General features: G+C 70.8%; 47 protein-coding genes and 1 tRNA gene (1 of these 48 running past the window's edge). 23 read left to right on the top strand and 25 right to left on the bottom strand.

Annotated features, from left to right (window positions below):
- A protein-coding gene (folP, locus tag QLQ12_RS41145; RefSeq protein WP_282766492.1) for a dihydropteroate synthase crosses the window boundary here: on the bottom strand, positions 1-162 show its 5' end (the start). The gene continues 651 nt to the left of window position 1, outside the view; the window shows 162 of its 813 coding nt (coding positions 1-162); the start codon lies at positions 160-162; its stop codon lies beyond the left edge, outside the window.
- 365 nt (positions 163-527) lie between these two features.
- Here folP and QLQ12_RS41140 point away from each other — a divergent pair, with 365 nt between their 5' ends.
- The 7 genes from QLQ12_RS41140 to QLQ12_RS41110 are packed head-to-tail and all read left to right on the top strand — an operon-like array spanning position 528 to position 8,852.
- On the top strand, positions 528-791 hold the full coding sequence (locus QLQ12_RS41140; RefSeq protein WP_282766474.1) for a hypothetical protein: 264 nt from the start codon (positions 528-530) through the stop codon (positions 789-791).
- A gap of 1 nt (position 792) precedes the next feature.
- Complete coding sequence (locus QLQ12_RS41135; RefSeq protein ID WP_282766473.1) at positions 793-1,155, top strand: hypothetical protein; 363 nt, start codon at positions 793-795, stop codon at positions 1,153-1,155.
- A 37-nt stretch (positions 1,156-1,192) separates the two neighbouring features.
- Positions 1,193-4,627 (top strand): ATP-binding protein, encoded by a 3,435-nt coding sequence (locus QLQ12_RS41130; RefSeq protein ID WP_282766472.1) that lies wholly within the window; start codon positions 1,193-1,195, stop codon positions 4,625-4,627.
- Position 4,628: 1 nt separating this feature from the next.
- Positions 4,629-6,590, top strand: a complete 1,962-nt coding sequence (locus tag QLQ12_RS41125) for a DMT family transporter (RefSeq protein ID WP_282766471.1) — start codon at positions 4,629-4,631, stop codon at positions 6,588-6,590.
- 5 nt (positions 6,591-6,595) lie between these two features.
- The gene (locus QLQ12_RS41120; protein ID WP_282766469.1) at positions 6,596-7,138 is read left to right on the top strand and encodes a hypothetical protein; all 543 of its coding nucleotides are present in this window, start codon (positions 6,596-6,598) and stop codon (positions 7,136-7,138) included.
- A complete protein-coding gene (locus tag QLQ12_RS41115; protein ID WP_282766468.1) occupies positions 7,135-8,253 on the top strand; it encodes a M23 family metallopeptidase in 1,119 nt (372 codons plus the stop codon). The genes QLQ12_RS41120 and QLQ12_RS41115 overlap by 4 nt, the downstream gene beginning before the upstream one ends.
- Positions 8,250-8,852, top strand: coding sequence for a hypothetical protein (locus QLQ12_RS41110; RefSeq protein ID WP_282766466.1), 603 nt, complete (start codon positions 8,250-8,252; stop codon positions 8,850-8,852). The genes QLQ12_RS41115 and QLQ12_RS41110 overlap by 4 nt, the downstream gene beginning before the upstream one ends.
- A 3-nt stretch (positions 8,853-8,855) precedes the next feature.
- On the opposite strand, the gene QLQ12_RS41105 is transcribed toward QLQ12_RS41110, so the two are convergent.
- The 5 genes from QLQ12_RS41105 to QLQ12_RS41085 form a co-directional block, all read right to left on the bottom strand.
- Positions 8,856-9,446, bottom strand: coding sequence for a hypothetical protein (locus QLQ12_RS41105; RefSeq protein WP_282766464.1), 591 nt, complete (start codon positions 9,444-9,446; stop codon positions 8,856-8,858).
- A 61-nt stretch (positions 9,447-9,507) separates the two neighbouring features.
- Positions 9,508-9,792 (bottom strand): hypothetical protein, encoded by a 285-nt coding sequence (locus QLQ12_RS41100; protein WP_282766462.1) that lies wholly within the window; start codon positions 9,790-9,792, stop codon positions 9,508-9,510.
- A gap of 7 nt (positions 9,793-9,799) precedes the next feature.
- Complete coding sequence (locus QLQ12_RS41095; RefSeq protein WP_282766460.1) at positions 9,800-10,795, bottom strand: WXG100-like domain-containing protein; 996 nt, start codon at positions 10,793-10,795, stop codon at positions 9,800-9,802.
- Positions 10,792-11,175 carry a hypothetical protein gene (locus tag QLQ12_RS41090; protein ID WP_282766458.1) on the bottom strand — a complete coding sequence of 128 codons (384 nt, stop codon included), beginning with the start codon at positions 11,173-11,175 and terminating at the stop codon, positions 10,792-10,794. Before QLQ12_RS41090 ends, QLQ12_RS41095 begins: the two co-directional genes overlap by 4 nt.
- Positions 11,172-11,519: a hypothetical protein gene (locus QLQ12_RS41085; RefSeq protein ID WP_282766457.1), complete on the bottom strand. Its 348-nt coding sequence runs from the start codon at positions 11,517-11,519 to the stop codon at positions 11,172-11,174. Before QLQ12_RS41085 ends, QLQ12_RS41090 begins: the two co-directional genes overlap by 4 nt.
- Before the next feature lie 203 nt (positions 11,520-11,722).
- Here QLQ12_RS41085 and QLQ12_RS41080 point away from each other — a divergent pair, with 203 nt between their 5' ends.
- Genes QLQ12_RS41080 through QLQ12_RS41070 form a run of 3 tightly spaced genes read left to right on the top strand, consistent with a single transcriptional unit; the run spans position 11,723 to position 15,275 of the window.
- Positions 11,723-14,320 carry an FtsK/SpoIIIE domain-containing protein gene (locus QLQ12_RS41080; protein WP_282766456.1) on the top strand — a complete coding sequence of 866 codons (2,598 nt, stop codon included), beginning with the start codon at positions 11,723-11,725 and terminating at the stop codon, positions 14,318-14,320.
- Entirely contained in the window at positions 14,317-15,000 is a 684-nt protein-coding gene (locus QLQ12_RS41075) for a hypothetical protein (protein WP_282766455.1), read from the top strand. The genes QLQ12_RS41080 and QLQ12_RS41075 overlap by 4 nt, the downstream gene beginning before the upstream one ends.
- Before the next feature lie 14 nt (positions 15,001-15,014).
- Positions 15,015-15,275 (top strand): hypothetical protein, encoded by a 261-nt coding sequence (locus QLQ12_RS41070; protein ID WP_282766453.1) that lies wholly within the window; start codon positions 15,015-15,017, stop codon positions 15,273-15,275.
- A gap of 46 nt (positions 15,276-15,321) precedes the next feature.
- Here the strand turns inward: QLQ12_RS41070 and folE are convergent, their stop codons facing one another.
- The 6 genes from folE to dacB form a co-directional block, all read right to left on the bottom strand.
- Positions 15,322-15,969, bottom strand: coding sequence for a GTP cyclohydrolase I FolE (gene folE, locus QLQ12_RS41065; RefSeq protein ID WP_282766491.1), 648 nt, complete (start codon positions 15,967-15,969; stop codon positions 15,322-15,324).
- A complete protein-coding gene (ftsH, locus tag QLQ12_RS41060; protein WP_282766452.1) occupies positions 15,966-17,981 on the bottom strand; it encodes an ATP-dependent zinc metalloprotease FtsH in 2,016 nt (671 codons plus the stop codon). The genes folE and ftsH overlap by 4 nt, the downstream gene beginning before the upstream one ends.
- 314 nt (positions 17,982-18,295) lie before the next feature.
- On the bottom strand, positions 18,296-18,871 hold the full coding sequence (gene hpt, locus QLQ12_RS41055) for a hypoxanthine phosphoribosyltransferase (RefSeq protein WP_282766451.1): 576 nt from the start codon (positions 18,869-18,871) through the stop codon (positions 18,296-18,298).
- 64 nt (positions 18,872-18,935) lie between these two features.
- On the bottom strand, positions 18,936-19,910 hold the full coding sequence (tilS, locus tag QLQ12_RS41050; protein WP_282766450.1) for a tRNA lysidine(34) synthetase TilS: 975 nt from the start codon (positions 19,908-19,910) through the stop codon (positions 18,936-18,938).
- Between the two features lie 2 nt (positions 19,911-19,912).
- Complete coding sequence (locus tag QLQ12_RS41045; protein WP_282766448.1) at positions 19,913-20,953, bottom strand: zinc-dependent metalloprotease; 1,041 nt, start codon at positions 20,951-20,953, stop codon at positions 19,913-19,915.
- 163 nt (positions 20,954-21,116) lie between these two features.
- Entirely contained in the window at positions 21,117-22,553 is a 1,437-nt protein-coding gene (dacB, locus tag QLQ12_RS41040) for a D-alanyl-D-alanine carboxypeptidase/D-alanyl-D-alanine endopeptidase (RefSeq protein ID WP_282766447.1), read from the bottom strand.
- Between the two features lie 2,699 nt (positions 22,554-25,252).
- Between dacB and QLQ12_RS41035 the strand changes: the two genes are divergently transcribed.
- Entirely contained in the window at positions 25,253-25,756 is a 504-nt protein-coding gene (locus QLQ12_RS41035) for an inorganic diphosphatase (protein ID WP_282766445.1), read from the top strand.
- A 150-nt stretch (positions 25,757-25,906) separates the two neighbouring features.
- Here the strand turns inward: QLQ12_RS41035 and eccD are convergent, their stop codons facing one another.
- The gene (eccD, locus tag QLQ12_RS41030; RefSeq protein WP_282766444.1) at positions 25,907-27,328 is read right to left on the bottom strand and encodes a type VII secretion integral membrane protein EccD; all 1,422 of its coding nucleotides are present in this window, start codon (positions 27,326-27,328) and stop codon (positions 25,907-25,909) included.
- A gap of 154 nt (positions 27,329-27,482) precedes the next feature.
- Between eccD and eccCa the strand changes: the two genes are divergently transcribed.
- On the top strand, positions 27,483-31,427 hold the full coding sequence (gene eccCa, locus QLQ12_RS41025; protein ID WP_282766443.1) for a type VII secretion protein EccCa: 3,945 nt from the start codon (positions 27,483-27,485) through the stop codon (positions 31,425-31,427).
- A 274-nt stretch (positions 31,428-31,701) separates the two neighbouring features.
- Positions 31,702-33,030, top strand: a complete 1,329-nt coding sequence (mycP, locus tag QLQ12_RS41020; RefSeq protein ID WP_282766442.1) for a type VII secretion-associated serine protease mycosin — start codon at positions 31,702-31,704, stop codon at positions 33,028-33,030.
- A gap of 327 nt (positions 33,031-33,357) precedes the next feature.
- Here mycP and QLQ12_RS41015 read toward each other — a convergent pair whose 3' ends face one another.
- From QLQ12_RS41015 to QLQ12_RS40995, 5 genes are read right to left on the bottom strand one after another with little or no spacing between them, the layout of a single operon-like run.
- Positions 33,358-34,542, bottom strand: coding sequence for a MarP family serine protease (locus QLQ12_RS41015; RefSeq protein WP_282766441.1), 1,185 nt, complete (start codon positions 34,540-34,542; stop codon positions 33,358-33,360).
- 28 nt (positions 34,543-34,570) lie between these two features.
- Positions 34,571-35,290 carry an NUDIX hydrolase gene (locus QLQ12_RS41010; RefSeq protein WP_282766440.1) on the bottom strand — a complete coding sequence of 240 codons (720 nt, stop codon included), beginning with the start codon at positions 35,288-35,290 and terminating at the stop codon, positions 34,571-34,573.
- Positions 35,287-35,838: a TlpA family protein disulfide reductase gene (locus QLQ12_RS41005; protein WP_282766438.1), complete on the bottom strand. Its 552-nt coding sequence runs from the start codon at positions 35,836-35,838 to the stop codon at positions 35,287-35,289. Before QLQ12_RS41005 ends, QLQ12_RS41010 begins: the two co-directional genes overlap by 4 nt.
- Complete coding sequence (gene nth, locus QLQ12_RS41000) at positions 35,835-36,707, bottom strand: endonuclease III (RefSeq protein WP_282766436.1); 873 nt, start codon at positions 36,705-36,707, stop codon at positions 35,835-35,837. Before nth ends, QLQ12_RS41005 begins: the two co-directional genes overlap by 4 nt.
- A gap of 36 nt (positions 36,708-36,743) precedes the next feature.
- Positions 36,744-37,910: a CapA family protein gene (locus QLQ12_RS40995; protein ID WP_282766435.1), complete on the bottom strand. Its 1,167-nt coding sequence runs from the start codon at positions 37,908-37,910 to the stop codon at positions 36,744-36,746.
- 206 nt (positions 37,911-38,116) lie between these two features.
- On the opposite strand from QLQ12_RS40995, the gene QLQ12_RS40990 reads away from it, so the two are divergent.
- From QLQ12_RS40990 to QLQ12_RS40980, 3 genes are all read left to right on the top strand, one after another.
- Positions 38,117-38,794 (top strand): Crp/Fnr family transcriptional regulator, encoded by a 678-nt coding sequence (locus QLQ12_RS40990; RefSeq protein WP_014447921.1) that lies wholly within the window; start codon positions 38,117-38,119, stop codon positions 38,792-38,794.
- Positions 38,795-38,962: 168 nt separating this feature from the next.
- Positions 38,963-40,324, top strand: coding sequence for a carboxyl transferase domain-containing protein (locus tag QLQ12_RS40985; protein ID WP_282766433.1), 1,362 nt, complete (start codon positions 38,963-38,965; stop codon positions 40,322-40,324).
- A gap of 11 nt (positions 40,325-40,335) precedes the next feature.
- Positions 40,336-42,342, top strand: a complete 2,007-nt coding sequence (locus QLQ12_RS40980) for an ATP-binding protein (protein WP_282766432.1) — start codon at positions 40,336-40,338, stop codon at positions 42,340-42,342.
- A 618-nt stretch (positions 42,343-42,960) separates the two neighbouring features.
- Here the strand turns inward: QLQ12_RS40980 and QLQ12_RS40975 are convergent.
- The 5 genes from QLQ12_RS40975 to QLQ12_RS40955 all read right to left on the bottom strand — a co-directional run bounded on the left by QLQ12_RS40975 (position 42,961) and on the right by QLQ12_RS40955 (position 49,129).
- Entirely contained in the window at positions 42,961-43,959 is a 999-nt protein-coding gene (locus QLQ12_RS40975) for a serine/threonine-protein kinase (RefSeq protein WP_282766431.1), read from the bottom strand.
- Positions 43,960-43,990: 31 nt separating this feature from the next.
- Positions 43,991-47,593, bottom strand: coding sequence for an adenylate/guanylate cyclase domain-containing protein (locus QLQ12_RS40970; protein WP_282766430.1), 3,603 nt, complete (start codon positions 47,591-47,593; stop codon positions 43,991-43,993).
- Positions 47,590-48,387, bottom strand: coding sequence for an MBL fold metallo-hydrolase (locus QLQ12_RS40965; RefSeq protein ID WP_282766429.1), 798 nt, complete (start codon positions 48,385-48,387; stop codon positions 47,590-47,592). Before QLQ12_RS40965 ends, QLQ12_RS40970 begins: the two co-directional genes overlap by 4 nt.
- Positions 48,388-48,482: 95 nt before the next feature.
- Entirely contained in the window at positions 48,483-48,974 is a 492-nt protein-coding gene (locus QLQ12_RS40960) for a RidA family protein (protein ID WP_282766428.1), read from the bottom strand.
- Positions 48,971-49,129: a DUF4177 domain-containing protein gene (locus QLQ12_RS40955; protein WP_282766427.1), complete on the bottom strand. Its 159-nt coding sequence runs from the start codon at positions 49,127-49,129 to the stop codon at positions 48,971-48,973. Before QLQ12_RS40955 ends, QLQ12_RS40960 begins: the two co-directional genes overlap by 4 nt.
- Before the next feature lie 133 nt (positions 49,130-49,262).
- Between QLQ12_RS40955 and QLQ12_RS40950 the strand changes: the two genes are divergently transcribed.
- The 3 genes from QLQ12_RS40950 to QLQ12_RS40940 are packed head-to-tail and all read left to right on the top strand — an operon-like array spanning position 49,263 to position 52,244.
- Entirely contained in the window at positions 49,263-50,090 is an 828-nt protein-coding gene (locus QLQ12_RS40950) for an Rv0361 family membrane protein (protein WP_282766426.1), read from the top strand.
- 23 nt (positions 50,091-50,113) lie between these two features.
- Positions 50,114-51,067: an ArsA-related P-loop ATPase gene (locus QLQ12_RS40945; RefSeq protein ID WP_282766425.1), complete on the top strand. Its 954-nt coding sequence runs from the start codon at positions 50,114-50,116 to the stop codon at positions 51,065-51,067.
- A gap of 37 nt (positions 51,068-51,104) precedes the next feature.
- Positions 51,105-52,244, top strand: coding sequence for an ArsA family ATPase (locus QLQ12_RS40940; protein WP_282766424.1), 1,140 nt, complete (start codon positions 51,105-51,107; stop codon positions 52,242-52,244).
- Here the strand turns inward: QLQ12_RS40940 and QLQ12_RS40935 are convergent, their stop codons facing one another.
- Positions 52,245-52,547 carry a WhiB family transcriptional regulator gene (locus QLQ12_RS40935; protein ID WP_041832981.1) on the bottom strand — a complete coding sequence of 101 codons (303 nt, stop codon included), beginning with the start codon at positions 52,545-52,547 and terminating at the stop codon, positions 52,245-52,247.
- 304 nt (positions 52,548-52,851) lie between these two features.
- Here QLQ12_RS40935 and QLQ12_RS40930 point away from each other — a divergent pair, with 304 nt between their 5' ends.
- Positions 52,852-55,254 (top strand): transglycosylase domain-containing protein, encoded by a 2,403-nt coding sequence (locus QLQ12_RS40930; RefSeq protein ID WP_282766422.1) that lies wholly within the window; start codon positions 52,852-52,854, stop codon positions 55,252-55,254.
- 57 nt (positions 55,255-55,311) lie between these two features.
- Here the strand turns inward: QLQ12_RS40930 and QLQ12_RS40925 are convergent, their stop codons facing one another.
- Positions 55,312-55,764, bottom strand: a complete 453-nt coding sequence (locus tag QLQ12_RS40925; RefSeq protein WP_282766421.1) for a GatB/YqeY domain-containing protein — start codon at positions 55,762-55,764, stop codon at positions 55,312-55,314.
- Between the two features lie 25 nt (positions 55,765-55,789).
- Between QLQ12_RS40925 and QLQ12_RS40920 the strand changes: the two genes are divergently transcribed.
- The 3 genes from QLQ12_RS40920 (at position 55,790) to QLQ12_RS40910 (ending at position 57,516) form a co-directional block, all read left to right on the top strand.
- Positions 55,790-56,683, top strand: a complete 894-nt coding sequence (locus QLQ12_RS40920) for a metallophosphoesterase (RefSeq protein WP_282766420.1) — start codon at positions 55,790-55,792, stop codon at positions 56,681-56,683.
- 74 nt (positions 56,684-56,757) lie between these two features.
- Positions 56,758-56,834 (top strand) — tRNA-Pro (locus tag QLQ12_RS40915).
- 274 nt (positions 56,835-57,108) lie between these two features.
- Entirely contained in the window at positions 57,109-57,516 is a 408-nt protein-coding gene (locus QLQ12_RS40910; protein ID WP_282766418.1) for a peptidoglycan-binding domain-containing protein, read from the top strand.
- The last annotated feature ends 155 nt before the right edge of the window (positions 57,517-57,671 follow it).

The raw sequence follows: 57,671 nt of genomic DNA, 5'->3' as shown, positions 1-57,671 counted from the left end.
GGCGTCCACGCGCTCGGCCCCGGGCCGGGTCGACTCGCCACCGACGTCGATGACGTGCGCGCCTTCCTGAAATAGGCAGACTCCGTGCTGAACCGCGGCTTCGACGTCGGTGTATCTACCACCGTCAGAGAAGGAGTCCGGCGTGACGTTGAGGACACCCATCACGACCGGGTGATCTCGGCGAAGCAGATCAGCCCCTGTGAGCTGCGCGTCTGTCGGCGAATTGGACACAGGTGAAGGGTACGGGGCAGCAGGGATTCGAACACGTGTACGATGCCACATGACTCGAATTCACGCACTCCTTCACCTTGGGTAACGAAACGGGCGCTTGTTGCTCGCAAGTACGGGCCGTACTCTTCGGATCTGGGCATCATGAAGTGACCGAAGAGAGCAGAGACGAGCATGGCAGTGCCCGAACGGCTCACTCGACGTAGTGAGTCAGAGGTAGCACCATATGGGCGTTGCCGTACGGCTTCACAACTGCAGCGTGTCCGTACCCCCCATACCGGACACGGGGAGGTTTACCGATGATCGCCACCGAGCTCGTCATCTTGGCGGCCGAGCCGTCAGGCAAGATCAATACCGAAGGTATCGTCACCTTCTTCGCGAGCAACATCGCTCCGATCCTGCTCGCGATCCTCGGCGTGATCTTCATCGGCCGGGCCAGCCGGGGTGAGATCTCGAAGGTCCTCACCAGCTCGGCGATCGCGATCGTGGGCCTGGCGTTCATCGCCGGCGCGGCGACGCTGTTCTTCGTCGGCGAGTCGATCATCGACCTGATCTTCAACTGAGATGCGGCTCCGGACCGACGACGACATCTACCGGGCGCGCCTGGTCTATCTCGGCCCGCCCGGTTACACCCTGCCCGTCCACCTGCCCTACGCGCAGTACGGGATGTTCGTCGTTCTCGTGCCCCTCTTCATGGTCATCCATTACCTGATCACGCTCGAATTCGACCCGTTCCCGGCCTGGGAGATCGCCCTGGCCATGGTGTCGACGTCGTATGTGTTCCGCCATGTCGACCCGGACCGGCCGGCCCGTGTCGTCATCCGTACCGCGCTCACCGACTGGCGCCGCACACGCGAGCCCGCCGTGGAACAGCGCGACCCCAGACTTGTCGCCACTCGCATCCGGGTCCGGGAGGAGTTGGTATGACCAGTCGTCAGGTCACCCGCGCACACGAGGTCCACGCATGACCGGAACGCATCCGCACGGGCATCCCCGGGCGGAGTCCTCGTCCCCGGGCAGGCGGGGTAACGGTGCGCGTTCGGACAGCTACTCCCCGCCCGAACCGCTCGACGACGCCGAAGAGCTCGTCGCCGCGCCCGGGCACGGAGGAGTCGGCGTCTTCCAAGCGCCGCAGCCGGTGCGGCCGCGCGGTTCCACCGCCGACACCAGTATGGACATCGACTCCCCGTTCCTGGACCTGTTCGGTGGAGCGGCCGGTCCCCGTTCGAGTGATCCTCGGACGATGGCGGCTCCCCGTCCCCATGCGGCCCCTCGCCCCGATCCGTCCCCTCGCCCTCACGCGGCCCCTCGCCCCGATGCGGCACAGCCTGTGTCGGGTCCACCGGTCTCGGCGTCCCCGGTCTCGGCTCCGCCGGTGGCGGCCGGTCCTCCGCCGCCGCCCGTTGTCTCCACACCTGCTCCGCCGCGCCCGGTCGCTACTCCGCTGCCCTCCGCTTCCGCTGCGCCGCCCACGGTCTCCACGCCGCCGCCGGCGGTTTCCGCTCCGCCGCCGGCCGGCTGGAACGGGGCGCCGTTCACGCGGGCGCCGATCGGGCCGGAGCCGGACTTCTTCCAGGAGAACGGTCACCCGCCCGCCGTCGCACCGGGCCTGGACGACGACGACTGGACCGACTTCGAGGAGTGGCCCCCACCCGCGCGACGGGCCGCTCCGCCCGCCGAACCCGTCTCGGGCCCGGCGCTGTGGCAGCAGCCGGCCGTCGAACCGGCGCCCGCGCCGCTGCCCGTCCCCGTTCCGGAGAAGGCGCCGGCCCGGCGACAGGAGAAGGCCCCCGCCAAACGCAAAGAGAGGAAGGAGCCGAGACCGGCCCAGTTTCGGCCCCAGAAACTCAAGTTCAGCGACCGCGACCCGGCCGTCGAACTGGCCATCAGCGAGATCGCCGGGCACCTGACCTTCACCCAGAGCACCGTGACGGCCTGGTACTACCTGCCCGAGGTGCGCTGGGCGTTCCGGCCCGACGCCGAGCGTGAGGCGCTGCTCAGCGCCATCTCCGAGCAGTACGCGGGCCTGGCCGGCTTCCGCCTCCACCTGCGACGCACCACCCGGCCGTTCCCGGCCGACGAGTGGGCCCGCACGGTCGACTCGTTCACCACCAAACCACTGCCCGACGTGCACGGCAGCACCTCCTGGTCGGACCACCTGGTCGCGGCCCAGCGGCACCTGCTGTCGGTCAACCACGCCGAAGGCCAGACGTTCCTCGGGGTCACCTTCGCCCGGCGCTCACTCGGCGACACCTTCTCCGAGCGGATCCTGCGGATCTTCGGCCGCGGCACGTCCGACGGCGAGCGGCGCAAACTCGGCCGCACCGTCGAGCAGTTCGACGAGGTGCTGAACGCGTTCGGCATGCGCGGGCGGCGGGTCACCCCGCAGGAGCTGGAGTGGCTGCTCTACCGCTCGGTGGCGCTCGGCATGTCCCCGCCCGGCTTACTCTCCCCGGTCACCAACGGTCACTGGGAGACCGGCGACCTGCTGGCGCTCACCGAGCAGGTGGAGCGTTACCGCACGCCGTACGGGTCGACGGTCAAGCTGGTCAACCGCATGTCCGGCGAGGAGCGGCACGTCGCCGTCCTCTCCGTCGGGCGGATGGAACCGCTGGAGATCCCGGAGAAGCACGAGCCGTGGATGCACTTCCACGAGCGGCTGCCCTGGCCGATGGAGCTCTCCTCCCGCATCGACATCCTCGGCTCGAACAGCTCGTTCAAGAACCTCGAGCACCGGCTCCGAATGATCCGGTCGCAGCAGCTCGACTACGCCGAACACGGCATCGACGCCCCACCCGAGCTGGAACGACTCGCCAAGCGGGCGCTCGTGATCGGCGACGAGATGACCACCGGCCTGCCGACCGACTCCGCGCGCGCCCACGGGTGGCACCGGCTCGCGGTCAGCGGCGCCACCCGCGAGGAATGCCTCGAACGCGCCCGCCGGCTGATCCAGCTCTACTCCCGGGAGCTGCGGATCTCGCTCCAGCACCCGAAGAACCAGGACCAGCTGGCCCGCGAGTTCATCCCCGGCGAACCCATCGCCAACACCGGATATGTACGCCGTATGCCGGTCAAGTTGCTCGCCGCCGCCCTGCCCCAGGCCGCCTCCACCGTCGGTGACCGGCGCGGCGACCTGATCGGCCGCACCGCCGGCACCTGCCGCCGGCCGGTCTTCCTGGACCTGCACTTCCCGATGGAGGTGCGGGAACGATCCGGCCTCGGCGTCTTCGTCGCCGAACCCGGTGGCGGCAAGTCGACCCTGATGGGCGCCCTCGGCTACCTGAACGCCCGCCGCGGCGTGCAGGTCACCCTGCTCGACCCGTCCGGGCCACTCGCCCGGCTGTGCCAGATGCCGGAACTCCGGCCGTACTCGCGGGTGCTGAACCTGACCGGCTCCGAACAGGGCACGCTCGCGCCGTACTCGCTGATCCCGACGCCGGTGCGCTCCGAGTTCCCGACCGGCCCGTCCGGTGACCGGGAGTTCGAGATCGCGATCTCCAACGCCCGGGCCGAGCGGCGGATGCTGGTGCAGGACATCTGCTCGATGCTGGTGCCGCCGCAGGTCGCCAAGGAGGCGTCCACGGCCACCCTGCTGCGGCATGCGGTGCGGCAGGTTCCCGCGGAGGAGACCTCGACGCTCGACGACGTCGTCCGTACCCTCCAAGCCCTCGACGACGACGAGGGCAAAGAGCTCGCCAACCTGCTCCTCGACACCGCCGAGATGCCGCTGGCGCTGCTCTTCTTCGGCCACCCGCCGCCACACCTGCTCGGCGCCGACGCGGCCCTCACCGTCATCACCATGGCCGGTCTGCGACTGCCCGACCTCAAGATCGAGCGGGAGTACTGGTCGGCCGAGGAATCCCTCGCCCTGCCGATGCTGCACACCGCACACCGGCTGGCCGTCCGCCGCTGTTACGGCGGCTCGATGTCCTCCCGCAAGATGGTCGGCCTGGACGAGGCCCACTTCATGGAAGGCTGGCGCTCCGGCCGGTCGTTCCTGGTCCGCCTCGCCCGCGACTCCCGCAAATGGAACCTGGCCGCCCTCGTGGCCTCCCAGAACCCGCGCGACATCCTCGGCCTCGACGTGCAGAACCTCGTCTCCACGGTCTTCGTCGGCCGGATCGCCGAGGACCAGGAGATCGCCTCCGAAGCCCTGCGCCTGCTACGCGTCCCCGTCCACGACGGGTACGAAGCGACCCTCGCCTCCCTGTCCCAGGTCGACTCGTCCTCCCAGCAGCGGCTCGGTTTCCGCGAGTTCGTGATGCGAGACGTGGACGGACGGGTCCAGAAGGTGCGCGTCGACGTCTCATACGTCGAAGGACTGCTCGAACACCTGGATACGACACCGGGCGTGGCGCCGCAGACGTTGGTGCCGCTCCCGTCCGACCTGGAGGTTTGACATGGCGCGGCGGGGGTTGGCCTTCCTTACGACATTGTTCGTGCTGGTCGTGGCGTCCATCGCCTGGGCCGTGGCCGCCCCGGACGCCGCGTCGGCCGCCCCGCCGGCCAAGGTCCCCGGCGGAGCCTGCAGCGTCGAGGAATGGCGTCAGGACATGAAGGGCTGCGTCGACCGCCTCTCGGACGTCGTGGGCCAGCGGGCTCAATGTCTCAATCCGCCGACGCCGAGCACTCCCGATTCCGGGCTCGCCGGCTGGTTCGCCGAACGCCCGGCCTCCTCCACCAAGAACAGCTTCCCCGGCCTGTACAGCGACTACGGATATGCGGGGTACGGCTTCACCACCTACGACCTGGGCGGCGGTTGCGCGTCGACGGTCGTCGACGCCGACCACAAGTTCGAGACCACCATCGCCAACGGCGAGTTCATGATCGCCACGGCGGTCATCGGGGCCTCGAACGCGCTCCGGGAACGAGCTTGGAACCCGGCGACGCTCTGGGGGTGGGCCGATCCCCTGGTCGATCAGGCCACCAAGGCCATCTATCAGAAGGTCTTCAGCGTCTTCGGCGTCATCACCCTCGCGGTGGTCGGCCTGTACCTGCTCTGGCGCTCCCGGCAGGCCGAGATGGGCGCCGCCACGACGACCGCCGGCTGGGCGATCTTCATCATGGTGCTCGTCACGGCCATCGCCGCATGGCCGGTGTACTCCGCCAAGATCGCCGACCAGACCCTGATCACGGGTCTCAGCGCGGTTCACGACGCTGTCGGACCGCAGCCGAAGGAGCAAGCCGGCGAGTGCGCTCTCGGTCCCGACGCCTGCACGGACAAGCGTCCTCCGGCGGTGCGTGCCAGTGACACCGCGACCGAGACCATGCTCTACCGCAACTGGCTGCGGGGAGTCCTCGGCTCCGCCGACAGCGACACCGCGCAGAAGTACGGCCCAGCGCTTTATGACGCCCGATCGCTCCGTTGGGACGAAGTCGACAAGATCCGGACCAATCCCGGGACTCGCGACGCGACGCTGGACCGCAAGAAGACTCAATGGAAGAAGGTCGCCGAGCAGATCAAGGCCGAGGACCCTGAAGCCTACGAGTACCTTCAGGGCAGCAAGGGGATGGAACGGGTCGGCGCGGGATTCATCGCGATGCTGGCGGCGTTCATGTACGCGATGTTCGACATCACCGCCTCGCTGCTTGTCCTTCTCGGGTTCCTGGTCTTCCGATGGGCCGTCATCGCGGCGCCGGTCCTGGGGACCATCGGCCTGCTGCGGCCGGCCAGCGGTGGGATCCGACGGCTCGGGAACGCGGTGGTCGCCGCCCTCTTCAACATCGCCATCTTCGGCACCGGCGCGGCCATCTATCTGTTCGCCGTCGACCTGATCATGAACACCGCGAGCCTGGCCGGCTGGCTCCAGGTGGTGCTGGTCTGGCTCTGCGGCGTGGTCGGATGGCTCCTTCTCCGGCCCTATCGCCGCATCACCCAACTCGGCGGCAAGGACGGGGCGGCCACCATCGCCTCCGGCGGATCCTGGCATCGGCGCTTCTTCCGAGACATGCGTGAGGCCTCCAAGCTCGAGGTAGCCGAGGGCGGCGGCACCCGGGAACCGACCTTCGGCAAGGGACCGTTCGAGCAGCGGAGCCTTCGGCCGGAGGCTCGGCTGGAAGACCCCGCGCACGCGCCTTCGTCGCGCGGCGAGAGCCGAGAAGTCGTCCCCGCGCGCGCTCGGACCCGCTCGGACGGCAAGGAGAACGTCCGCGACGACGGTCCGCCGGATGCTTCTCCGCGACAGACGCCGGACGCTTCTCCGCGGCAGACCGAGCGCGGCCCCGGCCGGAAGCGGGCCAACCCGGACTGGACCGAGCCGGACGTCGCTGAGCGGCCGGCCTCCTACGCGATCTACCGGCCGGAGACCGGCGCGACCAGTGAGGAGCCGGCCAGCCCGCGGGTGCGTTCCGAGGCGAGGTGAGTGGGATGCCCCGGTTGATCGAACGCGGCCTCAACGGAATCTTCCGCTCGCGCTGGGGTGTCGCCCTCGTCATCGTCGCCATCGTGTTGGCGGTCGTGGGAATCGGGCGGCTCTTCTCCGACGGGACGGCCGCACCGCCGCTCGGCAACAACAGCGCCGCGCCCGTGATCAGCGTGGACCCGTCCGACAACGACAGCGTCGTCTCCTCCGACCCGCCACCCACGCCCAGAACCAGCCCTGGTCGGGCGCAGCCGGAGGCGGTGGCCTATGCCTTCGCCTCCGCCTGGGTGGACCATGAGGGCGTCACCGCCGACAAATGGCTCACCCGTCTCCAGCCGAACGCCACCCAGGAACTCACGTCGCAGTTGCGCGGTGTTGATCCGGCGGGCGTACCGGCAGACCGGGTGATCGGCCGCCCGAACCTCGTCGCGGTCAACGAGTCCATGGTCAACGCGACCGTCACCATGGACACCGGAAAGCTCGGTCTCAGCATGGTCGCACCGGACGGCTCGTGGCTGGTCGACGGCATCGACTGGGAACCGGCATGACGCTGCGGCGACCTCGCAAGGCGGTCCTCATGGTCGCCCTCGTCGTCACGCTCGTCGTGCTGTGCTGCGGTGGCAGCCTCACCGTCGTCCTGTTGAACGGTCTGACCAACGATGACAGCGACCGGTTTCTCAACGCCTCGCTGGGCTGCGGCAGAGGTGGGGTCGTCGACCCGGATTCGAAACTTCCCCGCATCCGGCCGTACGGCCCCGACCAGATTCGCAACGCGGCCATCATCATCGATGTGGGGGCCGATTTGAAGTTGCCTCCGCGCGCCTGGGTGATCGCGGTGGCCACTGCGATGCAGGAGTCGAGGCTGGTGAATCTGGGCCATCTCGGGACACGAAACGACCACGACTCGCTCGGCCTGTTCCAGCAACGACCGAGCACGGGATGGGGCACCCCTGCCCAGGTTCGGGATCCGGTTTACGCCAGCACCAAGTTCTACAACAAGCTGCAGACGGTCGAAGGCTGGGACACCCTCCCACTGACCCGAGCCGCGCAAGCGGTACAGATCAGCGCCTATCCCGACGCCTACGCCAAACACGAGCCGCTGGCGACCCAGATCGTCAACCTTCTCGCCGATGGCGCGGCGAACGCGGCCGGCAACCTGGCGACCATGGAATGCGCCACGGCCGGGCAGATCGCGGCATCCGGGTGGACGATCCCGCTCCGGGCACCGGTCGGTTCCGCCTTCCGGTCCGCATCGCGTCCCAACCATCAGGGCGTCGACCTGAGTGTGGAGAAGTACCGGCCGATCGTCGCGGTGGCCAGCGGTAGGGTGTCGTTGGTCAAATGCGACGAGGATTTCCGCGGCGCGAAGACCTGCAATGTGGACGGCTACCCGGGAAAGGGCGGGTGCGGGTGGATGGTCGAGATCATCCATGCGGACAATGTCATGACCCGCTACTGTCACCTGGTGCAACGGCCCTTTGTTCGCGAGAACCAGCAGGTAGCGGCCGGTGAGACCATCGGCCGGGTCGGCAGCAGCGGCAACTCGTCCGGCCCGCACCTGCATTTCGAGGTCCATATCAACAATGACCGGACCAGCAATGGCGCGGTCGATCCGGTCACGTTCATGCGGGAGCACGGCGCGGCGTTGGGGAACGAGGGATGAGCGGCGGGTCGATGCCCGATCCATTCGGCGGCCAGCGCGAGGGCGCGCTGGAGTCGCCACGGCCGATAGTGCCTACTCCCGCGATGATGGTCGGTGATCTGAGAGGGCGCCGGGTCCTCGTCGGACTGCCTGGATACGGATGGCGGGGCGATCTCAGAGCGGATGAGAAAGTCGTGCAGGGCAGCCGGACATATGTCCCGGTGATGCCGGAATCCGAGTGGTACCGAGCCGAGGCCGAGCGGACCGAGGTCTTCGCCGCCTTGGTTCCGGTGGAACGGGTCTGGGTCGAGGAACTGGGATTCTCCGGGACCACGACGCCCGGCGCCAAGGTCAACCAACTGGTTTCCCTCGACGAACCACCTCGCCGACCACCAGTGTCGGCCATCGACGCCGACTCATTGAGCGGGCGCCGGGTGACACAGATCCTCGAGGACGGAACAGAACGCCGCGATCTTCGAGCCGTTACCGAGTCACACATAAGCGACGATGGGACGGTCAGCGTGCGCGTCACCCAAGAGCTCGACTGGTACCGGTGGGGATGGAGCGGCAAACTTCCTCGGACCCTCGAAGTTCAGGCACACCTGATCTGGGTCGAGTAGCAGCTAGGACGTCTGTTTCGCCCCGCACACGCGCCATCCGTCCTGGTCAACGATCGAAAATTTCCAGGTACTGCTATCTCGTCCGGCTTGGCCGGAGATCGTTCGGGTCAGGTCAGTGGTTACCGTCCCACTGCTTCCGTCAATACTGACCTGCAGACTTGACCAGGTAACGGAGATACCCACCGAGAATTCCTTTTCGCGCCGCACGACGTCTTCCCGAAACTGCACGATCGGGGTCAAATCCTCCTCCGATGTGCACCTATAGAGCGCCGCCTCCTGGTCATTCCTACTGACGAGAAACGCGGCCAGGAAGCTATCGACGACGGCGTCGGGGGCGGTTCGTTTGATTTCGGTGGCTTCCTCGTAGAGGACGAAGAAGGCTCCTACGCCGCCGAGGCACAGGAGGGCCAGGAAGCCTCCCGTCAGAGCGAGCACCAACCGGGCACGACGGCTCTGGAAGCGACCACGCTGACCGAGCGGCCGGCCCCTCAGCGGGCGGCTCACCGGCGGCTCGGGGGTCACCACGGCATCCCCCTCGCGCCGGGGATCCGGGGATCCGAAGCCGGCTTCGGACTCAGGCTCTCGCGGTCCCATGTGTACGACACTAGTTCGTCCCGCGGGCCACCCCACGATCGACGCACGTGGCCGTCCACAGTCATCCCCCGTTCAGCGTGATGAACTCGGTGGCGAAGCCCCAGTGCCGCAGGATCTCCACGACCGCCTCCTTGATGACGGCGAGGTCCTCCTCCGGGACCGGATCGCCGTCGTCCCAGGTGGGAACCCGTGGCAGGTACACCCCGTAGCTGGTCAGGCCGCCGTCGACCGCCACAAGCATGCTGCGATCCCGGAAGTCGGCTCGGAGTGTCTCCCGGTCCACACTCCGCAGCACCACGCCGGTGTCGGTTCGTGCCGACTGACTGCCGAGTTCCTGAATACCCATCCCACCATCATGCGTCCGGATCGATGACACCGATCCTCGTCACCGCTCTGTTCTGTTCCAAGGCCGGCCGCTCCACGGCGTTCCAGATGCCGTCGGCGCGCGGGTTGTGCGCCCAAGCCGTCACGTCGCCCCGAGCATCTTCGGCGTACCGCTCGGATAGCCGGGACCAGACGTTCTCCGCCTGGCCCCGCCGGATCGGCGAGCCGTTCTCGAACAGGAGCATGTCGTCGAACCGCCCCCCGCCCGGAGTCTGTTCCAACGTCACCTTCGTGACCCCGTCGGTGTGCTTCTCCGCGAAGAGGCGCATCGGCGTACCGTCGTCGGCCTTTCCCGAGTAGAAGTTGGCGCCGTCGACCGGGCTTCGGACGTCGGCCCGTTCGACCTCGCGCATCAGGCGGTGGAATTCGGAGTTCTGGCCGAAGTGCCTGGCGAGGTTGCCGGCGTGCTGGGCGGCGGCCCTGGTGCCGGCGGTGCGCAGCAGTTGGGCCGCCTGGGTGAACGTCTGGGCGATCTCGCCCTCGACCACCTGGAGCGCCTTGTGGATGAGCTGGCGGCACGCGACCCGGCTGGCCGCGACGAAGAGCGGGATCTCGGCGAGGGTGGCGCCGGCGGTGGCGAAGGAGGTGGCGATCGCCTGGCCGACCTGGAAGGCGAGCAGGGTGAGCTGGGCGAGGTAGGCGGTCTTGAGGGCGACGGTGACGCCGGCCATGGCGATCAGGCCGGCGCCGATCAGTTCGACGGCGGTGGCGGCGTCGTCGAGGTGGCGGCCGGGGCCCTCCTCGCCGTTCCACCACTGTTCGAAGGCTTCGACGGAGGCGCCCTCGTTCTCCAGCCACACCCGGCGGGCGGCGGCGTCGGCGGTGGCCGCGTGGCGGCGCAGGCGGGTGCCGTGTTCGATCCAGGCGTGGCCGTCGGCGGTGAGGCGGTCCTCGTCGGCCTGGGGCCAGCTGAGGCCCAGCCATTCCAGCGGCTCGGTCAGTTCCCCGGGCAGTTCGATGGTCATGATGGGTTCGCGGCCGACGATGTTCCGGCGGAGGGCCCGGCGGAGACGGACGACGCGGCAGTGGGCACGGAGGACGCGGTGAGGTCGGCGGCGGAGGACGCATCGGTCGAGGCGATGGCCGACGCCTGGGCGTGCAGGCCGAGGGCGGCCTCGCCGATCTGCTGGACGTGGGAGCCGAGCGCCTGCAGCGCATGCCCCAGCACGGCCTGGTAGGCGAGCGCGAACACACCGCCGCTCTCGTCCTCGCCCCAGGGGCTGCCGGGTCCGGCCACGGTGCCTTCGAGCACGGCGACGTCGTCGGCCATCCGCTGGGCGACGCCGGCGAGGGCGCTTCCGGCGGCGGCCACGACGTCCGGATCGAGCTTCAGTCGTACGTTCATCGCCGTACCGCCCGCCGGGAGAGGTCGTGGAGGGCTTCGGAGATCTCCGCGAAGCGGCGTTCCGCCCTGGTGTTGACGTCGGCGACCGCGGTTTCGAAGGAGTCGCCGGCGTCGGCGGAGGCGGCGGGCAGGTCGTCCTGCGCGGCGGTGATGGCGTCGAACAGCGCCGTCCGCAGGGCGTCGGCGGACAGTGACGTGATCTGCGGGTCGAGGACGACGTCCCAGAGGCGCCCGTCGCCGTCGAGTTCGATCCGGACCAGCCCGTCGGCGTCCTCACCCGCCGAGGCGATGTAGTTCGAGCGGGTGGATGGCGCCTGGTCGTCGTACCCCTGTGTCGGGTCCATCCCGGCCTCCCTTCACCGTCTCACCGCGTGGTTCCTGTGTGTGCGAATACCGCCGTTGCACGCTTTGAGTTCAACCGAACACGGTGAGTTCTCCCGGAAGTCCAGATTGGACACGTAGCAACGGGTCCGGCACGAAAGTCGCACAGGGGACGCAACGCGGCGACGGGACGGGTCTGGGATAGGTTTTATTCCGCGGACAGGAGGTGACGGCAGTGGCGGATTCGACTCTGCGGGTCCGGCAGGCCGCTGCTTTGCACCGGCAGGCGGTGGCGACAGCGGATGCTGCCGCTGTCGCGCTGGAGGCGTTCGCTCCGGCCGCTGCCGACCCGCGCGAGCAGCATCGTCTTGCCGACCGGTTGCGGGTGGCGGCGGCCGCGTTGGCGCCGGGCTGGCTGGGCTCGACGTTGGACGCGTTGTCGCCGGTGGCACCGCTCGGTGGCACGGTGGCGCCGCAGTTCGTGCGGGTGGGCCTGGCGCAGCCGCTCGACGATGTGCGGTTCCCGGCGGTGGTGCCGCTGCTCGGCACGGGCCATCTGACGGTCGACGCGACGGCTACCGACCGTCGGGTGTTCGGGCTGTTGCGCTCGCTGCTGCTGCGCCTGCTGGCGGCCGCTCCGGCGGGGTCACTGCTGGTGCGCGCGGTGGACGGGGTGGGTGGCGGCGCGGTGTTCGCGCCGTTCGAGGAGCTGGCCGACGCCGGCCTGATGTCGCCGCCGGCCACCGACCGGCAGGGCCTGCGGGACGTGCTGGCCGAGGCGGAGAAGTGGCTGCGGCCGGTGCGGGCCGGCGCGGGCCGCCGGGCACGGCCGGACCGGAGTCTGCTGGTGGTGATCGCCAGCCTGCCGGAGATGACCGAGGGTGAGGAGCTGCGGCGGATCGCGGCTCTGGCCCAGCAGGGGCCGGATTCCGGGTTGCACCTGGTCGTAGCGGGGTGGCCGCCGCCTCCGCTGACCGCTGAGACGACACAGGCGCCGCTGCCGCGGACGACGGCCATCTCGGTGCGTAATCCGTACGCGATCGTCGGAGACCCGCCCGGCGGCTCGTTCGGCTCCGCGCCGGAAACCCCCTGGTTGAACGCTCCCGTGTTCCTCGACGAGGATCCGCCGCCGCATCTGATCGACGCGGTCTGCCGGGAGCTGGCGGCCGATTCCGCACAGGCGTCCCGGGTGAGCCTGACGGACCTGTTGCCGGAGCCCGCCGAGAACCTGTGGTCGCAGGACGCGGCGGCGGGGGTGGAGACCGTGGTGGGGCATCACGGCGACGTGCCGCTGGTGCTGCGCTTCAACGACCTGACCCCGCACTGGATGGTGGGCGGCCGGTCGGGCGCCGGCAAGACGGCGTTCCTGATCAACGTGCTGTACGGGCTGGGCGCCCGGTACGGCCCCGATCAACTTTCGCTCTACCTGCTGGACTTCAAGGAGGGCGTGTCGTTCGCCGAGTTCGTCCCGACCCCGCGGGACCGGACCTGGCTGCCGCACGCGCGGGCTGTCGGTGTCGAGTCCGACCGGGAGTACGGCCTGGCCGTTCTCCGCGAGCTGGACGCGGAGATGGGCCGGCGCTCCCTGGCGTACAAGAGGGCCGGGGTTTCCCGGTTCGCGGACCTGCGCGCGATCGCCGACGAGGAGGGCCGCGGCCGTCCCCTGCCGCGGATCCTGTGTGTCATCGACGAGTTCCAGGTGCTGCTGGCCGGAAATGATCCGATGGCGGCCGAGGCGGTGGCGCTGCTGGAGTCGCTGGCCCGCAAGGGCCGGTCGTACGGGATTCATCTGGTCCTGGCGAGTCAGACCGTCCTCGGTGTGGAAGCGCTCTACGCGAAACGGGATTCGATCTTCGGCCAGTTCCCGGTGCGGATCGCCCTGCCGGGTGGCGGCGACGTGCTGGAGCCGACGAACGACTCGGCGGCCGGCCTGCCGATGGGCAGCGCGGTGGTCAACACGGCGGGTGGCCTGGGCGGCCCGCGTGGCGCGACCCGCGGGCACGAGCGGGTGGTCCGGTTCCCCGATCCGCACGCCGACCAGCGGCTGCTGGCCGACCTGCGGCACCGCTTGTGGGGCGCCCGCGATCCGGAGGCTCAGCCGCCGAAGGTGTTCGCCGGCTATGCCCGGCAGCATCTGGCAGACGACCCGACATACCGCGCCGCGCTCGCCGGCCGGGTGACCCGGCCGGCCGCGCTGGTGGGCCGCGTGATCGACGTGGCGCTCTCCTCCGCCGCCTTCCCGCTGGACTCCTCGCCCGGCCGTCATCTGGCGGTCCTGGGCTCGCAGGCGGCCGGCGCGGAGGTGCTGGACGCGGCGGCACGCAGTCTGGCCGCCTGTCACGCCCCGCGCACCGCCCGGTTCGTCATCGCCTCGCTGGTCGCCGAAGGTGACGTGCTCGCGGCCGCGCTGGCCGCCGAGATCGGGCAGCGGCAGGACGTGGTGGTGGTCGACGCCGCTGGGCTGGCCGCTGAGCTCGATCCGGAGCGTCCCGGTTACCGGGTGGTGTTCGGGATGGACGCGGCCCCACCGGGCAGCCTCAGCGGGCTACGGCGACTGCTGCGGGAGGGCCCGAGCCGCGGAGGGCACCTGTTGTCCTGGTGGCGTGGGGTGCGGCGGTTCAGCGAGGAGACCGGCGGCAGCATGGGCCGGGAGGACATGGCCGGGCTGCTCTTCCTCAACGTGCCGCAGTCCGACGTGTCGCTGTTGCTGGGCCGGCCGGTGGACTGGCAGCCCCGCGCGAACCGGGCGCTGCTGCATGACCGTCACGCCGACCGCACGGTGACCGTGGTTCCGTTCGTAGACCCGGAGAGTGACACGCCGTGACGGACCAAGCCGAACAGCACGGAGTGATTCCGGCGCAGGCGGGGCCACCGGGCTCCGGCGCGTGGGCGGAATACCTCGCCGCGGCCCGGGAACTCGACGCGGTGCGCCGTGCGGCGAGTTCGGTCGCGGGCGAGCACGCCGCGACGGTGACGGCCGCGCGGCAGGAGCTCACGTCGGTGCGGGCACGGCTCGCTCCGCAACGAGCCCGGTTGGCGCGCGACTTCCGCGTACCCGAAAGAGATCTGACGCCGCAGACCGCGGAGCAGGCGGCGGCGATGGAGAGAGCGGCCGGCGGGCCGCCGGCCGTGCTGGCGGCGCTGCGGGAGGCCCGGGCCACCGCGGACGCCGCGGACGCCGCTTTCGTCGGGCCGGCGCCGGCCGGACCCGATCGCCCGTGGGCGCGCAACATCCTGGTGTACGGGCCGTTCGCGGCCGCGGTGCTGCTGGTGCAGGTGATGTTGTTCCTGGTGGCGCCGCCGGGGTCGCCGTCGACCTACGCGCTGCTGTGCGGGCTGAGCATGCCGCTGCTGGCGTTCGGGATGGGATGGGCGACGATCGGTTTCGTCTACGGCGGGGACGGGGTGAAGGTCGACCGGACGCCCGTGCTCGGCCTGATCGCGTGCCTGGCTCCGGTGCTGCTGACCTGTGCGGGGACCGGCTTGCAGGCGTTCTTCAACTGACGAGGGGTTTCGCTGTGGCGAACGTCGAGGAAGTCAAGATCAGTGTGGCGGCGACGGTGGACGGGGCTCAGCGGGCCGTCGCCGGCATCCAGGCCGTCTCGGACCAGCTTGACGAGGCCCTGGCCCGGATGCGGATGACCGCGGTGGGTTCGTTCCATCCGGCCGCGGCGGCCGCGATCGCACATCTGGAACAGGCACGGACCAGGTTGGACGAGGCGGTTCAGCTCACTCACGCGGCTGTCGACTCGGCCAACCAGTTCCGGAGCATGATCTGACCGGTAGGTTCTTGTCTCGCGGATCGCGCCGGTGCGAGATAAGAACCTACCGGGCGTTTATCAAGGCCATCGCCTCGGCGCGGACCTTCCCGTCGGTCTGGAAGGCGCCGCGCACCGCTGACGTGATCGTGCGGGCGCCGGCCTTGCGGATGCCGCGCATCTCCATGCAGAGGTGCTCGCACTCCAGGACGACGATGGCGCCGCGCGCGCCCAACTGGGCCATCAACAGGTCGGCGATCTGTGAGGTGAGGCGTTCCTGCACCTGCGGGCGGCGGGCGAAGACCTCGACCAGGCGGGCCAGTTTCGACAGGCCGGTGATGCGGCCGTCGGTGCCGGGGATGTAGCCGATGTGCGCCACGCCCTTGAACGGCAGCAGGTGGTGCTCGCACATGCTCTGCAGCTCGATGTCGCGGACCAGGACGAGTTCTTCGTGGTCCGCCTCGAAGCTGGTGGTCAGCACGGTCTTCGGGTCGACCCGCAGACCGGCGAACAGCTCGGCATAGGCCCGGGCGACCCGGGACGGGGTGCGCTGAAGGCCGTCACGGTCCGGGTCCTCACCGACGGCGATGAGGATCTCCCGGACCGCTTTCTCGATCCGCCCGAGGTCGACGGCGTGCTCAACGGGGGTACCGGTGAGCTTGCCGTCGACCAGGCGGGCGGCGAGATAGTCGAGTTCGTCTTGCGGGCTGATCAGTTGCTGCCTTCCGCACCGTTCGCGTTCGGGTTGTGCCCGACCGCGATCTGCCCGTCAGCCTCGGCCTGCGCCTTCAGCTTGTCCCGCTCGGCGGGGGTCAGCACCGGCGGCGCCTCGGAGGGGAGCCGCTTGCCGAATCCGTTGAACGGCGACATGGGCGGACGCTTGGCCACTCGGGCGCAGATCCGGTTCATGTCGTCCTGAGTGATGGTTTCCTTCTCCATCAACTCGAGCACCATGTCGTCGAGGACGTCGCGGTACTCGACGAGGATTTCCCAGGCCTCGTCGTGGGCGAGCTCGATGAGGGCCCGCACCTCGCCGTCGATGTCGGCGGCGACCGCGTCGGAGTACGACTTCTCGTGACCCATGCTGCGGCCCATGAACGGCTCGTCACCGGTGCTGCCGTACTTCACAGCGCCCAGTTTCGAACTCATGCCGTACTGGGTGACCATGGCCTTCGCCAGGCTGGTCGCCTTCTCGATGTCGTTGCCGGCGCCGGTGGTGGGCTCGTGGAAGACGAGCTCCTCGGCGGCCCGGCCACCCAGCGCGTACGCCAGGGTGTCGATCATCTCGGCCCGGGTCTGGGTGTACTTGTCCTCGGTCGGCAGCACCAGCGTGTGGCCCAGCGAACGGCCACGCGGCAGGATCGTCACCTTGTGCACCGGCGCGGAGTGCGGCAGGGCGTAGGCGACCAGCGCGTGTCCACCCTCGTGGTACGCGGTGATCTTCTTTTCCTTGTCGCTCATCGCCCGGGTGCGACGCTCGGGGCCGGCGATGACCCGGTCGATCGCCTCTTCGAGGAACTCGTTGGAGATCGCCCGCTTCTCGTTCCGGGCGGTCAGCAGCGCGGACTCGTTGATCACGTTGGCCAGGTCGGCGCCGGAGAAGCCGGGGGTGCGCCGGGCCACCGAGTCGAGGTCGACGTCGGGCGTGAACGGCTTGCCCTTGGCGTGCACCCGCAGGATCGCCTTGCGGCCTTCCATGTCGGGATTGTCCACCGGGATCTGCCGGTCGAATCGGCCCGGGCGCAGCAGCGCCGGGTCGAGGATGTCCGGCCGGTTGGTGGCCGCGATCAGGATCACGCCGCCCTTGGTGTCGAAGCCGTCCATCTCGACGAGCAGCTGGTTGAGCGTCTGCTCGCGCTCGTCGTGGCCGCCGCCCATGCCGGCGCCACGGTGCCGGCCGACAGCGTCGATCTCGTCGACGAAGACGATCGCCGGGGCATTCGCCTTGGCCTGCTCGAAGAGGTCGCGGACCCGGCTCGCGCCGACACCGACGAACATCTCCACGAAGTCCGAGCCGGAGATGGAGTAGAACGGCACCCCGGCCTCGCCGGCGACGGCGCGGGCCAGCAGCGTCTTACCGGTGCCCGGAGAGCCGAAGAGCAGCACGCCCTTCGGGATCTTGGCGCCGAGTGCCTGGTATTTCGTGGGGTTCTGGAGGAAGTCCTTGATCTCGTGGAGTTCCTCGACCGCCTCGTCAGCACCCGCCACGTCGGCGAACGTCGTCTTCGGCGTGTCCTTGGTGATCATCTTCGCTTTGGACTTGCCGAAGTTGAGCACCCGGGAGCCGCCACCCTGCATCTGCGACATGAACAGCAGCAGGAGGACCACGAGGATCGCGATCGGCAGCAGGTTGATCAGGATGCTGAGAAGAATGTTGTCGCCGGAGACCGTGGTGTCAGTGGTCCCGGTGATCAGATTCTGACTCTTGGACTGGGCGACCCGCGCCCAGATCTCGTCGGTCAGCTCGTAGGGATACTGAGCTTCGATCTTGTCGGTCGACTTGTTGTTGAACGTCTCCGACCGGGCGAGGTCGATCTGGAGCGTCTGCTCCTTGTCCTTCTGGACGACCTTCGCGATGCCGGGCTGGTTCAGACGCTCAAGCGCGACCGATGTCTCGACCCTCTGGTAGCTCGGACCACTGGTGAAGACCGTACTCAGCGCGACTACGCCGATGATCACCAGAATGATCCAGACCACCGGGCGGCGGAAGAAACGCGTACGTTCCATACTGTTGTCGGGCGCCAAGCGCCCGGACCCTCCTGATCGGCGTCCTGGTCACCTCAACGTCGCCGCCCACCGGCGGCTGCCGGGAACCGTTACCCCCTCCGCATTTTTTCAATACAGCGGGTGGAGAACCGGGCCCCAGCCCCTCCAGCGCTTGTGACACGACGCCATCGGTCACTCGACCGTACACCGTAGGTGCCGATTGCGAACCCGTGAGCCCGCAGGGCGAACTGCGCATACGGTCGGTAAAATAAGGGCGGTTCAGGTGCAAAAACGCCCATAACGAAGCAATACTGAGAACACGCTGAGAAAGCGGTTCAGCTACGGGCGTACACCTCAGGCTTGAGAACCCCGACGTACGGCAACTCCCGGTAACGCTCCGCGAAGTCCAGGCCGTAACCGACCACGAACTCGTTGGGGATGTCGAAGCCCACGTAACGGACCGGGACCTGCACCTTGACCGCGTCCGGCTTGCGGAACAGGGCCACCACCTCGACGCTGGCGGGACCCCGCGACTCCAGGTACTTCATCAGCCAGGAGAGGGTCAGTCCGGAGTCCACGATGTCCTCGATGACGAGCACGTGCCGACCGGCGATGTCCCGGTCCAGGTCCTTCAGGATGCGCACCACGCCCGAGGAGGTCGTCCCCTGCCCGTACGACGAGACGGCCATGAACTCCATCTCGGTCGACGGGCCGTGCTTGCCCAGCGCGCGGGCGAAGTCGGCCATGAACATGACCGCGCCCTTCAGCACGCAGACGAGGAGGATGCCGTCCTCGGCGTCGGTGTGGTCCACGGACACCTGCTTGGCCAGTTCGTCGATCTTTTCCCGGATCTGTTGCTCCGAGATGATCACGTGGTCGATGTCGGCGTCGTACCAAGAGCCATCAGCCATGGGTCTAGCCTGCCGTATGGAGGTTACCGATCGGCGAACGGGGCCGCTTTCCGAACGGGAGACCTCAACTGATATTGGCGGGAACCACCCGTACGAGGTCATCCGATCGGCGTGCCACGCCGATTCCGGCGGGCAGGAACACCGGCCCCTGACCGTGCCAGCCGGTCACCAGGGCGTCCAGAGCGACCACATGCGCGTACGCCAGGGCGCCGCCCGGGGCCCCCAGCTCACGCGCCCACCGGTGCAGCACCCGGCCGCGGATCGCCGCTGACAGCCCGGCCAGCACGGGCACCGACAGCCCCGCCGCGGAGCGGGCCGACTCCAGAGCGACGGCCGACAACCCGTCCAGCGCCTCGTTGTCCGCCGCCACCAGCGACGCCGTCCGGGCCAGGTTGCCGAGAACGGCCGGGCCGAGCGCGTCCACCAGAGCCGGCAGGACCGAGGCGCGCACGCGCGACCGCGCGTACGCCGGATCGGTGTTGTGCGGATCCTCCCAGGGCGCCAGGCCCAGCGCGGCACACGCCTTGCGGGTGTCCGCCCGGGCGACGTCGAGCAGCGGCCGCCGGTAGATCCCGCGCCGCCCCGGCATCCCGGACAGCCCCCGCGGCCCGGCCCCGCGCGCCAGCGCCAGCAGAACCGTCTCCGCCTGGTCGTCACGGGTGTGCCCGAGCAGCACCGCGGCCGCGCCGGCCTCGGCCGCGGCGCCGGCCAGCGCTTCGTAGCGGGCGGTGCGGGCAGCCGCCTCCGGACCGCCGGGCAGGCCGGCCACCGAAACCGTCTCGATCCGGACCGGGTCGAACCCGGCGTCCCGCGCCCAGGCCGCCACCGACCGGGCCCGCCGGTCGGAACCCTCCTGAAGGCCGTGGTCGACCGTGACGAGACCCACCCGGCGACGGGAGAACCGGGCCGCAGAGGCCAGTGCCAAAGAATCGGCTCCACCCGAGCACGCCACCAGAACCAGGGCGTCCTCGCCGATGTCGGCCAGTCCCCGGCGCACCGCCATGCGCACTGCCGCCACCGGCGGCGGGATCCTGGCCATGGCTAGTGGTGCACCCGCGCCACCCAGGCGTCCGGGTCGCCCAGCTCATCCAGCCGGGGCAGCGTCAGCGGCGACTCGAAGATCTTGTTGAAGCCGTCCATGCCGACCCGTTCGTGGACGCCGTGCACGAACTTGCGGCCCTCCGCGTACTGCCGCATCTTGACCTCGATGCCGAGCACCCGGCGGATCGCCTTCTCCAGGGGGTTGCCGCCCTCGCGGCGACGGTTGAACTTGGCCCGGATCGACTCGACCGAAGGGATCACCTCGGGGCCCACTCCGTCCATGACGAACTCGGCGTGCCCCTCGAGCAGGGTCATCAGCGCGGTCAGGCGGTCGAGCACCGCGCGCTGGGCCGGCGTCTGCACGATGTCGAGCACCGAGACCCGGCTGTCCTCGTCACGCAGCGCGTCGGAGAGTGTCGCCACCCCGCGGCGCAGCCGCTCCAGCATGTGCTCGCCACCCTGCGAGGCGTCGACGAACGCTTGCACCTCGCCGAGGAAGTAGCCGCGCATCCACGGGACCGCGGTGAACTGGGTGCGGTGGGTCACCTCGTGCAGGCACACCCACAGCCGGAAATCGCGCGGGTCGGCGTCGATCCGGCGCTCCACCTCGACGATGTTCGGCGCGTTGAGCAGCAACTGGCCCGGATCGCCGGAGAACACCTCGTACTGCCCGAGGACGCGGCCGGAGAGATAGGCCAGCACCGTCCCGGCCTGCACGCCGGTCACCCGGGAGCCGATCGCGTCGGCCAGCGGGCCCGGCTCCTTGTCACCCGACAGCCGGGTGACCAGGGGGCCGATGATCCGCTGCAGGCCGGAGATGTTCACCTTCGCCCAGTCACGGCGGTCCACCACGCGGACCGGTGGCACCTCCGTCTGCGAGGTCAAACCCGTGTACGCCGCGACGTGCACCGCAGCCTCGTCGGTCAGTGCCCGCAGATCGGAGACCACCTGGGTGGCCTCCTCGTAGGAGACCGCAGGGCCCGATTTCGACAGCGCGCCCGCGGTTGCGGCGGCCAGATCCCAGTCAACGAACTGCGCCATGCAGCCACCGTACCCGCGTGGTTCCACACCGCACTCAGGTGAAACCCCGGACCCGCGGATCAGCGGCCTCCAAGGACCAGCGGCCTGGAGGGACCAACGACCTCGAAGGACCCGCGGCCTGTGGAGGACCAACGACCTCGAAGGACCGGCGGTCTGGAAAAGGTCAGCAGCCGCACGCCACCAATCTGGCGGCCACCTCGTCCAGCGCCGCCCGGGCGGCGATCGCGTCCGGCCCGCCCTTCGCCATGATCGCGAAGGCGAGCACCCGCTGCTCCCGGGTGACCAGCACCCCGGCCAGCGAGTTCACGCCGGTCAGCGAGCCGGTCTTGGCCCGCACGATGCCCTGCGCCGTCTCGTTGCCGCTGGGCGTGGCGAACCGCGTCACCAGCGTGCCCGACCAGCCGGCCACCGGCAGCCCGTTGAAGATGTTGCCCAGCGCGGGCTGCGAGTCGCCGGCCGCCAGCGCCAGCGTCCGGACCAGCAGCGTCGGGCTGATGCCGTTGCGGTTGGAGAGTCCGCTGGCATCGAACAACTCCGCCTCGTCCGCCGGAAGTCCCAGCTCACGCAGCTTGTCGCTCATCGCCTCCGCGGTGCCCGCGAAGCTCGCCTCCTTGCCGGCCGCCAGCGCCACCTGCCGCCCGAGCGCCTCGGCCAGCACGTTGTCGCTCTGCTGGAGCATCCAGTCGACGATCTGCACCAGCGGCGGCGACTCGACCTTGCCCAGCTCGGCGCCGGGTGTCCAGGTTCCCGTGCTCCCGGCCGCGGACGCCGAAGGGGCGGGATTCAAGGCCGTGCTCTTGCTCACCGTCGTCTGCGGGGCGCCGATCATCTTGGCGAACAGCTTCCCCGCCGACAGCGACGGATCGGTGAACCGCGGATCGCCGCCGAACTCGTTGTGCACCGGCTCCACCCGGCCCGCGTTCGTCATCAGCGACTGGATCCGGGCCACCTGCCCGCCCGGCGTGATGTCGTCGGCACTCCACCCGGTCGCCGTCTCCGGCCCGGTGAACAGCGACGTGTCCACCAACACCCGGGTCGGCTTCGTGCCGCCGAGCGCTTTCTTCACCTGCGCCGCCAGGTCGTCCAGGCGCGCCGCCCCCGGGAACAGGTCCTTGTCGTCCTCCTCGACCGCCAGCGACGCGTCACCACCACCGATGATCACCACCTCGCCCGGCTCGCTGCCGGCCACCACCCGGGTCTCCAGCCGGTAGGCCGCCCCACGCGCGGCCAGCACCGTCGCCGCGGTCAGCACCTTGGTGGTCGAGGCGGGCGTGGTCATCGTGCCGGGAGCACGCTCGTACAGGACCGTGTCGCTCGCCACATCCAGCACCGAGACGTGCACGCTCGAACCGAGCGCGCTCGCGTTCACCAGCGGATCCAGCGCCTCCCGTACCGCCGCCGGGTCGGGCGCCGCACCGGCCGCCTCTGCGGCCAGCAGGACAGGTGTCGGCGTCGGCTCCGGGGTGGTCGCCACCGTGCCCGGTGAGTTCGCCGGCTCGCCACCGAGCGCGTCCAGCCATCCGTCGACCGGTCCGGGCCGCACCACGAGGCCGACCGCGCCGACCATCGCGATCAAAACCAGGACCACAAGAGCGACCATCGATTTCGTACGGGGTTTACGACGCGGTCCCGTCTCGTCCGGTCCCTCGCCGCCGCTGGTTCCCGTCGACGGGGCCACGCCGGGCCGAGCCGCCGGGGGCGCCGCGGGCACACTCGCCCGGGCGGCGTTCAACGGCGCGGAGGACCGCCCGTAGATCCCGCCGCCCGCCGCACTCGCCTGGTCACCGCTTCGCGCCGGCTCTGGTGCACTCGGCCCGAACCCCGGCCCGCTTGCCGTCCCGGCCCGGCCGGCGTTCTGCCCAGCCAGCCCGTTCTGCCCAGCCGGCCCGTTCTGCCCAGCCGGCCCGTTCTGCCCAGCCGGCCCGTTCTGCCCAGCCGGGCCTCCCGTGCCCGGTTTGTTCGCCCCGGAGCCGGGTGCTTTCCCTGCGGCCCGTGCGCTCGCGGACGGGTCGAGGTTGGCGGTGCGATCCGGATCGACGGGCCGGTTGAGGCTGACAGTGCGATCCAGATCCACGGGCCGGTCGAGGCTCGCGGTGCGATCCAGATCCACAGGTGGATCGAGACTCGGGGGACGACCGGCATCTCCCGGACGGTCCAGGCCGACGGGACGGCCAGCATCTCCCGGACGATCCAGGCCGACGGGACGACCCGTATCTCCCGAGCGGTCGAGGTTGGCGGTACGACCCGGATCGGCGGCGCCAGCCGAGTCGGCGCCGGAGTCGGGTGTGCTGCCGGCCCTGGGCGGAGCCGCCGCCCAGGCACCGTGTGCTGTGGCCTGGCCGCCCGGCCAGTTCCCGGCCGGCCCAGGTCCGCTCGGCGGGTAGTGCCCGGACGGCGCCGATGTCGGCGGCGCGATTCCCTGGTCCGCCGGACGAGTGCCAGGTTGATCTGGCCGCGGCGCACCCGATGGCCGTTGGCCTGCGCTTTCCGACACCGGAGGATTCGGCTGCCCCGGCAGCGTCCGCGGCGTTCCCGGAGCCTGAGCGGCCGCCCGGCCCGGTGCTGGGCTCTGCGGCACACTCGCGCGCCCCGGCGCGGAACTCGCGGACGGGTTCGCGCTCATGGGAACCGGCGGAGTCGCTGCGGAAACTGCTGGTTGCGCCGCCGGCCTCGCGCCCGGATGCGCAGCCGCGTCTTCACGGACCGCCCGAGGCATGGGCGGCACCGCCGCCTGGCCGGAGGAGCCCGACTGCGTGCCGGCGGCCTGCTCGGACGAAGCGGGACGCGACGCCGCCCCCGGCCCGGTGACGGACCCCGGCGACGCGGCCTCATGGCCGGACGAGGCGGATTGCGGGACAGTTCCCTGGCCAGGAGAGGGCTCTCGGGTGACCGGCGCCTGCTGCTCGGTTGCCCTCGCGGCAGCGGGCGGCTGTCCGGCGGACGGCCCGAAGACAGGCGGCTGCCCGGCGACAGACGGTTGCCCGGCGGAGGGCTCCGGTGTGGGCGAGTTGGTCGCAGGCGTCTGGCCCGCGGCAGAACCGTGGACGGCAGGCTGGCCCGGCGCGGACTGACCCGGCGCAGGCAGGCCCGGCACAGGCAGGCCCGGCGCAGACCGACCCGGCACAGGCTGGGCGAAGGCGGATGACTGCGAAGCAGACGTCCGCTCAGACATGGGTCCACCCTCAGGCGGGCCAGAGGCGGATGACTGCGGAGTGGACGTCTGCCCGGACCCGGATCCGCCCGGGGACGATTCCGGGCCCTGGAGGAACGACAGAGGCAGCCGGCCTTGTCCCTGAGCGGGCCGGTTGAGGGTGGAGGCCTGGCCCGCGGTAGGCACCTCCTGTGCGGCGGCGGCCCGCCCAGACGCTGGGGCCTGGGGAGCCGACGCCGACCCGGTGGCAGCCTGCTCTGGGCCGGCAGGGGTAACCGGGGGCTGGGGCGGGACACCGGGCACCCGCGCCCGTCCCGGCGTGGACGCCGGCGGGGCGGCCGGCCAGGCCGCTGGCTCGGACTGCTGGCCGGCGACCGGAACGTCGGGCCGACTCGACGCGGTCGGCTGACCGCTCGTGGGGACACTCGCTCGGCCCGGGGTGCTCGGGGCGGCAGGGACAGCGGCTCGTCCCGGCGTGGTCGGGGCGGCCGGTGTTACCGGAGGCCGGGTGGGACCGGCCTCGAACGGCGAATGCGGGAGCTGCGAGGCCGAAGGCGCGGATCCGGACGGCCCGGATCCAGGCGACGCAGGTCCGGACGGCCCAGTTCCGGACGGCCCAGTTCCGGACGGCCCAGTTCCGGACGGCACGGATCCGGACGACGCGGATCCGGACGACGCGGATCCGGACGACGCGGATCCAGATTTCGGGGATTCGGGCTTCGCGGGGCCGGGTGTCGGGCTTCCGGGAGCGGGCGGAGCGCCGTTCTCCTGCTGCCAGGGGAACGGCTGCCGGTCCTCACCCGTCGGTGGCGGAACGGAGGCGCGACCGCTGGGCGGCACGTCTCCGGACGGCGAAACATCAGCGACGCCCGAATTGTCGAGATATGACGGAGATGCGGCTGACGGGTCAGTAACCCGCTTACCGTCTCCGGCGCCGGGTTGCGAACCCGACACGCCGTGTTCGTACGAACCGTCATGTGAATCTTGCCTCGTCACACGCCCCTCCTCGCCCGTGGCGTCAGACTTAGGGGAGACTAGCGACATCCGGCACACCGTTGCGCGCGGATCCTGCGGGCCCTGCTTCCATGCCCCGCTTCCCGCCCGGCGGACCGGTCTCATCAAGCGGGCAAGCAAAAGGGGAGCGAATAATGGATTTCGACGTCTTGGTTGAGATCCCCAAGGGGCAGCGCAACAAGTACGAGGTGGACCACAAGACCGGACGTATCCGGCTGGACCGGACCCTCTTCACCGCGACACAGTATCCCGCGGACTACGGCTACATCGAGGGCACCCTGGGCCAGGACGGCGACCCGCTGGACGCTCTGGTACTGATCCAGGAGCCGACCTTCCCCGGTTGTCTGGTCCGCGCCCGTGCGATCGGCATGTACCGGATGACCGACGAGAAGGGCCGCGACGACAAGGTTCTCTGCGTGCCGTTCGAGGACCCGCGTCAGGAGCACCTGCGCGACATTCACCACCTGGGCGAGTTCGACCGGATGGAGATCCAGCACTTCTTCACGGTCTACAAGGACCTGGAGCCGGGCAAGTCCGTCGAGGGCGCGACCTGGACCGGCCGGATCGAAGCCGAGAACGAGATTCGCGCCTCGTTCAAGCGCGCCGAGGCCGCTGAGGCCGAAGGCGGCGAGCACTGACCGCACGCTCCCGCGAAACCGCTGACGACCGCACCTGCGGGGCTCACGCCTCGCAGGTGCGGTCGTATTGCGGCACGGCCCGCCGGGCGAGAGCCGTCCGGCCGGAGCCCGGCGAGAGATAGTTCACATCCGCCGCGCGCGGGCGGGCGGTCAGGCGAGCCCGGAGACCGCGGCGTAGAGCCCGGTCACCGCGCAGGCGACCGGGATGATCGAGACCACGACGAGGGCGTCGACGATGTCCGCGGCGCGGCCGAGGTAGGGCGAGGGCGGCCGGTCCGCGTACCGCGCGCCGGCGACGACGGTGACCAGAGCGAGCAGGACCGCGCCCACGATCACCGCGGGCAGGGCGTCGCCCGCGTCGGCCAGCAGGTCGACACCGAGGGCGGCGAGGCCGGCGAGGCCTCCGACCAGCACCGGCACCCGGTGGCGCCGGGTGACGAAGAGCCGGGCGCGCAGCAGCAGCGCCAGCGTGCTCACCGCGATCAGGATCCGGGACGAGAGCGTGCCGGCGGTGGCCAGCACGGCGAACGCCCCGGTCGTGAGCACGGCGTGGCCGAGGAGCATGCCGGCCAGCAACTCGTCGGTACGAGCCACCGAGGCGAACACGGCCGCCCGCTCCGGCAGCCGGCGCACCGAGTCGGGCGCGGGACGGAACGCCTCCTCGGCGGAGACCGACTCGGTGCCGGGCGGCAGGGCGATCGGCGGCAGCGGGGTGCGCCCGAACCGGACCGCGAGCAGCGGCAGCATCCCGATCCCGCAGACCAGCAGGGAGATCAGCACCGCGGCGCCACCGGCGGCCGTGGTGAACAGCCCGGTCGCCGCGGTGAGCGCCCCGAGCAGGCCGACGACCACGCCGGCCGTGAAGAAGCGGGCCCCGGCCGCCACCCCGGCCCCGGCGAGCGCCGACACCAGCAGGACCGCGACCGACCCGGCGAGCAGTTCCGGCCCGCCCAGCCAGGGCAGTGGTGACAGGACGCCGCCGTCGTCGTACGAGGTGATCAGGAGGGCGCCGCCGGCGAAGGCGTAGGGCAGCGCGTATCCGCCGAGGGCCACGCCGGCCCGGCCGTCCCCGTACGCCCGGGAGGCGACCGACCCGACAAGGGTGAGCAGCAGGGCGGCGCCGAGCCCGACGAGCCCCGGGAAGTTGCCCCCGGAACCGGCGGTGAGCAGGGCCGGAAGGCCGAGTCCGAGGGGTACCGCGGCGGCCGCCAGGGTGGCCGTGCGGCTCGCGGCCGGCGTCCACACCCCTCCGCGGCGGCGGGCTCCCTCGGCGATCGCCTCGACCACGTCGTCGTACTCGAGTTCCGGCCATTCCTCACCGGCGGGGACGAGGTGGAGCACCTCGCCGTCGCGCACCCCCTGGGGGTGGAGGCCCTGGCCGGTGGCGAGGGCGACGCCGTCGCCGCGCCGCAGCACCCACCCGCCGTGCCTCTCCCCTTCGTCGGCGAGTCCCTCGCCGGCGTGCCGCAGCACCTCGGGCAGCAACTCGGCCAGCGGCACCTGCTCGGGGAGGGCCACGTCGACCCGACGTTGCGGCGCGCTGATCGTCACGCGGGCCAGACCGACGCTCACCAGGAAGTCCTTCCGTTCGTCCACAGGCTGCGACCCGGCGTTGTCCACATCGACGGGGCGAGGCTGCGGGATCGACGGAACTTTACCTAGCATGGGCCGGTCATGAAGTCCCGAGATCCGAAGGGGCTGCCGGGCCGGAAACAAAGGGGGCGGAATGGGCACCGTGATGATCAAGCGGGCAGTCCGCCGGCCGGCGCCGGAGATCCCGGAGGGTCAGCTGACGGTCGAGCCGCCGCCCGAGATCCCGGAGCAGGTGGGTTCCCGTGTGCAGCAGTGGCTGATGGCGCTGCCGATGCTGGGCGGCACGATGGCCATGGCGATGATGATGGGCCAGGGGCGCGGCGGCGCGTACTCGTACATCATCGGTGGCCTTTTCGGGGTCTCCTCGCTCGCCATGCTGATGACCTCGTTCGGCAACTCGGGGGCGCCGCGCAAGGCGGAGATGATGTCCGCCCGCCGCGAATATCTGCGGCATCTCGCGTCGCTGCGCAAGCGGGTCCGGGAGACCGCACACCAGCAGCGGGTCGGGCTGCTCTACCGGCATCCCGATCCGGAGCGGCTCTGGTCGACGGCCGACAGCCACCGGGTGTGGGAGCGGCGTCCCGGCGACCCGGATTTCGGGGTGGTCCGGGTCGGCCTCGGCCCGCAGACGCTGGCCACGCCGCTGATCCCGCCGGTGACCCGGCCGCTCGACGAGTTGGAGCCGATGACCGCGGGCGCGCTGCGCCGGTTCCTCGACACCTACTCGGTGGTGCCCGACCTGCCGGTGGCGATGTCGCTGCGCGGGTTCGCCCGGGTGTTCGTCCGTGGGGACGCGCCGGGAGCGGAAGGCCCCCGGGCGCTGGTCCGGGCGGTACTGACGCAGCTCGCCGTCTTCCACGCCCCGGAGGACCTGGTGATCGCGGTCTGCGCGGGCCGGGAGACCCGGCAGCACTGGGAGTGGGTGAAGTGGCTGCCGCACGCGCAGCATCCGTCGCTGGCCGACGCCCTGGGGCCGGTGCGCCTGGTGGCCGGCGACGAGCCGCGGCTGGCCGAGCTACTGGAGCAGGTCATCGGAGCCCGCCCCCGCTTCCATCCCGGCGGCAGCGCCGGAAGCAGCCCGCACGTCCTGGTCGTGGTGGACGGCGCGGAGCCGGCCACCACCCGGCTGGACGACGCGCTCGACGGGCTGACCGTGCTCGACCTGGACACCATGCCGCCCCGGCTGCTGGACCGGTCGGCGCTGGTGCTGGAGGTCCGCACCGACGGGATGCTCGGCACCTCGACGATGGACCACGAGAGCGACGCGGGCCAGGCCGACGGGCTGGCCGTGGCCGAGGCGGAGGCGGTGGCCCGGCGGCTGGCGCCGTTGCGCCTGGCCACCGCGCCGGACCCGGGCGGCGCTCCGGCGGCGATCGAGACCGGGCTGCCCGAGCTGCTCGGCATCGGAGACCCGGAGAACTTCAGCGTGGCCCACGGCTGGCCGGCCCGCCAGCAGCGGGACCGGCTGCGGGTGCCGATCGGCGTGAGCGACGACGGCATGCCGGTCGAGCTGGACCTGAAGGAGTCCGCGCAGGACGGCATGGGCCCGCACGGCCTGCTCGTCGGCGCCACCGGCTCCGGCAAGTCGGAGCTCCTGCGCACGCTGGTGCTGGCGCTGGCCGCCACCCACTCGTCGGAGATCCTGAACTTCGTCCTGATCGACTTCAAGGGTGGCGCCGCGTTCGCGGCGTGCGACCGGCTGCCGCACACGGCCGCGCTGGTCACCAACCTGGAGGACGCGCTGCCCCTGGTCGACCGGATGGCCGACGCGCTGGAGGGCGAGCTGAGCCGGCGGCAGGAGCTGTTGCGCAAAGCGGGCAACTACGCGGGCCAGTTCGACTACGAGCGGGCGCGGGCCGGTGGCGCGCCGCTGGCCCCGCTGCCGACGCTGTTCGTGGTCTGTGACGAGTTCACCGAGATGCTGGAGAAGCGACCGCAGTTCATCGACGTCTTCCTGCAGATCGGGCGGCTTGGGCGATCACTCGGCGTGCACCTGCTGCTGGCCAGCCAGCGGCTCGAGGACGGCCGGCTGCGAGGGCTGGACACGCATCTGTCGTACCGGATCGGCCTGCGGACGTTCTCGGCGCTGGAGTCGCGGGCGGTCCTCGGCGTGCCGGACGCTTACGAGCTGCCCCGCTCGCCCGGTAACGGCTACATGAAGTTCGGCACCGAGCCGCTGATCCGGTTCAAGGCGGCCTACGTGGGCGGCTCGGTGCGCCGGGCCGGCCGCTCCGGCGGGCGCGCCGACCACGACGGGGTCCGGGTGCTGCCGTGGACCACGCAGCATGTGGCGGCGCCGGCCGCGGCGCCGAAGCCGAAGCCGGCCGTCGACCAGGACGGGCCCAAACTGGCCGACGTCATGATCGAGCGGATCATCGGCCAGGGCCCGCCCGCGCATCAGGTCTGGCTGCCGCCGCTGACCGAGTCGGCTCTGCTCGACGAGTTGCTCGGCCCGGTCGCTGTCACCCCGGGCCGCGGGCTGACCTTCACCAACCCGGCACTGCACAACCGGCTGCAGGTGCCGATCGCGGTCATCGACAAGCCGCGGGAGCAACTGCGCGACGTGATGTGGCTGCAACTGGCCGGGGCGGCGGGTCATGTCGCCGTGGTCGGTGGCACGCTCAGCGGCAAGTCCACCGCGCTGCGGACGCTGGTCTGCGGGCTGGCGCTCACCCACACCCCAGCCGAGGTGCAGATCTACTGCCTCGACTTCGGTGGTGGCGGTCTCGGGACGCTGCGCGACCTGCCGCATGTGGGCGGGGTGTTCGGGCGGCTCGACGCGGAGGGCGTGCGGCGGACCGCCGGTGAGATGGTGACCCTGCTCGCCCAGCGGGAGGCCCGGTTCGCCGAGCTCGGGGTGGAGTCGATGGCCGCCTACCGGAGCCGGCGCGCGGGCGGTGGCGACCCGTTCGGTGACGTGTTCCTGGTGGTCGACGGCTGGAGCACGATCCGCAAGGAGTACGAGGAGCTGGAGCCGGTCCTGACCGACCTGGCCACCCGCGGCCTGTCCTACGGGATCCACCTGGTGGCAGCCACTTCCCGGTGGATGGACTTCCGGCCGGCGGTCCGGGACCTCTTCGGCTCCCGGCTCGAATTGCGGCTCGGTGACCCGTCGGACTCGGTCATCAACCGCCGGGCCGCCGAGTCGGTCCCGGACCGGGCGCCCGGCCGCGGCATGATCACGCACCCGGCGGACCGGGCCAAGGGGCTGCACCTGCTCACGGTTCGGCCCGAGGTCACCACGATCGGCGACACCTCCGCACTGGTCAAGAGCGTGGCGGCGGCCTGGGAGGGGTCGCCGGCCCCACGGGTGCGGTTGCTGCCGGCGTCGGTGCCGTACACCCAACTGGGTGTGGACCAGGGCAGTGGCCTGCGCCTGCCGATCGGCATCGCCGAGGCCGACCTGCAGCCCGTCGGGATCGACTTCGCGACCGACCCGCACTTCCTGCTCTTCGGCGACGCCGAGTGCGGCAAGTCGTCGTTCCTGCGGTCGATCGCCACCACGCTGACCCGCCGGTTCCGGCCAGAGGAGGCGCGGATCATCCTGGTCGACTACCGGCGCAGCCTGATGGACCTGCCCGAGTCCGAGCACCGGATCGGCTACGGCATGCAGGCCCAGCAGACCCAGGACCTGATCCTGTCGGCGGCCGGCTACATGCAGCGCCGCTTGCCCGGGCCCGACGTCACCGCCCGCCAGCTGCGGGAACGCTCCTGGTGGACCGGCCCGGAACTGTTCGTCCTGGTCGACGACTACGACCTGGTGGTGTCCGGGCCGACCAACCCGCTCCTCCCGCTCGTGGAGTACCTGTCGCAGGCCCGGGACATCGGCCTGCATCTGGTGATCACCCGACGCTCCGGCGGGGCCAGCCGGGCCCTCTACGAACCGGTGATCCAGCGACTGCGCGAGCTGTCGGCGCCGGGCCTCGTCATGTCCGGCTCACCGGACGAGGGCGCTCTCGTCGGCAACGTCAAACCCGTCCCCCTGCCACCAGGGCGTGGTCGCCTGATCACGAGGCGTGAGGGAACGCGCCTGATCCAGCTCGCGCATCTGCCGGCCTTCCGCGATTCGGGAAAATGAACAGACTCCCGGTGCGATTGGTAACGACGGACCGCAGCGACACGCCGGTGCGGCAGAGTAATCTCCCTCCATCGACTGACCGACGCTTCGGTCGCGACGCACACGACGCGACCGAAGCGACGCGACGCGAGCGGCGCCGCTGAGGCGCCGCGCCTGCCCCGACGTGACCGACCGACGCGACTGACCCGAGCTGCCCGAAGCATCGACCCGTCTCAGAATGGCGACGCCAACCCGTGACTAGTGTGAGCATCGAGGCCCGGCCGGACAGGCCGCGGTGGTCGGCACCCCGCGGCGGTCCGCGGTGCTGAGCCGTGGCGGACAGCGGATCGGGGCGGCCGCGCTGGCCGGTCTGATCGCTTTCAGCGCCCCGGCCACCGCGGCGACCGCGGCGCCCGCGAGGCCGTTGACCGGGCCGGTCAGCGTCCTGACCGAGCCCAGCATCAGCGGCGACACGGTCCGCGCCGACCAGTGGCATCTGAACGCCCTCAGACTGACCGAGGCGTGGAACTACGCTAACGGCGCCGGCGTCACGGTCGCGGTTCTCGACTCCGGAGTCGACGCCCACCACCTCGACCTGGAGGGCCAGGTGCTGCCCGGGCTCGACCTGGTCGACAAGCAGGGCGACGGTGAGAGCGACCCGGTCGGCCACGGCACCTCGGTGTCGGCGTTCATCGCGGGCCGGAACGACGACCAGGCCGGCGTCGTCGGCATCGCCCCCAAAGCCAAGATCCTTCCGGTGCGGGTGCTGGACAACAAGAACCGCTACGACGACGCCCTGATCGTGGCCAAAGGCGTGCGCTGGGCGGTCGACAACGGCGCCGACGTGATCAACCTGTCGCTCGGCGGCAGCGGCGCCAGCGCCACTCTCGCCGCCGCCATCGACTACGCGTTCGCCAAGGACGTCGTCGTGATCGCCTGCACCGGCAACGCCAGCGGCACCAGCACCCAGAAGACCACGAACGTCGGCGTCTGGTACCCGGCCCGCGAACCCGGGGTGATCGCGGTCGGCGGCACCGAACGCGACGGCGAAGGTCTGTGGACCGGCTCCATGCGGGGGAGCGAGACGGTCGTGACCGCGCCCGCGACCGATCTCGTCGGGGCCCGGCCGGACGGTTACTGGCGTGTCCAGGGCACCAGTTTCGCCTCGCCGATGGTCGCCGGCACCGCCGCGCTGATCCGTTCTCGCTGGCCGGACATGCCGGCCAGCGAGGTCGTCAACCGGATCATCCGGACCGCCCAGGACCGCGGGGCTCCCGGCCGCGACGCCGAGTTCGGCTTCGGCCTCGTCGACCCGGTCGGGGCGCTCACGGCGGACGTGACCTACGCGGCCGACAACCCGCTCGACAACACGCCGTCTCCCGGCGTCGCGAAATTCGGCAGCGCGCCATCCCCGGGGCAGGCCCAGTCGGCGCCCGAGGAGAGCACCAAGCCGGACGGGGACGCCTCTCCGGTGCCGGGCGGCAACACGGGAGCCTGGGCGACCCCGGTGGATCCCGCACCGACCGGTGTGCCGACGGCCCGCTGGATCGCGATCCTGCTCTTCCTGCTGTCGGCGGCCGCCGCCGCGATCACCATCCGCCGCTTCGCGGCCACCGCCGGCTGACCTTCGCGATTCCGGCCCGGCTCCAACCTTTTCATCCGGTACGCGGAACGCCCGCACCACCGACATGGCCCGAGCCGCCTTCGCCGGTGAGCGAGATCGCCGCCCGAACGCGGGAGACCCTCACGAGCCGGCCGCCACCGGCCGGTGAGGACCGCTACGCCCGAGAGTCGCGTGTCGGCCGTGAGCCTGGGCGACATCGCGCTGTAGCCACGTGCGTCGTGGCCTGCGGTTGGTGAGGACCGGTCCCGTACGAGAAAAGGTCAGTTCGGGTTTTGCGACAGCACGAATCCCGGCCCGGCGCGGGGAGCGCGCCGGGCGTGGCAGAGGTCAGGAGGTGGCGCACTCCCCGGTGCGGACAGCTCGGTTGTTGTCGCGGCCGGCCTGAGCGATCGGAGCCGCTTCGTCAGCCGTGAGGGCGAAGCCGACGTTCTTGTCGTCGGCCGCCGCCGCGAAGATCACGCCGAGGACGCCTCCGCCGGGGTCGATCAGCGGGCCGCCCGAGTTGCCGCTGCGGACCAGGGACTTGATCGTGTAGATCTCCCGGGTCACGTCGCCGGACTTGTAGATGTCGGGGCCGGTGATGTTGCTGACGTCGCGGACGCGGGCCGACTGCGCGTTATAGGGCCCGTCCTGCGGATAGCCGAGCACGATCGCGTTGGCCCCGGTCGCCGCTTCCTTGGGGACGAACGGCATGACCGGCGCCTTGAGACCGGGCACGTGCAGGACGGCGAGATCGCGTTTGGGGTCGTAGACGACGACGGTGCCGTCGAGTTCGCGGCCGCCGCTCTCCACCACCACCTCGGCGGTGCCGGCCACCACGTGGGCGTTGGTCATCACCCGCTCCTTGGCGTAGACGAAGCCGGTGCCCTCGATGCGGCGGGAGCAGCTCGGCGCCGAACCGAGGATCTTCAGGACCGAGTTTCGGGAGTCCTTGACGACCTTCGAGTTGGCCAGCGCGGGGTCGGGAGCGGCGACCTCGCGGGCCTGGGTGCGGGCGAAGCCGCCGAAGACGTCGGGGAACCCGTCGGTGTCGATGGTCTCGCCCAGGCTGGAGGAGAGCGCCTGCACCTCGTCCGGGATGACCCCGTTGACGCCGCTGAGGATCGCGCTGCTGCGGACCTCACGGTTGACCCAGGGGATCGCCGAGGTCTTGACGGGGACGGCGATCAGCCAGGCAGCGAAGAGCACCGCGACGACCGAGACGACAGCGCCACCGGCATCGTCGAGATGTTGCAGCGGGCGGCTCTCGATCACCTGCCGCAGGTTGGTGCCCAACCAGCCCGCCAGGGTCTGGCCGAGCACCGCCAGCACCAGGATGATGCCGAGCGCGACGAGCAGCCGCACCGTGCTGTTCGCGAACTGGCGAGCGATCAGCGGCCCCAGTTGGAGACCGATCAGCACGCCGCTGAAGAAGCCACCGAGCGACAGCGCGCCGATGACGAAGCCCTGGCGGTATCCGCTGATCGCGAACAGCACCATGACCACGATCAGGAAAATATCGACCACGGGCACTCACTCAGCGTAGAAGTCGCAAGCCATCTCACGGCACCACCTCATCCGGCGCACCGCCGCGGGCGGCCGGAACCGGCGCGGTGGCGGCCGGAAGTTCGACGATGCGGCCCGGCTCCCAAGGGAGCGCCCAACCGGCCATGTCGAGCAAAGTCGCGATCACCCCAGCCGTGAATCCCCAGACGAGCAGTCCTCGGACCTGGAACGCGGGCCCGATCCAACCACTCGGATGTCGCACCCGGATACGGTTCGCGGGGTCGGCTAGTTCACTGATCGGCAACCTCGCGACGTGCGCCACCTCGGAAACCTGGAGCGGGTGCACCGGATGTGGCTTTCGCCACCATGCGAGCACCGGGCTGACCACGAAGCCGCTGACCGGAATCCACAGATCCGGCAGGAGGGCCAGCACCTCGGCGGTGGACGGGTCGAGACCGACCTCCTCGTGGGCCTCGCGCAGTGCGGTGGCCGGGGCGTCGGCGTCCTCCGGGTCGGTGGCGCCGCCGGGGAAGGCGGGCTGGCCGGCGTGGTTACGCATGCTCGCGGCCCGCTGAAGGACCAGTAGGTCGGGGCGGCCCGGCTCGTCCTCGTCCTCACCCAGCAGGACCAGGACGGCACTGTGCCGGCCGCCCGTGCCGGCGGGCCGGCGCAGGGTGGTGAAGTCCTCCGTGCGGCAGTCGCCGACCCGGGTCAGCAGTGGCTCGAACCAATCAGGCAGTCCGTCCGGCCGCCCCAGCACCTCGCCCCGGCTCATCGGGTCACCGTAACGCCGGTGTGTTTCTTCATCTGTTCGATCAATTGGTCGACGTCCATGGCGTTGCGATGCACGTACTTCCCCCCGTCGGCATCGATGAAGACGGTCGCGGGCAGCGTCAGCACCCCGAGTTCATCGGCGAACCGTTTCTCCCGGTCGAAGAGGGTCGGAAAGCTGACAGCACGGTCGGCGGCGAAATCGGCGGCGGCCGAACGGCTGTCATTGGTGTCCACCCCGATGACGGTGAACCGGCCCTCCGCCCGGTCGGCCAGCCCCTGGATGACCGGAAGCTCCTCGCGGCACGGGCCGCACCAGGACGCCCAGATGTTGATCACGGCGGGGCCGCGCAGGTCACGCAGCCGCACCTCGCCGCCGCCGGTGAAACACGGCAGGGCGACGTCGGGCAGCGAGACCGCGGTCGGCGCGGAGCCGGTCAGCCCCTGACAGGCGGCGAACGGCGACGGTCTCTCCGGCTCCTCGGGCGTGGCGGCCGCCGCGCAGCCCGAGAGCACCAGCGCCGCGGCCAGCACCGCAAGAAGCCGGGTCACGCGTCCTCCGGCTCTCGCAGGGCTTCCGCGGCGCCCAGGGCTCCCGGTGCTTCCGGGGCGGCGTCCTCGGGGGTGAGCACCGCGGCGGCCGGGACCAGGCCGGGATCGACGCCGGCGGCCACGGCCAGGTCTCGCGCCCGTGGTCCTTTCAGGAGTTTCGCCGCGGGAGCGGCCTCGGTGGGGCCGGTGCCGAACGACGGGCACATGGCGGCCAGCGTGCAGGCGCCGCACGCCGGTGTCCGTGCGTGACAGACCCGTCGCCCGTGGAAGATCACCCGGTGCGACAGCATGGTCCAGTCGCGTTTCTCGATCAGATCGGCGACCAGGAACTCGATCTTCACCTCGTCCTGCTCGTCGACCCAGCCGAAGCGGTTGGTGAGCCGCCGGAAGTGGGTGTCGACGGTGATGCCGGGCACGGCGAACGCGTTGCCCAGCACCACGTTGGCGGTCTTGCGGCCGATGCCGGGCAATTTCACGAGGTCGTCGAGCTTGCGCGGAATCTGCCCGTCATGCCGCTCGAGCAGCGCCTGACCGAGCCCGATCAGCGAGTTGGTCTTGGCCCGGAAGAAGCCGGTCGGCCGGAGCAGCGTTTCCATCTCGGCACGGTCGGCGGCGGCGTAGTCGGCGGCCGTGCGATAGCGGTGGAACAGCTCAGGGGTGACCTGGTTGACCCGCACGTCGGTGGTCTGTGCGGAGAGGATCGTCGCGACGGCCAGTTCGAGCGGGTTGGTGAAGTCGAGCTCGCAGTGCGCGTCGGGGTGCGTCTCGGCGAGCACACGGGCCATCCGCCGGGCCCGTCGTTTGCGGCCGAGGACCGTCTCCCCCGCGAAGCGCTTGGGCGCGAGAATCGCGGCGCGGGGTCGAGTCACCGGTAAAGAGTACGTCGGCCGTACGACATCATCGCCTCACGCCGACGGCTTGATCGTCCCGTTCGATTCGATCACGGCCCCGGTCTCCGGAAAGTCCGCCTCGGTGAGCTCGGCGACCATCTTGCGGCCGCGGTCGTCGGACTTCTCGTGGGTGGGCACCCCGGCGTCGTTCAGATAGGTGGAGACGAACTTGCCGCCCGCGTACTCCCCCTCTCTGGTGAGCGAGACGTGGAGCACCCCGGAGTGCTTGAGGATGCCGTCCCGGGAGAGCGTGCGGCCGCCGCCGGCGAAGTTCCCCAGGCTGTACGCGATCAGCTTGCCCTTGTAGAACTCCATGGCCCGGAGCACGTGCGGCCCGTGGCCGACGACCAGGTCGGCGCCCGCGTCGATCACGGTGTGGCTGAACTTGATCGGGTCGCCCCGGTTCTCGCTGTAGTAGATCTCGTTGCCCGGCTTCACGTGGGTCTGGCCGGCGCCCTCGGCGCCCATGTGCACCTGCACCACGACCAGGTCGGCCTTCTCCTTGGCCGAGGACACGACCGCCGCCGCGGCTTTCAGGTCGTTCAGGTCGTTCGCCTCCTTGTACGACGAGAAGCCGACCACCGCGACCTTGACGCCCTTGACCTCGACGACGGTGATCTGGTCCTTGGCGCCGGTGTGCTCCAGCCCGGCCGCCTCCAGCGCCTCGACGGTGTTGCGGTAACCCTGGGGCCCGTAGTCGTTGGAGTGGTTGTTGGCCGTGTTGAGCAGTTGGAATCCGGCCTCTTTGAGGTGCTTGGCGTAGGCCGGCGGGGCCCGGAAGGCGAAGCAGTGGGGCCGTTTCGGCGTGCCGCACTTGGAGGTGCCGGTGTCGCCGGTGAGCGGCTGCTCCAGGTTGCCCATGACGAAGTCGGACTTGAGGACCCCGGTCACGGAGTCGAAGAAGCCCTTGCCGTCGTTCGCCGGGAGCTTGCCGGGCGCGTCGCCCATGATGATGTCGCCGGTGGCGGAGAGACTGATCGACTCGACCTGCCCGGACTCCTCGACCGGTTTCCCGGCGGGCCCGGTCGCGGGCGCGGACCCGGCCGGAGATTTCCAGACCGGATCAGGTTCGCTGCCGGCTGAGCCGCAACCGCCCAAGCCAGCCCCAACCAGGACAAAAGTGGCTATGAAGGCGGCCAAAGCGGGCCGCTTCCTCTGGTGAGACCGGGGCTGCGAGTTCATCGACGGGGACGATACCGTCGATCCGCAAGCGGGATCGACAGACGAAAGGCCTGTGCGGATATGGCCGGACCGCTGAATTGTCACCACCGGTCACGGCATATTCAGTTACCGTCCAGTATCTGGATCAAGGGGTGGCCGCCCGTTTCCCGCCCGCGTGCGCCTAGACTGATCGAGCGCAGACGTTGCGCGTTTTCGGAGGTGCGGCGATGGATGAGGTACTGGCTCGCAGCGGAATCTTCCAGGGAGTAGACCCGGAAGCCGCAGAGGCGCTCGCCAAGGAGATGGACACGATCGAAGTCCGCAAGGGCGACGTGGTCTTCAACGAGGGCGAGGCCGGCGACAGCCTGTATATCGTTCTGTCCGGAAAGATCAAGCTTGGGCGCCGGGCCGCTGACGGCCGGCAGAACCTCGTCTCCATCATGGGGCCGTCGGACATGCTGGGCGAGCTCTCGCTCTTCGACCCCGGCCCACGCACGGCCACCGCGACCGCGGTGACCGACAGCCGCCTGGCCCGGCTGAAGAAGTCGTCGCTGCGCCCGTGGCTCAACAACCGGCCGGAGATCGCCGAGCAGTTGCTCCGCGTGCTGGCCCGCCGGCTGCGGCGCACCAACGACGCGCTCGCCGACCTGATCTTCACCGACGTGCCCGGCCGCGTCGCGAAGAACCTGCTGCAGATGGCGGGCCGGTTCGGCACCCGTGACGGTGGCGTGTTGCGCGTGACCCACGACCTCACCCAGGAGGAGCTGGCCCAGTTGGTCGGCGCCTCCCGCGAGACGGTCAACAAGGCGCTCGCCGACTTCGCCTCACGCGCCTGGCTGCGCCTCGACGGCAAGAGCGTGATCATTCTCGACCCGGAGCGCCTCGCCCGGCGCGCCCGCGTCTGACACTGCGTAACGCCTTATAAGGGGTCGTCCGTATGGACGGCCCCTTAGCCGTGCTCGTTACACCTGTCCGTGTCGCACCCCCACGGCCACTCGTTACGGAGGTGGCCGAGAGGCACCGGCGTGGACAGGGAAGGGCGCGGCATTGAAGGCAGGCAGGGGTGTGGCGAGATGACCGTGCTCGACACCACGCTGGACCCGCGTGACCCGGCCTATCTGGAGGGGCGCGGCACCACCCTGGAGCGCCTCGCCGAGCTGGAGTCCGCCCTCGAAGAGGCCCGGGCCGGAGGCGGAGAGAAATATGTGACACGGCACCACGCGCGCGGCAAACTGCTGCCCCGGGAGCGCATCGAGATGCTGCTCGACCAGGACGGCCCGTTCCTGGAGCTGTGTCCGGTCGCGGCGCGGGGCACGGAGTACCCGGTCGGCGGCAGCGTGGTCACCGGGATCGGCGTGGTCGAGGGCGTCGAGTGCGTCGTCGTCGCGAACGATCCGACGGTGGACGAGGGGGCGGTCAACCCGTACACCGCTGAGAAGATCCGGCGCGCCACGACGATCGCCTCGATGAACCGGCTGCCCCTGATCAACCTGGTGGAGTCGGCGGGCGACAGCGGCTCGGCCGGCGGACTGTTCCCGCCGGACCGGGTGCCGTCGATCTGCGTGGTCTTCGGCGCCACCAGCGGCGACGCGGCCTATCTGCCGGCGCTGTCGGACTACACGATCCGGGTACGCGGGCACGCCAAGGTGCTGACCATCCACCCGCAGCCGATAAACGGGCACACCGGCGTCGACGTACGCGCCACCCCGGTCGTGCCGGCCGGCCCGGACGGCCCCGCCGACCAGCTCGCCGAGGACGAACGGGACGGGCTGCGCCTGGCCCGGCAGTGCGTCCGGCGGCTCAACTGGCGCAAGCACGGCCCCCCGCCGCGCAACCGGTGCCCGCGTGCGCCCCGGCACGATGCCGAAGGCCTGCTCACCCTGGCCGCCGCCGACCCGGCCGCGTTCGAGCCGCGTGAGGTCTTCGCCCGGATCCTCGACGAGAGCGACTTCGACGAGTTCAAGCCCGGCCACGGCGCCGCGATGGTGGCCGGATGGGGTGAGCTGCACGGATACCCGCTCGGTGTGCTCGCCACCCCGGACCGGTCGTGCTCGGCGGCCGAGGCGCAGAAGGTCGTCCACTTCCTGCATCTGGCGAACGCGACGGCGACGCCGGTGCTGTTCCTGCGGCACCTCGGACCGCCCCCCGAGACGCCCGCGCCCGCCGAGGAGTACGACTCGCGCCACGACGCCCCGATGGCGCATGCGATCGCCCGGTCCACCGTGCCACACCTGATCCTCACCGTCGGCGCCGTCACCGGCGAGCGCACCGACGAGCCCCGCTTTCGATTCAGCTGGCCCGCGGCCGGCTCCACCCCGGTCGATGACGGCGTCATCGACCCACGCGACACCCGTACGGTCCTCGGCTTATGCCTCTCCGCCGTGCACAGCGCGGCTGTGGAGGGCGCCGGACACGTCGGCGTGTTCCGATCTTGAAAGGTAGACCAGTGATCCGACGACTTCTGGTGGCCGACCGTGGAGAGGTCGCCCGCCGGGTGTTCGCCACCTGCCGACTGGTCGGTATCGAGACCGTGGGCGTCTACTCCGACGCCGACACCGATGCCCCGCACGTCGTCGAGGCCGACTACGCGGTTCACCTGCCGGGCAGCACCCCGTCGGCGACCTATCTGCAGATCGGGGCGCTGATCGCGGCCGCCCAGCGGGCCGGCGCCAACGCCGTGCACCCGGGCAGCGGCGCGCTCGCCGAGAACCCGGAGTTCGCCCAGGCCGTCATCGACGCCGGGATGATCTGGGTCGGCCCGCCCCCGGCCACGCTCCGCACGCTGGCCGCCAAGATCGAGACGAAGAATCTGGTCGCCGAGGCACAGGTGCCGGTCCTGCCGACGTTCACCGATCCGGACCGGGTGCCCGGCTTCCCGGTGCTGATCAAGCCGGCCGCCGGCAGCGGCGGCCACGGCATGCGGGTGGTCCGGGACGCCACCACCCTCGCCGAGGCGATCGCCTCCACCCGTCGCGAGGTCGGCGGTGACGTGTTCTGCGAGCCGTACGTCAGCAACGTCCGCCACATCGAGGTCCCGATCCTGGCCGACGCCCAGGGCGCGGTCGTGCCGTTCGGTGAGCGGGAGTGCTCGGTCCAGCGCCGGTACCAGAAGATCGTCGAGGAGACCCCGTCCCCGGCCGTCGACGTGGCGCTGCGCGAGGACCTGTGCCGGGCCGCGATCGTCGCCGTCCGGGCGCTCGGCTACGTCGGCGCCGGTGCGGTCGAGTTCCTCCTCGACGCCGCGGGCGACTTCTGGTTCCTGGAACTCACCCCGACCCTGCAGGCCGACCACGCGGTCACCGAGTGCGTCTCCGGTTACGACCTGGTCCGGCTCCAGTTGCTGGTGGCGGAGGGCGGCAGCGTGCCGATGCCCGGCCCGCCGCCGATCCGGGGCCACGCCATCGAGGTGCGCATCTGCGCCGAGGACCCGGCCTACGCCTGGCTGCCGGCCGCCGGCACCCTGCACCGGTTCGCCGTACCCGACATCGCCGGCCAGTTCCGCCCGCTCCCCCAGCCCGGCCTGCGCCTCGACGCCGGCGTCACCGACGGCTCGGTGATCGGCGTCCAGTACGACCCGATGATGGCCAAACTCATCGCGTGGGCACCCAGCCGCCAGGAGGCCGCCCGGATGCTCGCCTCCGCCCTCGCCCGGGCCCACCTGCACGGCGTCGTCTCCAACCGGGACCTGCTGGTCCGGGTGCTGCGGCACCACGCGTTCCGGGCCGGCGACGTCGACACCGGCTTCCTCGACCGGCACCCCGAGGTGTTCGCCCCACTGCTCTCCTCGGTCGACGCCGTCCGCCTCTCCTGCCTCGCCGCCGCCCTCGCCGGCGCCGCGGCCAGGCGGGCGTCCGCCCCGGTGCTCAGCTCGCTGCCGTCCGGCTGGCGCAACGTCCCCTCCGGCTCCCAGACCGCCGTCTACGACGGTCCCACCGGCCCCGTCGAGGTCGGCTACCGGATGAACCGCCACGGTGACCTGGCCGGCTGGTGGGTCCGCGCCGTCGACCCCGAGGAACTCGACCTCGCCGGCCTCGGCCAGGCCCCCGTCGCCGACGAACACCCCGCGGTCGTCGTCGTCCAGGCCGCCAGCAACCGGGTCGTCCTCAACGTGCAGGGCATCCGCATGGGCGTGCACGTCCACCGCGTCGGCGACGTCTCCTACGTCGACAGTCCCGAGGGTTCGGTCGCGCTCCGCGAGATCTCCCGCTTCCCGCTGCCCGCCCTCGAGGCCGCTGAAAGCTCCCTGATCGCCCCACTTCCCGGCGCCGTCCGTCGCGTCCTGGTCGTCCCCGGCCAGCGCGTTCGCGCCGGCGAACTCCTGCTCACCCTGGAAGCCATGAAGCTCGAACACCCGGTCCACGCCCCGTCGGCCGGTGTGGTCTCCTCCCTCCCGGTCCAGCCCGGCGCCGAGGTGGACACCGGCGAACTCCTAGCCGTCCTAGACCCCGAATAGCCGCCCCCCCCTCCCCGACCCGCGCCAGTCAGCCCGCAGAAGCACCATCCTCGCCCCGGACTACCGCGCGACGAAGGCACCGCTCAAGCCCCCAGCGCGCCTCTCGGGCAATCCCCGGGCCACCGGCTACCGCATCCCTGCCATCGACCGTCCCGCCCAGCAGGCGACCCCTCAGCCGTAGCCGCAACGCGAAATAGCACCGTCGAAACGCGCCCAGACGACGGCTCGCCGCACTCCGCAACCCGGGGCCCTAGCCCACACGTGGAACGCCGGCCCGGTGACACGCTTGAGCGACGGCTCGCTGAGCCGGCCGTAACGCAGACGCGGAACTGGCGGTGCGACACCTGCCTGGGCGACGGCTCACCGTTCGGGCACTGGTCTGGCGGGAAGGGGGCAGCAGCCCGGTGGCCGCGCTGCGGCCGTGCGGATCCGCCGGGCCTCGCGTGGGGAGCCACGTGAGGTGTGGCGCGGCGAAGGGCGGCTTGTCTCGTACGAGAGAAGCGAACTGACCGGAATCCCGCTGGGTCGGCCCGGCGAAGCGAACCGGGAGCACAGCGAGGGGGAGCGCCGGGCGCCGGGAAGGGGGTGCGGAGAGAGGGCGCCGGGAGAGCGTGGCGGTCAGCTTCCGAAGAACCACTTGCTGAAGAAGTTTTTGCGGGCCGGGTTGTTGTGCACCGTCGGGGTCTCGTCGAGGGTGGGCGTGCTCGGCGGGATGGGCCGTGGCCGCGGCGGTGGCACGTGGTTGGTCGACACCGAGCGATAGACCGCCGGCGGCGGTGGCGGCGTGCTGGGGTCGAGGTGCAGATTGCTCAGCAGGTCGCGGAGTTGTTCGGCGGTCGGCCGGGCGGCCGGGTCGTTGTTCATGCCGTAGCGGAGGATGTCGGTGAGGGCCCGGGGCACGCCGTGCAAGTCGTGGATGGGCTGGTGGAACAGGTCCATCAGGGTGAGCAGGCTGGGGCTGCGGTTGCTCTCCCAGCGGGGTGGCCGGCCGCTCATGACGGCGTAGAGGGTGGCGCACAGGGCGTAGACGTCGGCGGCGCCGGACGGGGTGTCGTGGCGGAACATCTCCGGCGGCGCGTAGGCGGGGGTGAGCACCTCGAGGGTGACCATGGAGTCGCGCATCTCGCCGAGGACGGCCAGGCCGAAGTCGGCGAGGACGGCCGGGTTGAACTCGGAGTAGAGGATGTTGGCCGGTTTGACGTCGCGGTGCAGGACGCCGTTGGCGTGCGAGTGCACCAGCGCGTCAGCGATCTTGATGCCGACGTCGCGGGTCTCGGCGGGGGTGAGCGGGGAGACGCGCATGCGGTCGAGGTACGACCCGTCGCACAACTCCATGATCAGGTAGGGATGCTGGTCGACCGTCACGCCGACGTCGAACAGGTCGACGACGTGCGGGTGTGACGACATGCGCCCGGCGGCGCGCGCCTCGCGGAGGAAGCGGGCCTGGTCGCGGGCGCTGTCGAGGGTGCGGTTCTCCACCTTGATGGCGACGTCACGCCCGACGGAGTCCTGGACGGCGCGGTATACGGTGGCATACCCACCACGTGCCATAATCGACAAACCGGACATGCCTGGCACGTAAGGTACGGGCAGGGCGCCAGGCGGAGTATCCGTCACGGGATAGAAAATACGCCAGCCGCCGCGGAGATCATCCGGGCACGTCAGACGCGTAGGCGACAGTTTCCTCCACGGCGGTCACCGAGAGGGTGTCCCGCAGCTCCTCGGCGGTTGCCCGCTCGCTGGCCTGCTCGGTGGAGTACGCCAGACGGACCGCTTCCTCAGCCGCCTCCCGGGCCTCCTCGCAACGGTCGGCCGCGGCCAGCACCCGGGCCCGGACCATGGCCGAGATCACGGTGCTGCGGACGTCCTCGGCGGGGGCCGAGGCGGCCCGCTCGATCCAGGTGAGAGCCGTGTCGACGCGGCCGTCGGCGAGCAGGGCGGAGGCGTACGACGCCAGCGCGTGCCGCCGCGAGAAGAGCATCGACGGCGTCGACATGTCACTGGCGATCGGCGCCAGCAGCCCGATCGCGGTCGCCGCGTCCCCGGCCCTGGTCCGCGCCTCGGCCAGCAGCACCCGTGGCCCCACCTGGGCCGGCGCCAGCGGATTGTGCGGTTCGACCGCGGTCATCACCCGTCGCGCGTCGGCTTCGGCGGCTTCCAGGTCACCGAGTTGCAGGGCGACGAACCCGCGCAGGGTCCCGGCCATGCCGAGCAGCAGCGGATGGCCGGTGCGGCCGGCGTAGCCCATGGCGTCGGTGAGCAGGTCACCGGCGTGTTCGGGTTCGTTGAGCCCGCGGGCGATGGCACCGCGCACCACCAGGGCGAGCCCGCAGCCCCAGTCGTCGTTGACCTCCAGGAACTCCCGGTACGCCCGGCGCGCCTGCCCGTCGGCGGCTCCGAGATCGCCGAGTTCGGCGGCCGCGTAGGCCTCGACGACCCGCAGCGTGCCGACCGCCCAGCCCTCACCGACCCGGTCGCCGAACGGCAGGAAGAGCCGGGCCAGCCGGCGTGCCTCCTGCAACCGGCCGGCCAGCAGCCGGGCGAACGCCGTGGTGCCGCGCAGCCAGGAGCGGCCGACCGGGTCGCCGAGTTCGGCGAAGAGCCGCGCCGCCCGGCCCAGCACCGCGTCGGTGCCGGCGAAGTCGCCCCGGGTGGTGGTCACCCAGGCCAGGCTCTGCAGCGCCCAGGCCTGCCCGTGGCGGTCCCCGGCGGCGAGCGTGACCTGATAGGCGGCGGCGAACCGGCTGCTGGCCTGGCTGAGCTTGCCGGACAGGAAGTCGGCCATGCCGAGGCGGCGCATCGCGTTGGCCCGCTCCGGTAGCAGCTGGGCCTCGGTGGCCACCTCGAGCGCCTCCTGCCAGGCGGTGACGGCCCGGTCGGTGTCGCCCAGCGCCTCGTGGGCCCGGCCGACCACGATCATCGCCTCGGCCCGGCAGACCGGCTCGTCGGCGGCGCTCACCGCGATCTTCTCGCCGAACGTCAGCGCTTCCTCGGCCCGGCCCAGGCGCAGCAGCGCACGGGCGTGCACGAGTTGGTCGGGCAGCGGCAGCTCGCCCTTGGCCAGGGCGATGGCGCGTTCCGCGTACTCGATGGCGGCGGCGGGTTCGATGTCGGCGAGGGCGCGCCGCGCCATCCGGCCGAGCGCCGCGACGCCCAGCGGGGCCACCTCGCGGGCCGGCGCGTCCGGCCGCAGCCGCACGGCGTCGGCCAGTTCGACCGCCTGCCCGGCGTGGGCGGCGATGAACGCGTCCCGCTCGCCGTCGGTCAGGTTGAGCCGGACCGCGCCGTCGTGCCCGGCTTCGGACACACTCTCCGGCGCCGCCCAGGCGGCCAGGTAGGCGTGCCGTTCGGCCAGGTCGGCCTTGCCGATCCCGGCGTAGGCCGCCTCCCGCATCAGCGGGGTGCTGAACTGGTAGCCGCCGGACCGCGACCGGTGCAGCATGCGCCGCTGGAGCAGTTCGTCGACGGCTCGTTCGAGTTCGACCGCGACGACCACGCCCGGCCGGCTGTCGGCGACCGCCCGCCGCTCCTGGAGCGCCTCCAGTACGCCGTTGGGCACGGTCGTCCCGGCCACCGACGCGTCCCGCAGCACCGACCGCGGCTCCGCGGTGAGCGCGTCTATACGCGCGGCGAGCACCGCGGCCAGGTCTCGGGAGAGCAGCCGGCTGCCGAGTGATCCGGCCGCGAGCTGCCACCGGCCGGCCGCGTTGGCGCCGACCGCCGGGGTGAGCGCGCCCCGCTCCATCAGCAGGGTGACCATCTCGGCCAGATAGAACGGGTTGCCCTGGGCGGTGGCGAGCAGCCGGTCGCTGTCGGCCGGGGGCAGCTTGCCGCCGTGCAGATATGACGTGAGCAGCCGGGACGCGTCGGCCCCGCGCAGCGGCGGCAGGGTGTGCACCTCGGCGTCGGCGAGCCGGGCCATCGCCTGCGAGGAGCGCACCAGCTCGGGCCGGCTGAGCAGCAGCACCACGACCGGGCCTTCCAGCCGGTTCAGGGTGCGGCCGATCGCCTCGATCGTGGTGTCGGTGGCGTCGTGCACGTCGTCCACGATCACCACCAGCGGTTCCTCGGCGGCGAGCGCGTTGAGCAGGTCGGCGACGGCGACGGCGATGGCTTCGGCGTCGATGCGCCTGGCGCTGGACGGCCAGTCGGCGGGCGCGGCCGGGCCGATCGGGCGGTCCGGGGCCTCGCCGTACCCGAGCAGCACCAGCAGGCGGTCGCTGTCGACCTGAACGCCGAGGCGGTTGCCCAGCTTGCGGAGGCGCTCCTCGACGACCGTGCGGGCGACCGTGGTGGCCACGTCCTTGGGCAGGCCGGCCGCCTTGCGGACGAGGTCGGCCAGCGGCGCGTAGCGGCGGCGCTCACCGAACGCCCGGCAGCGCACCCGCAGCACCCGCGCGCCGTGCCCGGAGTATCCGGAGGCGAGGCGCTTGACCTCGCCGGCGAACCGGGACTTGCCGATGCCGGCCTCGGCGGTCATCACCATGATCCGGGGGTGGCCGGTGTCGATCGCCTCGGCCAGCCGGCCGGAGAACCGGCCCAGCTCGGCCTCGCGGCCCACGAACGGCGCCTCGTCGCCCAGACCGGACCGGGTGCCCGGCGCGTCGTGCAGGCCGAGCAGCTCGTAGGCCGGAACGGGTTCGCGCTTGCCTTTGAGCCGCAGCGGCCGTAGCTGCCGCCAGGAGGCGACGTGCCGGGTGCCCGCGCTGGTGCGCTCGCCGGCGTAGACGGTCCCCACCGCGGCGGCGTCGGCCAGCCGGGCGGCGGTGTTGACCGTGTCGCCGATGACCGTGTACTCGATGCCGGCCTGCATGCCCGCGACCACCTCGCCGGTGTTGAGCCCGACTCGCAGGCCCAGGGGGGCGCCACCGCCGCGCTCGTCGTCGAGCACCCGGCGGACCGCCCGCTGCATGCTCAGCGCGGCCCGGACCGCGCGCTCGGCGTCGTCCTCGTGGGCCACCGGGGCGCCGAAGACGGCCATGATCCCGTCGCCGGTCAGCTTGTCGACGTGCCCGCCGAACGTCTTCACCGCGCCGGCCAGCGCGGCCAGCACGCGGTCGGTGACCGCGCCGACCCGCTCCGGATCGAGGTCCTCGGAGAACGAGGTGAAGTCGGAGAGGTCGCCGAAGAGCACGGTGACGATGCGCCGCTCGGCCGCGGGCAGGGAGGCCGCGGCCGGGAGCGCGGCGCCGCAGTGGTGACAGAAGCGGGCGCCGGGCACCGCGACGGTCCCGCACACAGGGCAGGTCACGGCGTTTCCCGTCGCTGCCGCAGATAGTCGAGCTGCGCGGCCGCGGACCACTCGGCGGCGAACCGCACACCCGGATCGATGTCCGGATAGACCAGGTCGACGACGGCCTCGGGCGTTTCGGCGCCGGCCGCCATGGCGGCCGCCACCTGCGCCAGCCGCTCACGGCGGTGTTCGAGATAGAAGCGGGCGCGCTCGGCCGTGTCGGTCCGGGCCGGGCCGTGGCCGGGCAACATCAACACTTCGGGGTACGCGCTGAGCAGTTCAAGACTGCGCAGGTAGGCCCCGAGGTCGCCGTCGGGCCGGGCGACCACCGTGGTCCCGCGACCCAGAATGGTGTCTCCGGTGAACATGGCGCGGTCGTCCCCACACTCGATGAGAAAGGACACCGAGTCACTGGTGTGCCCTGGAGTGTCCACCACCCGTATGTCGAGCCCGTTGCCGCCGAGCCACTCGCTCGGGTCCAACGGGTCACCGTGGAGGCAGTACGCCGGGTCGGCGGCGAGCACCGCGGTGCCGCCGAGCAGTTCGGACAGTCGGTCGGCGCCCTCGACGTGATCGTGATGACCGTGTGTGATCAGGATGAACTGGAACGGGCCGTGTTCGGCGATCCGCCGCAGATGTCCCTCGTCCAGCGGCCCGGGGTCGATCACGGTCGCGTAGTCCGCGCCGGGAGCCCGCAGGATCCAGGTGTTGGTGCCGTCCAGCGTCATCGGCCCCGGGTTGGGCGCCCGAAGCAACGTCACCCAACCCGGTAGCCGGTCGGCCTCGGCCGACTCGGGCTCAGCGCCCCCCATGACCCGAATCGTACGTCGGTCCGGGGGCGTTGACGGAGACACGATGTCCGATCCGGTCACCATCGGTGAGCAAATACTGCCGAATCACCGCAAGATCACACTACCTCGGCGATGACCTCGACCTCGACGGGCGAGCCCAGCGGCAGCTCGGAGACCCCGACCGCGGCGCGGGCGTGCCGGCCCTGCTCGCCCAGGACGGCGGCGAAGAGATCGGACGCGCCGTTGATCACGGCCGGCTGACCGGTGAAGCCGGGCGCCGAGGCGACGAATCCACCCACCTTGACGATCTTGACGACTCGACCCAGTCCGACCAGCGCGTCGATCGCGGCGAGGGCGTTGAGCGCGCAGAGGCGGGCCAGCCCGGCGGCCTCCTCGACGCTGACCTCGGCGCCCACCTTGCCGACCTGCGGCAGTTTGCCGTCGACGAACGGCAGCTGGCCGGAGACGTAGACGTGGTTGCCGGACTGCACGGCGGGCACGTACGACGCGACCGGCGCGGCCACCGCCGGCAGAGTCAGGCCCAGTGCGGCGAGCTTGGCGTAGGCGTCGACCGCGCCCTCCCCGGAGACGGGGGCCGGAGTGGTCATGACTTGGGTCGCTTCAGGTAGGCGACCAGCTGCTCGGGGCCGTTCGGGCCGGGAACGACCTGGACCAGCTCCCAGCCGTCCTCGCCCCAGTTGTCGAGGATCTGCTTGGTCGCGTGGACCAGCAGGGGCACGGTCACGTACTCCCACTTCTGCATTGCTGGTGCTCTCCTCACGTCGGATACCGGCACAGCTTAGGACGCGCGCCCGCCCGCCGTTGGCTAGGCTGGGCTGCGAATTGTGTACGGAAAGCGCACATGCCATCACGGAGAGCCAGGAGCGGAGGATGACATGACGCAGGACGCACGGAACGAGCCGGGCGGGCACCCGGAGCCGCCACCGTCGCCCGAGCCGGAACCGCCCATGCCGATCCCGCCGGTGGAACCCATTCCGGCGCCCGAACCGCCGCACACGGCCGCGTTCACGGCTCCGGACCTCGACACCGCCGAACATCCGGTGGTGTCCGGTGAGGTGATATCGCACACTCCCGAGCCGGTGTGGCATCAGCCACCGCCCCACGGCCCCTGGCACGCCCAGCACGAGAGACCCGGCGAGTGGCGGCACGCGCCACCGGAGCACCTGGCCTACCAGCACTCGCCGCCGGCCGAGATCCAGCCGCAGGCCGAGCCGATCTGGGTGGGGTCGCCGACCGGCCGCCTGCCACCGGCCGCCGACCCGCGAGCGCGTTCGACGATTTTCCTCTCCATGGCCTTCGTGGCCACCCTGGCGCTCTGCGGCGGCGGCGCCGTCTCGGCGTATTACCTGCTCAGGGACGCGGACAACCCCGGTTCGCCGGACCCGACCACCGCGGTCAACCGGTTCCTGACCGCGGTCTACACCCAGCAGGACGCGACCGCCGCGCGCGATCTGGTGTGCAGCAAATCCCGCGATGAGGCGAAACTCGCCGCCCGGGTGGAGCAGATCAGCGGGTACGCCGACGGCTACCAGGCCCCGGTTTTCCGCTGGGACGAGCCGGCCGTGGCCGACCGGGACGAGGAGCGGGCCCGGGTCGACGTGCGGATCGTCATGTCGACCGACGACGAGAAGACCGCCGCACAGGATCTCCGTTTCACCGTCGTCCGGAAGACCGGCTGGCTCGTGTGTGAGGTCAACGGCTGACACGTCGCCGTACCGTGGACCCCATGGGCGACGAACACCGCAACTGGCCGGAGCGGCTGCACGTGGTGACCGGCAAGGGCGGCACCGGCAAGAGCACCGTGGCGGCCGCGCTGGCCCTGGGCCTGGCGGCCGGTGGCCGGCGCACGCTGCTGGTCGAGGTGGAGGGCCGGCAGGGCATCGCCCAGTTGTTCGGCCTGCAACCGCTGCCGTACTCGGAACGGCGGGTCGCGGCCACCACCGGCGGCGGCGAGGTCCGCGCCCTGGCCGTCGACCCCGAGGAGGCCCTCCTCGAATACCTGGACATGTTCTACAAGCTCGGCGCGGCCGGGCGGGCGCTGCGCAAGGTCGGCGCCATCGACTTCGCCACCACCATCGCCCCCGGCCTGCGTGACGTGCTTCTCACCGGCAAGGTGAAAGAGGCGACCACCCGGTCGAAAGACGGCGGCCGGGTCTATGACGCGGTGGTGCTGGACGCGCCGCCGACCGGCCGGGTGGGCCGGTTCCTGAACGTCACCGAGGAGACCGCCCGGCTGGTCAAGGTCGGTCCGATCAAGACACAGAGCGAGGGTGTGGCGTCGCTGCTGCGCTCACCGATGACGGCGGTGCACGTGGTCACGCTCCTGGAGGAGATGCCGGTCCAGGAGACGCTGGACGCGATCGCCGAGCTCACCGCGCTGAAGATCCCGGTCGGCCGGGTGGTGGTGAACGGCGCCCGCCCGCCACTGCTGGCCGGCGGCAAGGTCACCAAGGCGGAGATCAAGCGCGGGCTGACCGCGGCCGGGCTGACCGCTGCCCCGGCGACGGTCAACCAGCTGGCCGCCGAGGCGCAGGCCCACCTCACCCGGCGGGAGCTGGAGGAGTCGTTGCGGCTGGAACTGGCCGAACTGGGCCGTCCGATGGTGGAGCTGCCGCTGCTCCCGGACGGCGTCGATCGCGCGGCCCTGGACGATCTGGCGGCTCTCCTCATGCGAGCTTGATCGACGCGAATGTCCGATCAAGACGCACTACCCTGAAATGGTGGCTGAATTGACCGCTCCACGGCTCGACGTCGACGGTCTCCTGGCCGACCCGGCCATCCGCATCGTGGTGTGCTGCGGAGCCGGCGGCGTCGGGAAGACGACCACTGCCGCCGCGCTCGGCCTGCGCGCGGCCGAGGTGCACGGCCGCCGCACGGTGGTGCTCACCATCGACCCGGCCCGTCGTCTCGCCCAGTCGATGGGCCTGACCGAGCTGGACAACACACCCCGGCAGGTCAAGGGGATCGACGTCGACTCCAGCGGCGGCGAGCTGTACGCCATGATGCTGGACATGAAGCGCACGTTCGACGAGGTGGTCGAGCAGCACACCACGCCGGGACGTGCCGCCGAGATCTTCGGGAACCCGTTTTATCAGGCCATGAGCTCGACCTTCGCCGGCACCCAGGAGTACATGGCGATGGAGAAGCTGGGCCAGCTGCGGGCCGGCGACCAGTGGGACCTGATCGTGGTGGACACCCCGCCGTCCCGGTCGGCGCTGGACTTCCTGGACGCGCCGGCCCGGCTGTCGCGGTTCCTCGACGGCCGGATGCTGCGGCTGCTGCTGGCGCCCGCGCGGGGCGGCCGGAGCGTGTTCAGCCTGGTCACCGCCTCGTTCGGACTGTTCTCCAAAGCTGTCCAGAAAATCCTCGGCGCCCAGTTGCTGACCGACCTGTCCGGCTTCGTCGCGGCGCTGGACTCGATGTTCGGCGGGTTCCGGCAACGCGCCGACCAGACATACCGGATCCTTCAGGACCCGCAGACGGCGTTCCTGCTGGTCGCCGCGCCGGAGCGGGACGCCATCCGGGAGGCCGCCTATTTCGCGGAGCGGCTGGTCGAGGAGCGGATGCCGCTCGCCGGGCTGGTCCTGAACCGGATGCACCAGACCGAGCCGGCCGGGCTCGACGCGGCGGAGAGCGAGGCCGCGGCCGACCGGCTGACGGCCGACGGTGACCAGCAGATCACCGCGGACGTGCTGCGGATCCACGCCGGGCTGCTGCGCCAGTCCGAGCGGGAGACCACGGTCGCGGCCGAGTTCACCAGGGCGTTCCCCTCGGTGCCGGCCACCGCGATCGCGGCGCAGCCCGCCGACGTTCACGACGTCGACGGGCTGCGAACGATCGGAACGCTGATCGCCTGATCAGCGGGTGGAGACGAGCACCTTGTCGGCGCCCTTCTCCCGCAGTGCGGCCTCGAACATCTTCCGCCAGCTCGCCACATGCGGGTGACGGCGAAGCAGGGCTCGCCGTTCCCGTTCCGTCATGCCTCCCCAGACGCCGAACTCGATGCGGTTGTCCAGGGCGTCGGCGAGGCACTCGTAGCGGACCGGGCAGCTGCGGCAGATCCTCTTCGCCACGTTCTGCTCGGCGCCCTGCACGAACAACGCGTCAGGGTCGCCACTCTGACACGCCGCCATGCTGGGCCAGTCGCTGATCATCCCCACGGTAAACGTCCCCCCTTGTTTCACCCCCTGACGCCGGCGGCCCCTGTTCCCCCGTGCCATCGGCGTCCGTGTCTCGCCGCACCATCATGCTCTGTAGTTGGGTGATTACGCAACGTTGTCCCTCAAATACGTATAGGCCGGTAGTTCCGGGCATAGCGGTTGTGGCTGGGTGGCCGAACGGGGGTATCTTCGGTGCGAATAGGGAAAAACGCTCCGCCATGAGGGGTGACAGGTCACACTCATATCGGGCGGGGAGAGCCTTCTCGGCGGGCGAGCGCGTGCACGGTTCGCGTACCCTGCTCGGGTGACCTCCTGGTTTCGCAGACGCGATCACAACATCTTCACGAACGCCACCTCGCTGCTGATATGCGGCCTACTGGCCGGCGTGGTCGTGGCCGCCGCGGCGTTCCCGGCCGCGGCGATGACCGGGCTCGCGGCGAAGGCGGGCGGTCAGACGTTCGCCAACCTGCCGAGTGAGCTCAAGGAATTCAGCTCTCCGCAGATCACCCGGGTCTACGCGTCCGACGGCAAGACGCAGATCGCGCTGTTCTACGACGAGTTCCGCAGCGACGTTCCGCTGCAGGACATCTCGCCGTTCATGCAGGCCGCGATCCTGGCCGCCGAGGACCGGAAGTTCAAGGAGCACAACGGCGTCGACCTCAAGGGTGTCGCCCGTGCGTTCGTGAGCAACAAGCAGGGTGGCACGCAGCAGGGCGCCTCCACGCTCACCATGCAGTACGTGCGGATGTCGCTGGCCTACTCGGCCACCAACCCGCAGGAGGTGATCGCCGCTACGGAGGACAGCCCGAAGCGCAAGGTCAACGAGATGAAGTACGCGCTTCAGATCGAGAAGCAGATCTCCAAGGACCAGATCCTGGAGCGCTACCTCAACATCGCGCCCTTCGGCAACCAGGCCTACGGCGTCTACGCCGCCAGCCAGGTCTACTTCAACAAGCGGCCGAAGGACCTGACCGTCGCCGAGGCGGCCATGCTCGCCGGCATGGTGAAGGCGCCGAGCAGCTTCAACCCCACGACGCCGAGCGGCAAGGAGCAGATCACCGCCCGCCGGGACAACTACATCGTCCCGGCCATGCTGGAGATGGGCGCGATCACGCAGGCGCAGGCCGACGAGGCCAAGAAGGCCGAGATCCCGAGCAAGGTCAAGCAGGTCGGCCGCGGTTGCGCCTGGGTGGCGAAGAACCACTGGGGCTTCTTCTGCGACTACTTCCACCGCTGGTGGCTGGAGCAGGAGGCGTTCGGCTCCACGTCCTACGACCGGGAGCGGCGCCTCAAGAGCGGCGGCTACCGGATCGTCACGACGATGGACATCGAGGGCCAGTCGGCCGCCCGCAAGCAGGTCTCGGAGCGGCAGTCGGACTCGAGTGAGAAGGCGCTGCTGCTGGCCGGTGTCGAGCCGGGCAACGGCAAGGTCCGCCTGCTCGCGGCCAACCGTAAGTACAAGCTCGACGACCCCGACAACCCGCAGAACAAGCCTTCGTCGGACCCGAAGAAGGCCAAGGCGGGCGTCCGGGGCACTCACCCGAACACCACGAACCCGCTGCTCAGCGGCGGGGGCGACATCTACGGTTACCAGGCCGGTTCGGTGTTCAAGATCTTCCCGATCATCGCGGCCCTGGAGAACAACTACCCCCTCGGCTACACGATCAAGGCGGAGAAGCAGTACCGCTCCAACTACATCGTCGGCCCCGGTCCGGCCACCTGTGACGGGCACTTCTACTGCCCGAAGAACTCCGGTGGCGCCGGCGGCAAGGTCTACGACATGTGGTCCGCCTTCGCGAACTCGATCAACACCTACTTCATCCCGCTCCAGGAGCGGGTCGGCTCCGAAAAGGTGATCGCGGTCGCCAAGCGGTTCGGTGTGCAGTTCCGCCAGCCGGACGAAGCCAAGATGACCACCAAGGAGGGCGGCGCCAACCAGTTCGGCGCGTTCTCCCTGGGCGTCACGGCCTCCACACCGCTCGACATGGCGAACGCGTACGCGACCCTCGCCGGCGACGGCATGTACTGCTCGCCCACGCCGGTCGAGCAGATCAGCACGCAGGACGGCCAGAACATCGACGTCGGCAAGCCGCACTGCACCCAGGCCACCGACAAGAACGTGGCCCGGGCCGCCCTCGACACGGCACGCTGCCCGGTCGGCGACTCGGCTCAGCTCGGCAACTGCGCCGGCAACACCGCCGGCAACACCCGCGGCATCGTGGACCACCCGGTCTTCGGCAAGTCCGGCACCACCGACGCGGAGAAGACCGCCTCGCTGATCGTCGGCACCACGAAGATCGTCGTCGCCGGCTACCTGGTCAACCCGGACTACCAGGACCACAACGACCACATGAAGCACGACACCGTCAACCCGGCGGTCCAGTACACCGTGCGGGACTACATGAAGGGCAAGCAGCCGCAAGGCTTCAAGAAGCCGACGAGCTCCAAGATCGCGTACGGCGAGCAGCGCTCGATCCCCGGCGTGAAGTGTGACTCGGTCTCCTCGGCGACCAACCGCCTGGAGGACGCCGGCTTCCACGTCTCGACGGGCGCGCCGGTCGACTCCGAGTGCCCGGCGGGGACGGTCGCGAGCACCAGCCCGTCCGGCAAGACGATCAAGAACGGCGCGGTGGTCCTCGAGATCAGCAACGGCAAGGGCGGACAGCCGAATCCAGGCAACAGCGCCCCACCGGGTAGGCGCAACTAGCCAGGAACGCCGAACGGGCGGGAGAGTCACTCTCCCGCCCGTTTCCGTACGTCCCTCTCAGACGAGCTGGCGCCGCACCTCGGCAGCGACCCGGCCGCCGTCGGCCCGGCCCGCCACGGCCGCCTGGGCCGCCTTCATCGCCGGGCCCATCTGAGCCTTGCCGGTGAAGCCGCCGGCCGCGAGGGCCTCGGACACCAGGTCGGCGATCTCCGCGTCGGTGAGCTGCTTCGGCAGGTAGCGGTCGAGGACCTCGCCCTCGGCCGTCTCCTTGGCCGCCTGCTCGGTACGCCCCGCGTCGGCGAACGCGGTCGCCGCCTCGCGCCGCTTCTTCGTCTCCTTGGTCAGCACCGCCAGCACCTCGGCGTCGGAGAGCTCACGCGCCTCCTTACCGGCGACCTCAGCGGTCCGGACCGCGGCCAGAGCCATCCGCAGCGTCGAGGTGGTGAGCTCGTCCCGGGACTTCATCGCGGTGCGCAGGTCATCGTTCAGGCGGTCTTTCAGCGTTCCCATGACCGGAGAAACTACCCTTGCGGGCATGCGTAAGCGCTCCCTTATTTCGGCCGCCGCCACCCTGACCGCCCTCGGCGGCGCGACACTCGCCTATGCCTCCCTCATCGAGCGCAACATGTTCACCTTGCGGCGCTTCGACGTCCCGGTCCTCGAACCAGACGCGGAACCGCTGCGCATCCTGCACCTGACGGACCTGCACATGATGCCCGACCAGCGACGCAAGCAGGAGTGGGTGGCCTCGCTCGGTGGCGCCGACCCCGATCTGGTCGTGGTCACCGGCGACAACATGGCCGACGCGGGCGCGGTCCCCGGTGTGCTGCGCGCCCTCGACCCGCTGCTGTCGGTTCCCGGCGCGTTCGTCTTCGGCTCCAACGACTACCGCGGTCCGGTCTGGAAGAGCCCGCTGGGCTACCTGATGCCCGACCGTGAGTACGTGCAAGGTGTCGACCTGCCCACCGAGGATCTTCGCGCGGCCCTGGTGGACGCGGGCTGGGCCGACCTGAACAACGCCCGCACCACCATCAAGGCCGGCGGCCGTTCCATCGAGCTGGCCGGGGTGGACGATCCGCACATCGAGCGGGACGACTACCCGTCGGTGGCCGGCCCGATCAGCGCCGGCGCTGACCTGCACCTCGGCGTCACCCACACGCCCGCCTCCTGGGTCCTGGACGCGATGGCCGCCGACGGTTTCGCCCTGCTGCTCGCCGGCCACACCCACGGCGGCCAGGTCTGCGTGCCCGGGTTCGGCGCCCTCACCACCAACTGCGACCTGCCCACCTCGATGGCGAAGGGTCTGCACCGCTGGCCCGGCTCGGACGCCTGGCTGCACGTCTCCGCCGGCCTAGGCACCCATCCCACCGCGCCGATCCGCTTCGCCTGCCGCCCGGAGGCCTCACTTCTCACCTTGATCCCGCGCTGACCTGCGGTTCTACCTTTTCGGGATACCGGTTGGCAGGGCCGGTACGGGCTCCGCTAGTATTTACCTCGCAACACCGGGGTGTGGCGCAGCTTGGTAGCGCGCTTCGTTCGGGACGAAGAGGCCGTGGGTTCAAATCCCGCCACCCCGACCAGGTGGTTTGCAGATCGGGCCCGGTCGCCAGAAATGGTGACCGGGCCCGATTTTTTGCCGTCCACCATCAGTGACCGGGACGAGCGACAAACCGGCGGCTCAGCACCTCCCCCGGGACATCGATCGAAGCCGCTTGATGCGCACCCTTTCGCCTGTTTGCATTTTCACATGTCGCGAGCGGCCACTATCAATTGCCGTCTGGACCGATGCTTCATTTCCGACGACAGTTCGACCATTCGCATGGAGTGCGCATTCGTAAACCACGGGGATTGAAAATGCGTAAGTCCTCCAGGCGCGTGCGCACCGTCGTCAGAGCCGGACTGTTCGCGGCGGCATCCGTACTCGTCGGACCCAGCCCGGCGTACGCCACCTCGACCTGCACGACCTCGCTGTACATTGCGACCGAAGGGCGCAAGCCCCATGACGCTCCCGCTCTCAGCAACGGCTCGGTGAACTGCCAGCTCAAGCGGAACAACCGTGGTGAAGCCGTTAGGGCCCCGCAGAACGCCATGCAGATGTGTTACGAAAAGCGGATCGAGGCCGACCGCATTTTCGGCGGCGACACGGAGACCGCACTGAGATCGGTGCAGCGCGCGATCGGAGTGGCGGACGACGGAATCTACGGCCCGAACACGCGTCGCGCTATGAAGTTCTGGAACACGAACGGCTGCAGCAAGCTCTGATTCACCATTCGGCTCCATAATCACCGTGAATGCTTCATGCCTCATTGACGGCGAGGGTTGTCGAGCGGTGATTCGACGAGTCGTGGGGGGGGGGGGGGGGGGGGGGGGGGGGGGGGGGGGGGGGCGGGCGGGGGGGGGGGGGGGGGGGGGCCGCG

It is taken from the genome of Actinoplanes sandaracinus (assembly GCF_030009775.1).
GTDB classification, from domain to species: domain Bacteria; phylum Actinomycetota; class Actinomycetes; order Mycobacteriales; family Micromonosporaceae; genus Actinoplanes; species Actinoplanes sandaracinus.
This window is presented reverse-complemented; position numbering and strand designations above follow the sequence as displayed.

What these genes read in the sequence shown, in the direction of transcription:
- QLQ12_RS41140 (WP_282766474.1), top strand. Translation starts at nt 528, where the DNA reads ATGATCGCCACCGAGCTCGTCATCTTGGCGGCCGAGCCGTCAGGCAAG.
- QLQ12_RS41135 (WP_282766473.1), top strand. Translation starts at nt 793, where the DNA reads ATGCGGCTCCGGACCGACGACGACATCTACCGGGCGCGCCTGGTCTAT.
- QLQ12_RS41130 (WP_282766472.1), top strand. Translation starts at nt 1,193, where the DNA reads ATGACCGGAACGCATCCGCACGGGCATCCCCGGGCGGAGTCCTCGTCC.
- QLQ12_RS41125 (WP_282766471.1), top strand. Translation starts at nt 4,629, where the DNA reads ATGGCGCGGCGGGGGTTGGCCTTCCTTACGACATTGTTCGTGCTGGTC.
- QLQ12_RS41120 (WP_282766469.1), top strand. Translation starts at nt 6,596, where the DNA reads ATGCCCCGGTTGATCGAACGCGGCCTCAACGGAATCTTCCGCTCGCGC.
- QLQ12_RS41115 (WP_282766468.1), top strand. Translation starts at nt 7,135, where the DNA reads ATGACGCTGCGGCGACCTCGCAAGGCGGTCCTCATGGTCGCCCTCGTC.
- QLQ12_RS41110 (WP_282766466.1), top strand. Translation starts at nt 8,250, where the DNA reads ATGAGCGGCGGGTCGATGCCCGATCCATTCGGCGGCCAGCGCGAGGGC.
- QLQ12_RS41105 (WP_282766464.1), bottom strand. Translation starts at nt 9,446, where the DNA reads ATGGGACCGCGAGAGCCTGAGTCCGAAGCCGGCTTCGGATCCCCGGAT.
- QLQ12_RS41100 (WP_282766462.1), bottom strand. Translation starts at nt 9,792, where the DNA reads ATGGGTATTCAGGAACTCGGCAGTCAGTCGGCACGAACCGACACCGGC.
- QLQ12_RS41095 (WP_282766460.1), bottom strand. Translation starts at nt 10,795, where the DNA reads ATGACCATCGAACTGCCCGGGGAACTGACCGAGCCGCTGGAATGGCTG.
- QLQ12_RS41090 (WP_282766458.1), bottom strand. Translation starts at nt 11,175, where the DNA reads ATGAACGTACGACTGAAGCTCGATCCGGACGTCGTGGCCGCCGCCGGA.
- QLQ12_RS41085 (WP_282766457.1), bottom strand. Translation starts at nt 11,519, where the DNA reads ATGGACCCGACACAGGGGTACGACGACCAGGCGCCATCCACCCGCTCG.
- ftsH (WP_282766452.1), bottom strand. Translation starts at nt 17,981, where the DNA reads ATGGAACGTACGCGTTTCTTCCGCCGCCCGGTGGTCTGGATCATTCTG.
- hpt (WP_282766451.1), bottom strand. Translation starts at nt 18,871, where the DNA reads ATGGCTGATGGCTCTTGGTACGACGCCGACATCGACCACGTGATCATC.
- tilS (WP_282766450.1), bottom strand. Translation starts at nt 19,910, where the DNA reads ATGGCCAGGATCCCGCCGCCGGTGGCGGCAGTGCGCATGGCGGTGCGC.
- QLQ12_RS41045 (WP_282766448.1), bottom strand. Translation starts at nt 20,953, where the DNA reads ATGGCGCAGTTCGTTGACTGGGATCTGGCCGCCGCAACCGCGGGCGCG.
- dacB (WP_282766447.1), bottom strand. Translation starts at nt 22,553, where the DNA reads ATGGTCGCTCTTGTGGTCCTGGTTTTGATCGCGATGGTCGGCGCGGTC.
- QLQ12_RS41035 (WP_282766445.1), top strand. Translation starts at nt 25,253, where the DNA reads ATGGATTTCGACGTCTTGGTTGAGATCCCCAAGGGGCAGCGCAACAAG.
- eccCa (WP_282766443.1), top strand. Translation starts at nt 27,483, where the DNA reads ATGGGCACCGTGATGATCAAGCGGGCAGTCCGCCGGCCGGCGCCGGAG.
- QLQ12_RS41010 (WP_282766440.1), bottom strand. Translation starts at nt 35,290, where the DNA reads ATGAGCCGGGGCGAGGTGCTGGGGCGGCCGGACGGACTGCCTGATTGG.
- QLQ12_RS40995 (WP_282766435.1), bottom strand. Translation starts at nt 37,910, where the DNA reads ATGAACTCGCAGCCCCGGTCTCACCAGAGGAAGCGGCCCGCTTTGGCC.
- QLQ12_RS40990 (WP_014447921.1), top strand. Translation starts at nt 38,117, where the DNA reads ATGGATGAGGTACTGGCTCGCAGCGGAATCTTCCAGGGAGTAGACCCG.
- QLQ12_RS40985 (WP_282766433.1), top strand. Translation starts at nt 38,963, where the DNA reads ATGACCGTGCTCGACACCACGCTGGACCCGCGTGACCCGGCCTATCTG.
- QLQ12_RS40965 (WP_282766429.1), bottom strand. Translation starts at nt 48,387, where the DNA reads ATGGGGGGCGCTGAGCCCGAGTCGGCCGAGGCCGACCGGCTACCGGGT.
- QLQ12_RS40960 (WP_282766428.1), bottom strand. Translation starts at nt 48,974, where the DNA reads ATGACCACTCCGGCCCCCGTCTCCGGGGAGGGCGCGGTCGACGCCTAC.
- QLQ12_RS40955 (WP_282766427.1), bottom strand. Translation starts at nt 49,129, where the DNA reads ATGCAGAAGTGGGAGTACGTGACCGTGCCCCTGCTGGTCCACGCGACC.
- QLQ12_RS40950 (WP_282766426.1), top strand. Translation starts at nt 49,263, where the DNA reads ATGACGCAGGACGCACGGAACGAGCCGGGCGGGCACCCGGAGCCGCCA.
- QLQ12_RS40945 (WP_282766425.1), top strand. Translation starts at nt 50,114, where the DNA reads ATGGGCGACGAACACCGCAACTGGCCGGAGCGGCTGCACGTGGTGACC.
- QLQ12_RS40940 (WP_282766424.1), top strand. Translation starts at nt 51,105, where the DNA reads ATGGTGGCTGAATTGACCGCTCCACGGCTCGACGTCGACGGTCTCCTG.
- QLQ12_RS40925 (WP_282766421.1), bottom strand. Translation starts at nt 55,764, where the DNA reads ATGGGAACGCTGAAAGACCGCCTGAACGATGACCTGCGCACCGCGATG.
- QLQ12_RS40920 (WP_282766420.1), top strand. Translation starts at nt 55,790, where the DNA reads ATGCGTAAGCGCTCCCTTATTTCGGCCGCCGCCACCCTGACCGCCCTC.
- QLQ12_RS40910 (WP_282766418.1), top strand. Translation starts at nt 57,109, where the DNA reads ATGCGTAAGTCCTCCAGGCGCGTGCGCACCGTCGTCAGAGCCGGACTG.